Annotated in this window: 42 protein-coding genes (1 of these 42 only partly in view); 17 read left to right on the top strand and 25 right to left on the bottom strand. The window is 63.8% G+C overall.

The features are described 5' to 3' along the window. From zapE to AAFN55_RS21425, 3 genes are all read right to left on the bottom strand, one after another. Positions 1-579: the beginning of a cell division protein ZapE gene (gene zapE, locus AAFN55_RS21415; RefSeq protein ID WP_347800996.1), read on the bottom strand. 591 nt of this gene lie to the left of the window's left edge; 579 of the gene's 1,170 nt are visible here — the first part of the coding sequence; the start codon lies at positions 577-579; its stop codon lies beyond the left edge, outside the window. A 36-nt stretch (positions 580-615) separates the two neighbouring features. Further along, positions 616-1,167: a protease inhibitor Inh/omp19 family protein gene (locus AAFN55_RS21420; RefSeq protein WP_347800997.1), complete on the bottom strand. Its 552-nt coding sequence runs from the start codon at positions 1,165-1,167 to the stop codon at positions 616-618. 143 nt (positions 1,168-1,310) lie between these two features. Then, positions 1,311-1,748, bottom strand: coding sequence for a hypothetical protein (locus AAFN55_RS21425; protein ID WP_347800998.1), 438 nt, complete (start codon positions 1,746-1,748; stop codon positions 1,311-1,313). A 147-nt stretch (positions 1,749-1,895) separates the two neighbouring features. On the opposite strand from AAFN55_RS21425, the gene AAFN55_RS21430 reads away from it, so the two are divergent. The 7 genes from AAFN55_RS21430 (at position 1,896) to AAFN55_RS21460 (ending at position 9,914) form a co-directional block, all read left to right on the top strand. Next, positions 1,896-2,906: an MBL fold metallo-hydrolase gene (locus AAFN55_RS21430; protein WP_347800999.1), complete on the top strand. Its 1,011-nt coding sequence runs from the start codon at positions 1,896-1,898 to the stop codon at positions 2,904-2,906. 95 nt (positions 2,907-3,001) lie between these two features. Then, entirely contained in the window at positions 3,002-3,886 is an 885-nt protein-coding gene (dapF, locus tag AAFN55_RS21435) for a diaminopimelate epimerase (RefSeq protein ID WP_347801000.1), read from the top strand. Between the two features lie 184 nt (positions 3,887-4,070). Further along, positions 4,071-5,360, top strand: a complete 1,290-nt coding sequence (gene mtaB / locus AAFN55_RS21440; RefSeq protein ID WP_347801001.1) for a tRNA (N(6)-L-threonylcarbamoyladenosine(37)-C(2))-methylthiotransferase MtaB — start codon at positions 4,071-4,073, stop codon at positions 5,358-5,360. 8 nt (positions 5,361-5,368) lie between these two features. Then, positions 5,369-7,300, top strand: a complete 1,932-nt coding sequence (ftsY, locus tag AAFN55_RS21445; protein ID WP_347801002.1) for a signal recognition particle-docking protein FtsY — start codon at positions 5,369-5,371, stop codon at positions 7,298-7,300. After that, a complete protein-coding gene (locus AAFN55_RS21450; protein WP_347801003.1) occupies positions 7,300-7,947 on the top strand; it encodes a septation protein A in 648 nt (215 codons plus the stop codon). Before ftsY ends, AAFN55_RS21450 begins: the two co-directional genes overlap by 1 nt. Positions 7,948-7,960: 13 nt before the next feature. After that, positions 7,961-8,575, top strand: a complete 615-nt coding sequence (locus AAFN55_RS21455) for a pyridoxamine 5'-phosphate oxidase family protein (protein ID WP_347801004.1) — start codon at positions 7,961-7,963, stop codon at positions 8,573-8,575. A 331-nt stretch (positions 8,576-8,906) separates the two neighbouring features. After that, positions 8,907-9,914: a GlxA family transcriptional regulator gene (locus tag AAFN55_RS21460; RefSeq protein WP_347801005.1), complete on the top strand. Its 1,008-nt coding sequence runs from the start codon at positions 8,907-8,909 to the stop codon at positions 9,912-9,914. A 15-nt stretch (positions 9,915-9,929) separates the two neighbouring features. On the opposite strand, the gene AAFN55_RS21465 is transcribed toward AAFN55_RS21460, so the two are convergent. The 10 genes from AAFN55_RS21465 to AAFN55_RS21510 all read right to left on the bottom strand — a co-directional run bounded on the left by AAFN55_RS21465 (position 9,930) and on the right by AAFN55_RS21510 (position 22,971). Further along, positions 9,930-10,541, bottom strand: coding sequence for a sarcosine oxidase subunit gamma (locus AAFN55_RS21465; protein ID WP_347801006.1), 612 nt, complete (start codon positions 10,539-10,541; stop codon positions 9,930-9,932). Further along, positions 10,534-13,476 (bottom strand): sarcosine oxidase subunit alpha family protein, encoded by a 2,943-nt coding sequence (locus AAFN55_RS21470; protein ID WP_347801067.1) that lies wholly within the window; start codon positions 13,474-13,476, stop codon positions 10,534-10,536. Before AAFN55_RS21470 ends, AAFN55_RS21465 begins: the two co-directional genes overlap by 8 nt. Positions 13,477-13,481: 5 nt before the next feature. After that, positions 13,482-13,769, bottom strand: a complete 288-nt coding sequence (locus AAFN55_RS21475; protein ID WP_347801007.1) for a sarcosine oxidase subunit delta — start codon at positions 13,767-13,769, stop codon at positions 13,482-13,484. Between the two features lie 9 nt (positions 13,770-13,778). Then, positions 13,779-15,029 carry a sarcosine oxidase subunit beta family protein gene (locus AAFN55_RS21480; protein WP_347801008.1) on the bottom strand — a complete coding sequence of 417 codons (1,251 nt, stop codon included), beginning with the start codon at positions 15,027-15,029 and terminating at the stop codon, positions 13,779-13,781. Positions 15,030-15,262: 233 nt separating this feature from the next. Continuing rightward, on the bottom strand, positions 15,263-16,531 hold the full coding sequence (locus AAFN55_RS21485) for an MFS transporter (protein WP_347801009.1): 1,269 nt from the start codon (positions 16,529-16,531) through the stop codon (positions 15,263-15,265). Positions 16,532-16,533: 2 nt separating this feature from the next. Next, positions 16,534-18,261: an ABC transporter permease subunit gene (locus tag AAFN55_RS21490; protein ID WP_347801010.1), complete on the bottom strand. Its 1,728-nt coding sequence runs from the start codon at positions 18,259-18,261 to the stop codon at positions 16,534-16,536. A gap of 105 nt (positions 18,262-18,366) precedes the next feature. Beyond that, positions 18,367-19,428, bottom strand: coding sequence for an ABC transporter substrate-binding protein (locus AAFN55_RS21495; protein ID WP_347801011.1), 1,062 nt, complete (start codon positions 19,426-19,428; stop codon positions 18,367-18,369). Positions 19,429-19,464: 36 nt separating this feature from the next. Beyond that, positions 19,465-20,613 carry an ABC transporter ATP-binding protein gene (locus tag AAFN55_RS21500; protein ID WP_347801012.1) on the bottom strand — a complete coding sequence of 383 codons (1,149 nt, stop codon included), beginning with the start codon at positions 20,611-20,613 and terminating at the stop codon, positions 19,465-19,467. Between the two features lie 72 nt (positions 20,614-20,685). Continuing rightward, on the bottom strand, positions 20,686-21,927 hold the full coding sequence (locus AAFN55_RS21505) for an acyl-CoA dehydrogenase family protein (protein WP_347801013.1): 1,242 nt from the start codon (positions 21,925-21,927) through the stop codon (positions 20,686-20,688). A 156-nt stretch (positions 21,928-22,083) separates the two neighbouring features. Then, the gene (locus AAFN55_RS21510; RefSeq protein WP_347801014.1) at positions 22,084-22,971 is read right to left on the bottom strand and encodes a LysR substrate-binding domain-containing protein; all 888 of its coding nucleotides are present in this window, start codon (positions 22,969-22,971) and stop codon (positions 22,084-22,086) included. Between the two features lie 101 nt (positions 22,972-23,072). On the opposite strand from AAFN55_RS21510, the gene AAFN55_RS21515 reads away from it, so the two are divergent. Further along, positions 23,073-23,633: a flavin reductase gene (locus AAFN55_RS21515; RefSeq protein ID WP_347801015.1), complete on the top strand. Its 561-nt coding sequence runs from the start codon at positions 23,073-23,075 to the stop codon at positions 23,631-23,633. Between the two features lie 78 nt (positions 23,634-23,711). On the opposite strand, the gene AAFN55_RS21520 is transcribed toward AAFN55_RS21515, so the two are convergent. After that, positions 23,712-24,329, bottom strand: a complete 618-nt coding sequence (locus tag AAFN55_RS21520) for a helix-turn-helix domain-containing protein (RefSeq protein WP_347801016.1) — start codon at positions 24,327-24,329, stop codon at positions 23,712-23,714. 111 nt (positions 24,330-24,440) lie between these two features. Between AAFN55_RS21520 and AAFN55_RS21525 the strand changes: the two genes are divergently transcribed. Beyond that, entirely contained in the window at positions 24,441-25,475 is a 1,035-nt protein-coding gene (locus tag AAFN55_RS21525) for an aldo/keto reductase (protein ID WP_347801017.1), read from the top strand. A 161-nt stretch (positions 25,476-25,636) separates the two neighbouring features. Here the strand turns inward: AAFN55_RS21525 and AAFN55_RS21530 are convergent, their stop codons facing one another. Together AAFN55_RS21530 and AAFN55_RS21535 are read right to left on the bottom strand one after the other, a co-directional pair. Beyond that, the gene (locus AAFN55_RS21530; protein WP_347801018.1) at positions 25,637-27,058 is read right to left on the bottom strand and encodes an ATP-binding protein; all 1,422 of its coding nucleotides are present in this window, start codon (positions 27,056-27,058) and stop codon (positions 25,637-25,639) included. Beyond that, positions 27,055-27,780: a response regulator gene (locus AAFN55_RS21535; protein WP_347801019.1), complete on the bottom strand. Its 726-nt coding sequence runs from the start codon at positions 27,778-27,780 to the stop codon at positions 27,055-27,057. The genes AAFN55_RS21530 and AAFN55_RS21535 overlap by 4 nt, the downstream gene beginning before the upstream one ends. A gap of 334 nt (positions 27,781-28,114) precedes the next feature. Between AAFN55_RS21535 and AAFN55_RS21540 the strand changes: the two genes are divergently transcribed. From AAFN55_RS21540 to AAFN55_RS21555, 4 genes are all read left to right on the top strand, one after another. Continuing rightward, entirely contained in the window at positions 28,115-28,579 is a 465-nt protein-coding gene (locus AAFN55_RS21540) for a (2Fe-2S)-binding protein (protein WP_347801020.1), read from the top strand. A 9-nt stretch (positions 28,580-28,588) separates the two neighbouring features. After that, positions 28,589-30,898, top strand: a complete 2,310-nt coding sequence (locus tag AAFN55_RS21545) for a molybdopterin cofactor-binding domain-containing protein (protein WP_347801021.1) — start codon at positions 28,589-28,591, stop codon at positions 30,896-30,898. A gap of 59 nt (positions 30,899-30,957) precedes the next feature. Continuing rightward, entirely contained in the window at positions 30,958-31,914 is a 957-nt protein-coding gene (locus AAFN55_RS21550) for an SDR family oxidoreductase (protein WP_347801022.1), read from the top strand. 125 nt (positions 31,915-32,039) lie between these two features. Next, the gene (locus tag AAFN55_RS21555) at positions 32,040-32,645 is read left to right on the top strand and encodes a phospholipid methyltransferase (RefSeq protein ID WP_347801023.1); all 606 of its coding nucleotides are present in this window, start codon (positions 32,040-32,042) and stop codon (positions 32,643-32,645) included. Between the two features lie 68 nt (positions 32,646-32,713). Here the strand turns inward: AAFN55_RS21555 and AAFN55_RS21560 are convergent, their stop codons facing one another. Further along, a complete protein-coding gene (locus AAFN55_RS21560; RefSeq protein ID WP_347801068.1) occupies positions 32,714-33,673 on the bottom strand; it encodes a LysR family transcriptional regulator in 960 nt (319 codons plus the stop codon). A gap of 87 nt (positions 33,674-33,760) precedes the next feature. Here AAFN55_RS21560 and AAFN55_RS21565 point away from each other — a divergent pair, with 87 nt between their 5' ends. Further along, positions 33,761-34,729, top strand: a complete 969-nt coding sequence (locus AAFN55_RS21565; protein ID WP_347801069.1) for an MBL fold metallo-hydrolase — start codon at positions 33,761-33,763, stop codon at positions 34,727-34,729. Between the two features lie 348 nt (positions 34,730-35,077). On the opposite strand, the gene AAFN55_RS21570 is transcribed toward AAFN55_RS21565, so the two are convergent. Further along, positions 35,078-35,983, bottom strand: a complete 906-nt coding sequence (locus AAFN55_RS21570; RefSeq protein ID WP_347801024.1) for a LysR family transcriptional regulator — start codon at positions 35,981-35,983, stop codon at positions 35,078-35,080. 88 nt (positions 35,984-36,071) lie between these two features. Here AAFN55_RS21570 and AAFN55_RS21575 point away from each other — a divergent pair, with 88 nt between their 5' ends. After that, positions 36,072-37,106, top strand: a complete 1,035-nt coding sequence (locus AAFN55_RS21575; RefSeq protein ID WP_347801025.1) for an aldo/keto reductase — start codon at positions 36,072-36,074, stop codon at positions 37,104-37,106. A gap of 31 nt (positions 37,107-37,137) precedes the next feature. Further along, the gene (locus AAFN55_RS21580) at positions 37,138-38,313 is read left to right on the top strand and encodes an MFS transporter (RefSeq protein ID WP_347801026.1); all 1,176 of its coding nucleotides are present in this window, start codon (positions 37,138-37,140) and stop codon (positions 38,311-38,313) included. A 104-nt stretch (positions 38,314-38,417) separates the two neighbouring features. Here AAFN55_RS21580 and AAFN55_RS21585 read toward each other — a convergent pair whose 3' ends face one another. Genes AAFN55_RS21585 through AAFN55_RS21615 form a run of 7 tightly spaced genes read right to left on the bottom strand, consistent with a single transcriptional unit; the run spans position 38,418 to position 48,095 of the window. After that, positions 38,418-40,706, bottom strand: coding sequence for a prolyl oligopeptidase family serine peptidase (locus AAFN55_RS21585; protein ID WP_347801027.1), 2,289 nt, complete (start codon positions 40,704-40,706; stop codon positions 38,418-38,420). Next, positions 40,703-41,683, bottom strand: a complete 981-nt coding sequence (locus AAFN55_RS21590) for an ABC transporter ATP-binding protein (RefSeq protein ID WP_347801028.1) — start codon at positions 41,681-41,683, stop codon at positions 40,703-40,705. Before AAFN55_RS21590 ends, AAFN55_RS21585 begins: the two co-directional genes overlap by 4 nt. Further along, positions 41,680-42,672 carry an ABC transporter ATP-binding protein gene (locus AAFN55_RS21595; protein ID WP_347801029.1) on the bottom strand — a complete coding sequence of 331 codons (993 nt, stop codon included), beginning with the start codon at positions 42,670-42,672 and terminating at the stop codon, positions 41,680-41,682. The genes AAFN55_RS21590 and AAFN55_RS21595 overlap by 4 nt, the downstream gene beginning before the upstream one ends. Then, a complete protein-coding gene (locus tag AAFN55_RS21600) occupies positions 42,672-43,544 on the bottom strand; it encodes an ABC transporter permease (RefSeq protein WP_347801030.1) in 873 nt (290 codons plus the stop codon). The genes AAFN55_RS21595 and AAFN55_RS21600 overlap by 1 nt, the downstream gene beginning before the upstream one ends. Continuing rightward, positions 43,528-44,472, bottom strand: coding sequence for an ABC transporter permease (locus AAFN55_RS21605; protein WP_347801031.1), 945 nt, complete (start codon positions 44,470-44,472; stop codon positions 43,528-43,530). The genes AAFN55_RS21600 and AAFN55_RS21605 overlap by 17 nt, the downstream gene beginning before the upstream one ends. Before the next feature lie 10 nt (positions 44,473-44,482). Beyond that, positions 44,483-46,054 carry an ABC transporter substrate-binding protein gene (locus AAFN55_RS21610; RefSeq protein ID WP_347801032.1) on the bottom strand — a complete coding sequence of 524 codons (1,572 nt, stop codon included), beginning with the start codon at positions 46,052-46,054 and terminating at the stop codon, positions 44,483-44,485. Positions 46,055-46,085: 31 nt separating this feature from the next. Further along, entirely contained in the window at positions 46,086-48,095 is a 2,010-nt protein-coding gene (locus AAFN55_RS21615; RefSeq protein ID WP_347801033.1) for a CocE/NonD family hydrolase, read from the bottom strand. 94 nt (positions 48,096-48,189) lie between these two features. Here AAFN55_RS21615 and AAFN55_RS21620 point away from each other — a divergent pair, with 94 nt between their 5' ends. Continuing rightward, complete coding sequence (locus AAFN55_RS21620; RefSeq protein WP_347801034.1) at positions 48,190-48,996, top strand: helix-turn-helix transcriptional regulator; 807 nt, start codon at positions 48,190-48,192, stop codon at positions 48,994-48,996. The last annotated feature ends 814 nt before the right edge of the window (positions 48,997-49,810 follow it).

A 49,810-nucleotide genomic window follows, 5' to 3' on the forward strand; every position in this document is an offset into this window, starting at 1 on the left:
GTCCCGGTAGAGATCGCGCGGCGCGACATTGGACGTGGCGACGAGCACCACGCCGTTTGCGAACAGGCTGGAGAACAGCCGTGACAGCACCATCGCGTCCGCGATGTCGGTCACGGTAAACTCGTCAAAGCACAGCACCCACGCCTCTTCGGCGAGCGCCTTGGCCACCGGCGGGATCGGATCGGTCTCCTTGGTGTCGCCGCGCTTGAGCGCTTCGCGATGCCGCTGGATGCGGTCGTGAACGTCGGCCATGAAGTCGTTGAAATGCGCCCGGCGCTTCCGCTTCACCGGCACCAGATCATAGAACATGTCCATCAGCATGGTCTTGCCGCGACCGACGCCGCCATGAAGATAGAGCCCCTTCACCGCCGCATGCGTCGGCGCGCGCTTGGCGAAGAGCCAGCCCAGGGCGCTCGATTTGTGCGCAAGGCGACGCGAGGCCACGTCCTCGATCAGGCGATCGAGCGCACCGACGATAGCCAGTTGCTCGGCGTCGACGCGCAAGGTGCCGACGCTTTCGAGATGGTCATAGGCCTGCCGTACGGTACGGTGTGTCGACACGCCGTCGAGCGAAGACATCGTCTGGTCCTGATTGCGAGGCCGGGGCCGCCTTCGTCAGCGCGCGAGCGAAACCGGGACGCCGCTGGTCGTCTGGCCGTCGAAGCGCGAGCCGCCCGCCGATTGCAGACGGGCGATCACGCCGCCGCCCTCGTCATAGAGCGCAAGCTGGCTGCCTTCGACGTTCCACGACTTCACGCCGTCGAGCGGAGCGGGGCAACGCAGGGGACCGGCGCGGAAGCCCTGGCCGAAGCGCGTCTGGGGCGTCGCGACACGGCAGCTCTGGCCGGACACGGTGGCGTTCCACACGCCGGCGACGCTGCCAGCCGTGACGGCCGGCGCATTCGGGTCGACGGCCGCCATCTGGGTGCCGCCGGGAGGCGCCATTGGGTCGGCGCCCGGAGCGGCGGGGAACTGCGAGGGATTCGCCGCTCCCGGCTGAGCCGGCGGCGGCAACTGGCCCGCCGTCACCGTCCCGGCCGGAGCCGGTGAAAGCGGAGCAGGGGCGACGGGTCGCGTATCCATGCTGGTGAAACGGTCGCTTTGACAACCGGCAAGAGCCAGCGCCAATCCCGCCGTTGCGAGGATGCCCGTGAACTTGAAACCCATAAATTCCCTCCGTCGCTGCGGATATGCCGCGCTCTGGTTCTCGAAAAACAAAGCCCCTTCATCGCCAGAATAGTGGCGATCTTTGGAAGAATCCAACGCATAGCGTTAATTAAGAGTTCCCTGAAGAAGATTCCGTTGACATTTCAGTCGTCCGACGCAGCACTTGGGACGAAGACATAGCCTTCCGGCGATAGGATGTGGCACTCGCGAAGCCCATGTGGCTTGTCGATGGAGGCCGACAGGACCGTGTGGCCCGCTTGGCGCGCGCGTTCCTCGACACGATCGGGATCCGCGCCGTAGAGCCTTATCTCGATGCCCGCGCCGCGTACATCCGCTCCGGTCACCGATCCCGCCATCTCGTGATCCTGGTAGGAGTGGTCGGCATGCAGCATGAAAACCGAACCCAGAATCTCGATCGCCGCAAAATCCTCATCGACATAAATGGTATTGGCCCCAAGCACCTCGCGGCAGAAGACCTCCATCGCCGCCATGTCGGCGACGAGCAGGTTGACGCCGAGGCCGCGCGGCAGCGACCGGCCGAAATCCGATGCCGTCATCCAGGGCTGTTTCGTTCGTTTCATGGCCATTATCGATCAATCCCTCGCGAGCGGTGCAGCGTCCGGTTGCGCCGGTTCGAATGATCACTATCTTCGCGCCCCATGAATAGACGCAGTTTGATGAAATGGCTGGGGCTGGGCAGTGCGGCGGCACTGACCGGAGGCGTGGCAATGAAAAAAGCGCATGCGGGAAACCGTTACTACTCCGGGCCACCGAGCGACCATTTCGACGGCACGGTGTTCTTCAACCCCAACGGACAGCCGCCCGGAAACTTTTCCGATCTCCTGCGCTGGCAATTCGGCGGCGGGCGTGCGGCATGGCCGGGAGGCTGGGAAAGCCCCCACCCGCCGGTCAAGCCCGAGACCCGCGTCGATGGCGCACGCCTCGTCGTCACGATGGTCGGTCACGCGACGATGCTGATCCAGACAGCGGGGTTGAACATCCTGACCGATCCGGTCTGGTCCGTCCGCACCTCGCCGGTGGGGTTCATAGGCCCGAAACGCGCTGGTTCGCCGGGCATCGCCTTCGACGACCTGCCGCCGATCGACCTCGTGCTCCTGAGCCACAACCACTACGACCATCTCGACCTGATGACGCTCGGGCGGCTGCGCGCGCGGCACAATCCGCACGTCATCACGCCACTCGGCAACGACACGATCGTCAAGCAGCACGTGCCGGGCATGGCGATTTCGGCGCATGACTGGGGCGACACCGTCCGCTTCCGCGACGTGCCGATCCATCTGGAGCCTGCCCACCACTGGTCGGCGCGCGGGCTTGGCGACCGCCGCATGGCGCTGTGGAGCGCCTTCGTCATCGCAGCGCCGGGCGGCAAGATTTACGTCATCGGCGACACCGGCTTTCACGACGGCATCAATTATCGTGCGGCAGCCGAGAAGCATGGCGGCTTCCGCCTCGCGATCCTGCCGATCGGTGCGTACGAGCCGCGCTGGTTCATGAAGTTCCAGCACCAGAACCCCGACGAGGCGGTGCAGGGCATGCTCCTCTCGAAGGCGCAATACGCGATCGGCCATCACTGGAGCACGTTCCAGCTCACCAACGAGCCGATGAACGCCCCGCGCGATCATCTGCACGCGGCGCTCGACCGGCACGGCGTCGATCGCGACCGTTTCAGGGCGATGCTGTCCGGCGAGGTCTGGGACATTCCGGCCGCCAGCGTCTGAGCGCCCGGAATTCCCTCATCCAGCCTGCGCGTTGATCGCGTGAGCGGCGGGCTCGACACTGGTAATCGGCAGGCTTTTCCGCCATATAGCGGCGAATGAGCACGCGCGCACCCTTTGCCCGGATGAACGGAATCGGCAACGAGATCATCGTTGCCGACATGCGCGGCCGTGCCGATCGCATCTCGCCTGCCGCAGCCATCGCGCTCGCTGCCGACCCCGCAACCCGTTTCGACCAGATCATGGCCATTCACGATCCTCGGACGCAGGGCACCCGGAACTATATCGAGATTCTCAACGCGGATGGCAGCCACGCGCAGGCCTGCGGCAACGGAACCCGGTGCGTCGTGCAGGCGCTGGCGGCCGAAACCGGCGAGAAGACCTTCACCTTCGAGACCGTCGCCGGCATCCTCAACGCAGTCGAGCATGAGGACGGGCTGATCTCCGTCGATCTCGGCAAGCCGCGCTTCGGCTGGCAGGACATCCCGCTCGCCGAGGAATTTCGTGATACGCGGATGATCGAGCTCCAGATCGGACCGATCGACGCGCCGATCCTGCATTCGCCGTCGGTCGCCTCGATGGGCAACCCGCACGCGATCTTCTGGGTCGATGAGGACGTCTGGTCCTACGACCTCGAGCGCTTCGGGCCGATGCTGGAGAACCACCCGATCTTCCCCGAGCGCGCCAACATCACCATCGCGCAGGTCACGTCCCGCGACACGATGACGATCCGCACATGGGAACGCGGCGCGGGCCTGACGCTCGCCTGCGGCTCGGCCGCCTGTGCCGCCGCCGTCTCCGCCGCACGCACCGGGCGAACCGGCCGCACCGTCACGGTCACCGCGCCGAGCGGCGGCCAGTTGCAGATCGAATGGCGCGCCGACGATCACGTCGTCATGACCGGACCGGCCGAGTGGGAATTTTCCGGCTTCTTCGATCCCGCCACCGGCGCGTGGGAGCGCGAGACCGAGGGCGTTGCATGACTGGACAAGTTTTTGTCGAGTTGACCCCCACCCTGTATCCCTCCCCACAAGGGGGAGGGGGGCATGGGCGCCGAGTTCACACTTTCAGCACAACGCCAAGCGGATTGGGCGCAACGATGACGACCTCCCTCCCCCTTGTGGGGAGGGATAAAGGGTGGGGGTCTGCCGCTCCCAACGCATCCCCATGACCAAGGGCATCGACGTCGTCACCTTCGGCTGCCGCCTCAACACCTACGAATCCGAGGTGATGCGGCGTGAAGCGACCGCTGCCGGGCTGGGCCAGCTCGCCGACGGCGCGGTGATCTTCAACACCTGTGCCGTTACCGGCGAAGCCGTCCGCCAGGCAAAGCAGGCGATCCGCAAAGCCCGCCGCGACAATCCCGGCACGCGCATCATCGTCACGGGCTGCGCCGCGCAGACAGACCCGGATGCATTCGTGGCGATGGACGAGGTCGATCTCGTTCTCGGCAACGAGGAAAAGCTTGCAAGCCACAATTACCGCGCGCTTCCCGATTTCGGCGTCAACCAGTTCGAGAAGGCGCGCGTCAACGACATCATGTCGGTGACGGAGACCGCCGGCCATCTCGTGGATGCCATTGAAGGCCGCGCCCGCGCCTTCGTGCAGGTGCAGAATGGCTGCGATCACCGCTGCACCTTCTGCATCATCCCGTACGGACGCGGCAATTCGCGCTCGGTTCCAATGGGCGCCGTCGTCGAACAGATCAAGCGCCTCGCCGGCAATGGCTATGCGGAAGTGGTGCTGTCGGGCGTCGACATGACCAGCTACGGCGCCGACCTGCCGGGCGCTCCGCGTCTTGGCAGACTGGTGCGGACGATCCTGCGCCAGGTTCCCGATCTGGCGCGGCTTCGCCTGTCCTCGATCGATTCCATCGAAGCCGACGAGGATCTGATGGAGGCGCTCGCCACCGAATCCCGGCTGATGCCGCATCTCCATCTGTCGCTCCAGGCGGGCGACGACATGATCCTGAAGCGCATGAAGCGCCGTCATCTGCGCGACGATTCCATCCGGTTTTGCGAAGACGTTCGCCGGCTAAGACCTGACATCGTCTTCGGCGCCGACATCATCGCAGGATTTCCGACCGAGACGGACGCGATGTTCGAGAACTCGCTGAAGATCGTCGACGAATGCGGACTGACGCACCTGCATGTCTTCCCGTTCAGCCCACGCGACGGCACGCCCGCCGCGCGCATGCCGCAGCTCGATCGCAGCATCGTCAAGGCGCGCGCGAAGCGGCTCCGCGCGGCAGGGGACGCGGCCTATCGCACGCATCTCGGCGCGCTGGTCGGTTCGCGCCAGCGTATTCTCGTCGAGCGAGAAGGCCTGGGCCGCACCGAGGGTTTCACCCTCGCCGCAATCAATGCCGGATCGCCCGGCGCAATCGTGGATGCTGTCGTGACCGGCCATGATGGCGAGCGGCTGGCCACGATGACCGCCGCCGCGCAGGCGGCCTGAGGACGTTCATGGCTCTGGGTTTCATCAAGAAGATTTTTTCCTTCGGCAGGAAGGAGGTCGTGGAAGCGCCGGTCGAGCAGATCCCGGAAATCCACCCTCCCCTCGACGGCACGGATCCGGCCGAAGCCCAGGTGACGGATGCGCAGTCGACCCCGACGCTGCCCACCGACCCTGCCCATAACGCCCCGGCCGAACTGCCCGTACCCAGTGAGGCACCTGTCGAGGGTCCGGTTCCGGAGTTCCTGAAGCAGCCGGACGCGGTTGAAACGGCTCCGTCCGTTCCCGAGCCGCTGCCGATAGAAACGACACCGACGGAAATCGCTCCTGCCGAGACAAGCGTATTGCAGCCGCTTGAGCCAGCAGTGGAACCTCCTGTTCTTCCGGAGCCAGTTCCCGTTTCGGACGAGCTGCTCAAAACTCCTGAGCCAGTTCCTGCGCCCGTTTCCATCGATACGACGCCGCAGACCGCCCCGGTCGAGCCGGAGCCCAGGCCGGTCGAGGTTCCCGTCCCGCCCGCCGAGCCGGAGCCCGTCGTTCCGCCGGAAGAACCTGCGCCACCGGTGCCGGACGTTCCCGAACCAGCCGAGCCGGAGCCAGAGATTCCGCCCGCTCCGCGTCCAGTGCCGGAAGTCCCGATCGAGGTGCCTGAGCCACCGCGCGAGGTGCCTGAGCCGCCGCGCGAAATTCCCGAACCTGAGCCCGTGGAACCCGCCGCGCCGCCGCTGGAAGTCCCACCGACGCCCGCTCCCGATGCGCCGCTGAGCGAGCCGTTTGTCGCGCCCGAGCGGGAAATCCCCGCAGACACGCCCGCGCCTGTCTTGCCACAGCCCGTCGAGCCGGCTCCTGCCCCGATCCCCCCGACGCTAGACGAGCCTGCGGCGGTCGAACCCGTCAGCCTCGACGCGTCTCCGATTCCAGCAGCCATCCCGGCGAGCACGACACCGGCTGCCGGCAAGGTCACGGTGACGAAGTCTGTCGAGGCGAAGGCCGAGGCAGCACCTATCGTTCCAGTGCCCGCGCCCCGCACGCCGTGGTTCCAGCGTCTGCGCGAAGGACTGTCGCGCTCTTCGCGCGAGTTGCGCGACAACATCTCCGGCGTCTTCACCAAGCGCAAGCTGGACGAGGACACGCTTCAGGACCTCGAAGACGTGCTGATCCGCGCCGATCTCGGCATGGAGACGGCCATCCGCGTGACCGATTCGCTCTCGGCGAGCCGCTACGGCAAGGACATCTCCGATTCCGACGTCCGCACCGTGATGGCGCAGGAGATCGAGAAGGTGTTGACGCCCGTCGCGCAGCCGCTCGAACTCGATTTGTCGCACAAGCCGCATGTCATCCTCGTCGTCGGCGTCAACGGCACCGGCAAGACGACGACGATCGGCAAGCTGGCCGCCAAGCTGACGGCTGGCGGCCTGTCGGTGACGCTCGCCGCTGGCGACACGTTCCGCGCCGCCGCCATCGAGCAGCTCAAGATCTGGGGCGAGCGCACCAACTCGCCCGTCGTCTCGTCCAAACTCGGCGCAGATGCGGCCGGCCTCGCATGGGACGCCTACGAGAAGGCCAAGCAGGCGGGCTCCGACGTGCTGATCATCGACACGGCCGGCAGGCTCCAGAACAAGACCGAGCTGATGGCCGAACTGGAAAAGATCGTGCGCGTGCTCGGCCGTCATGACCCAGAAGCGCCACATACTGTCCTTCAAACTGTCGACGCGACGACCGGCCAGAACGCCCTCAACCAGGTCGAGATCTTCCGCAACGTCGCGGGCGTGAATGGACTGGTGATGACGAAACTCGACGGCACGGCGCGCGGCGGCATTCTGGTGGCCATCGCGGCCAAGCACAAACTGCCGGTCTATTTCATCGGCGTCGGCGAACAGGTCGACGACCTCGAACCTTTCTCAGCCAGCGACTTCGCCAAAGCGATCGCGGGAGTAGCCTGATGGACGACCGCATACTCGAACGCGACCCCGCCGATCCGAAGAAGAAGGAAGTCAACGGCCTCCTCAAGCTCGCGCTGGAGCTCGGGCCGCTCCTGGTCTTCTTCTTCGCCAATGCGCGGGGCGAATCCCTCGTTCAGAGCTGGCCGGTGCTCGGCTCGTTCGGCGGGCCGATCTTCCTCGCCACCGGGCTCTTCATGATCGCGACCGCGATCTCGCTCACCGTGTCGTGGATCCTGACGCGCTCGCTGCCCATCATGCCGCTGATCTCCGGCGTCGTGGTCTTCGTGTTCGGCGCGCTGACGCTCTGGCTGCAGGACGACGTGTTCATCAAGATGAAGCCCACCATCGTCAACACCATGTTCGGCGCAGTGCTTCTGGGCGGGCTCTTCTTCGGAAAGGCGCTGCTCGGCTACGTCTTCGATTCGGCCTTCAAGCTGGATGCCGAAGGCTGGCGCAAGCTGACCTTGCGCTGGGGCCTGTTCTTCTTGTTCCTGGCACTGATGAACGAAGTCGTCTGGCGCAATTTTTCGACCGACTTCTGGGTAGCCTTCAAGGTCTGGGGCACGATGCCCATCACGCTTCTGTTCACCTTCAGCCAGATGCCGCTGATCATGCGTCATTCGCTGGAACAAAAGCCCGCGGAATAGGGGGACGGCCCGAATGGAATTCATCACGACGCACGAGGCGTTGCGCACGCACTACAAGCAGCCCGGCGACGGCGCCGTGCGCAAGCAACTGCCGACGCTGGACCACCATTCGAAATCCTTCATCGCGCGCAGTCCCTTCGTCCTGATCGGCACGTCCGACGATGCCGGCAATGCCGACGTCACGCCGAAGGGCGACAAGCCCGGTTTCGTCGCGGTCCTCGACGATACCACGCTGGCGATCCCCGACCGGCCCGGCAACAACCGGCTCGACACATGGGAGAACCTGCTCGTCAATCCCGCGATCGGCCTGCTCTTCCTCATCCCCGGCATGAACGAGACGCTGCGCGTCAACGGTACGGCCAGGATCACGGCCGACGAAACCCTGCGCACCCGCTTCGCCATCGACGGCAAGCTGCCGATTTCGGTCCTGATCGTCACCGTGAAGGCGGCCTACATGCATTGCGCCAAGGCGTTCATGCGTTCCGACCTCTGGAAGCCGGACACCTGGCCCGAACGCTCGTCCATGCCGACCCTGGGCGAAATCCTGCGCGACCAGCTTGCGCTCGCCGACACCGCCGCCTCCGTGGATGCCAATCTCGACGAAGCCTACAAGAAGACGCTCTGGTAGGCGTCGAGAGCATCGAACCGAAAGTGGAATCCGGTTTTCGGGTTCTTCCGGTGCTCGAACAACGCCCGCACCACTGCCGCGCTCGAATTGCCCTAGTTTTCCCGATCCGCTGCCACCTGATCAAGCTCAACGCGCTGGTCGCGATGCCGAAAGGGAGCCGCCGCTTCCACCGCGTTATCCCGCGATCTCCCGGAGGACTCCCGATCGACAGGCCGGTCTGGATTGACAGTTCCGCGACAGTCATTGCCTTTTGACGACGAAAACTGTGGACTGCGCGACCGATGGCAACCTCAAGCACCGTCTCGCGAGGCTTCCTGCAAGAGGAAGAAACATGAACCAGAACGGAAATTGTCGGCGGCTCGGCTTCCTGGTTTTCCCCGGTTTCCCGATGGCCTGCCTCACCTCGGCCATAGAGCCCCTGCGGGCGGCGAATGAAATAATCGGGCGGCGCGCTTTTGCCTGGACCGTCGTCGGCGAGACCGGCGATCGGGTCGTATCCAGCGCGGAGGTCGGTTTCGACCCCGATGTCGCGCTGGCAGACCTGCGCGACATCGATTGTCTCTATTTCCTGTCCGGCCCTGCGGGCAACTTTGTCGATGCGCGCAATGCCAACGCCGTGGTCCGCCGGCTCGCACGGCACGGCACCGGTCTGGGCGCTTTCAGCGGCGGAATCTTCCCGCTCGCGCGCAGCGGTCTTCTCGATGACCACAAATGCTCTGTGCACTGGTGCTACGAAGCTGCCTTCAAAGCGGAATTCCCCTATATCCGCGCCAGCGAGAAGGTCATCACGATCGATCGGCAGCGCTTTACAGCCGCCGGCGCCACCGCCGTATTCGACCTCATGCTGCGGCTCATCGAAGAGGATCTCGGGGCGGCTGCAATGACCGAGGTCGCGTGCTGGTTCCAGCATCCGTTCATCCGCGACGAGGAAGTGACCCAACGCACGCCCACGCCCCGCAAGGATCGCACCGAGGATTTGCTTCCCGAGGCCGTCGCCAAGGCCATTCGCCTCTTCGTCGAGCATGTCGAGGATCCGATCCAGATCGCCCGTGTCGCAGAGGCCGTAGACCTGTCGACGCGGCAGCTCGACCGCTCCTTCAAACGCTCCACCGGCGAGAGCCCGCTGAAATATTATCGGCAGCTACGGATGCAGAAGGCTCGCCAGCTCGCGCTCTATTCCAACGATTCGATCACGGATATCGCGCTTGCGGTCGGCTATGCGAGCTCGACGCCGATGGTGCGCCATTACACGCAGGCTTTCGGCGTGACTCCGCAGGACGACCGCAAGGCGATCAACCGCTTCCGCGTGCAGGACAACACACCGCTGCCGGCAGTCTGACGAAGGCTGTCAAAGTCAGAGCGCCGACCGGGCCGCCGCGATCAGCGCATGATGCAGTGAGGCTGCCGCCGAGCGTGGCCCCAGCACGCTGAATTCCACGGCGGCCTTGCGGCAGATCACGATGCAGCCGAGATGCTCGATCAAGGTCCGGCTCGCGGCGTTGTCTTCCATCGCCTGCACATCCAGCGGGCAAAGCCGCTCGAACACATCAAGAGCGCCCTTGCCCGTCACGTCGAACCGGACCCAGCCATCGGTTTGCTCGGTGATCGAGGCGAGATCCCTGAACTCCCCCTTCAGCAATCGTGCGATATCCTCATGGCTGGCAAAAGGAGCCTCGATGAACCACTGCTCCGGTCCGGTCCAGACGGCGCCATAGGGCGTGCCCATGACGGCACGTGCGGGTCCCGGCAACGCGAAGCCAAATACCCGTTCGGCAAATGCTGCGAACTCCGCGTTCCGCCCGCGCCGGCAGGACAGCGATGCAAGCGCGCTATCCATCACTTCCGCGATCCGCAGGCCCGAAATGTCCTCGACGCGGGGTTGGTCCCCGCCGAGCGCCGGCAGCGGTTTCAGCCGATGCGCGGACGCAGGGCCGGGATCACGACTGGTATCGGTATGTTCACGCACGGAGGCGCTCTCCTTCCGGGTCGATGAAATGGGCGCTGACCACGATGACATCCACCTCTTCATTCTTCAGCGGATTGACCGCGCGCAGCACCTCGCCCTTGCGGGTTGCGCCGTTCTTGAGGAAGCCGATCCCGATGGAATGCCCGAGGCTGGGCGAGTAGGCGACCGATGTCAGGTAGCCCTGATCGTTGGCGGCAGTGGCGGTCGCGCCGGCATCGATGAAGTGCGATCCCGCCGTGAGCTGCCGCGCCGCATCGACCGGCCGAAAGCCAACCAGCGAAAGAGCATCGCGCGTGTTCATCCCCTCGCGCTCGGACAGGATCGAGCCGATGCTGTCCTTCTTCCTGGAAACCAACCCGGCCATGCCGAGGTTCAGCGCGCTGGTTGTCCCGTTCAGTTCATTGCCCGCCGCATGGCCCTTCTCGATCCGCATGACACCCAGGGCCTCGGTCCCGTAGACCACCACGTCAAACGCGCGTCCTGCCTCGACCATCGCCCGGATCAGCGCATCGCCATAGCGCGTCGGCACCGCGATCTCATAGGCCAGTTCACCGGAGAACGAGATGCGGAAGAGCCGCGCGCGAAGCCCGCCGCAGACCGTGATCTCGCCGTAGCCCATATAGGGAAAGGCCTCGTTCGAGATGTCGTGCTCCGGGTCCACGATCTTTTGCAGCAGCTTGCGTGCGTTCGGCCCCGCTACGGAAAACTGCGCCCAGGCCTCCGTCGTTGAGATGATCTGCACGTCCAGATCAGGCCAGAGGCACTGGCGGCAGAACTCCATATGCCGGTAGATTTCGGCGGCATTGGCCGTCGTCGTGGTGGTGACGAAATGGTCTTCGGCCAGACGCGCGGTCGTGCCGTCATCCATCGCCATCCCGTCCTCGCGCAGCATCAGCCCGTAACGAACTTTCCCGACAGCCAGCTTGCCGAACGGATTTGCATAGATCCGGTTCAGGAAGTCGGCGGCGTCCGTCCCCTGTACGTCGATCTTCCCAAGCGTGGTCACGTCGCAGATTCCCACCGATCCGCGTGTCGCCATGACCTCTCGATCGACGGACTGCCGCCATTCGGTCTCGTCCGTCCGGGGAAACCACTGCGCGCGCAACCACAGGCCCGCCTCGACGAACACCGCTCCCTGTTCCGCCGCCCATTTGTGGCTGGGCGTCAGCCGTTTCGGCCGGAAATCCGCCCCGGCGGAGCGCCCGGCAAAGGCCGCGATCGGAACCGGCGTATAGGGGGGGCGAAACATCGTGGTGCCGGTTTCCGGGATCGACTTGCCAGTCATTTCGGCCATGACCGCAAGGCCGCCGATATTCGAGGTCTTGCCCTGATCCGTCGCCATGCCGAGCGTCGTGTAGCGCTTGAGATGCTCGACCGAATGGAAGCCCTCCTGATGGGCGAGCTTCACATCCTTTACCGTCACATCGTTCTGCAGGTCGATCCAGGCGCGACCCTTGTGCGGCACGTACCAGAGCGGCGTGATCCTCACCGGCGCATCCTCGGCCTGCGGCAGCGGGGCTGCACTGGCGCTGATCCCCAGATCAGCCAGTGCCGCGATGGCTTGGTCCGCCCCCGAAGAAAGCGCGCCCGCGGTCGAAAAGACACCGTTTGCCGCACCCGCGACAGACATTCCGGGCGGGCAGACATCCGGGACGAAGGCGGCAAGCCACGCATCCCAAATCGGCCGACCGCGCTGATGGGAGGTCATGTGCACGTTCGGATTCCATCCGCCCGAAACGCCGAGCGCGGAGCACGCGATCGTCCGGCTCTCGCCGCTTGCCAGCCGCACCGTGACGGACCGCAGACCCAGACGCCCGGTGGCATCGGTCACCTGAGCGCCACGGAAATGCTCGCCGCCATCGAAGCACGGGCCATCCGTGCGGCTGTCGATCACGGCCGCCACCGTCACGCCTTTGGCGCGCAAATCCTGTGCGCTGCGCAGCCCATCGTCATTGTTGGTGAAGATCGCCACGCGCTGGCCGGGCGTTGCCGCCCAGCGGTTGGCATAGGCGCGCATGGCGCCTGCCAGCATGATCCCCGGACGATCGTTGTTGGCAAAGGCGATAGGCCGCTCGGTCGCTCCGGCGCAGAGGATGGCCCGGCGCGAATAGATCCGCCACAGGATCTGCCGCGCCGTGCCCGGCGCCGGTTCGAGCACATGATCCGACACCTGTTCGAGCGCGCCATAGATCCCGTGGTCGAATGCGCCGATAATCGTGGTTCGTGGCATCAGCCGGACATTGGGCAGGGTGGACAGTTCGGCCACCGCCGACCGGGCCCAGGCCTCCCCGGCCGTGTCGTCCAGCACGAACGTCTCGGCGTTGAGCCGCCCGCCCAGCGCGAAATCCTCATCGGCCAGGATCACCCGCGCCCCGGCGCGGCCCGCCGTCAGCGCGGCAGCGAGCCCCGAGGGTCCCGCGCCGATGATCAGCAGGTCGCAATGCAGGAACCCCTTGTCGTAGCTGTCGGGGTCGGCCTCGACGGAGAGGCTGCCAAGGCCTGCGGCACGTCGGATCAAAGGCTCATAGACCGCTTCCCAGAAGGCTTTCGGCCACATGAACGTCTTGTAGTAGAAGCCGGCAGTGAGGAACGGCGCCAGGCCGTCATTGATCGCCAGGGCATCGAACGCCAGCGAGGGCCAGCGGTTCTGGCTCTTCGCCACCAGCCCGTCATACAGTTCGGCGACCGTCGCGCGGGTATTCGGCTCGCTGCGGGCGCCCTGCCGCAACTCGACCAGCGCGTTCGGCTCTTCCGATCCGGCTGTGAGGGGACCGCGCGGGCGGTGATACTTGAACGAACGCCCCATCAGCCGCACGCCATTGGCCAGAAGCGCGGAGGCCAGCGTGTCGCCCGGATGGCCCTGATAGGATTTGCCGTCGAATGTGAAGCTTAGGGTCCGCGAGCGGTCGATCTGGCCGCCTTTTAGCCGATTCATCTGGGTCAAATGTCCCTCCCCAGTGCGCGAGCCACGTCGCGGGCCAGTTCGACGGATGTGATCTCATGGGTGAGCGTATTCCGGGTCACGACCAGCCAGCTCCGGTCGCCCTGTTCGTGGAACCACAGCTCGCGATGCAGGCCGGCCGGATTGTCGCGCAGATAGAGATATTCATAAAACTGCTGCTGCGCGTCGCTTGCCTGCCAGTCCGGGCGGCCGATCAGGCTCGCATCGCCCAGATAGACGAACTCCTGGGAATCGCGTGGACCGAGAAGAGGATGATTGATGATCATGTCAGGGTCTCAATGCAGGTTCGGCTGGGCGCCCGCGCCCTTTTCGTCGATCATCCGTCCCGTGCGGAACCTGTCGAGCCGATAGGCGGTGGAAACGGGGTGCGGCGCGTCATTGGCCAGCAGATGCGCAAAACACCAGCCGGAAGCGGGGGTCGCCTTGAATCCTCCGTAACACCAGCCTCCGTTGAAATAGAGACCGTCGATATCGGTCCGGTCGATGATCGGCGAACCGTCCATCGACATGTCCATGATCCCGCCCCACATCCGCAGGAGACGCGCCCGGCCGATCATCGGCATCAGGGCCATGCCGCCTTCGCAGACATCCTCGACCACCGGCAGATTTCCGCGCTGTGCGTAGGAGTTGTAGCCGTCGATATCGCCGCCGAAGACGAGCCCGCCCTTGTCGGACTGGCTCACGTAGAAATGCCCCGCCCCGAAGGTGATGACGCCCGGCAGCAATGGCTTGAGCCCCTCGCTGACGAAAGCCTGCAGAACGTGGCTCTCGATGGGCAGGCGCATCCCCGCCATCGCCATCACGGAGCCAGACCAACCGGCGACGGCACAGCCGACACGGTTCGCGCCGATGAAGCCGCGCGTGGTCTCCACCCCCAGGCATTTGCCGTTCTGGATGCGGAATCCGGTCACGGCGCAATTCTGGATGATGTCGACACCACGGCTGTCGGCGCCGCGCGCATAGCCCCAGGCGACCGCATCATGGCGCGCTGTTCCACCGCGCGGCTGTAAGAGACCGCCCTTGATGGGAAACCGGGCATTGTCGAAATTCAGGAACGGCGCGATTTTTCGCACACCCTCCTGGTCCAGCAGTTCCGCGTCCACCCCGTGGAGACGCATGGCATTGCCGCGCCGGGTGAAGGCGTCGCGTTGCCCGTCAGTGTGGCAAAGGTTCAGCACGCCACGCTGGCTGACCATCGCATTGTAGTTGAAATCCTGCTCCAGCCCCTCCCAGAGCTTCATCGAGAATTCGTAGAAGGGCTCGTTGCCGTCCAGCAGATAGTTCGAGCGGATGATCGTCGTGTTGCGGCCGACATTGCCGCCGCCGATCCAGCCCTTTTCGAGCACCGCGACATTCGACTTGCCGAAGACTTTGGCGAGATAATAGGCAGTAGCCAGTCCATGGCCGCCGCCGCCGATCACGATGATGTCGTAGTGCGGCTTCGGTTCCGCATCGCGCCACGCCGGCGTCCAGCCCTTGTGGCCCGTCAGGACCTCCTTGATCAGTCTGAACCCGGAATAACGCATGCCCGTCCTCTCGCCGCGACCGACCCTATGTGTGGCGTGTTCCTGCCGCTCTCGTCCATGTGGTTTCGGACAGAAATTCTTTCATTTTGGACATCATGCACATCTGCGCTGCCAAGGGCGTCGGGATGATGCCGTCGCCTGCGAGAAGGGCGAGCTTTCGCCCGCCCCGGATGACGTTGTTCGGCGCGATGCCTCGGTTCGACCGGTCATGTTCGATGCAAACACTTGTCCGGCTAGCGTTTCAGGCTCCAGAACAGGCAGCCCGAGACGAATGTGCATCCCGCCAGGATCATGAACATGATCGAGTAAGGTACCACCATGTCGATTGCCACGCCCATCAGGAACGGGCTGGCGATCGCGGCCACTGCCGCGAAAGTCTGGGCGATGCCGGCGATCTTCCCAAAGGCGCGCCGTCCGAAATACTCGCCGAAAAGCGCATTCGAGACCGCCGTTCGACATCCCCAACTGAACCCGAAAAGCGCTGGAAAGACGAACAGGACGAGTTGTGAATCCCACAGAGACAGCATGACGAGTCCAAGGGAGGACGCAAACGCCCCGATGGCGAGCAATCGCCCCTTTCGCATCTGGTCGCCCATCACGCCGCCGACGACCCGGCCGGCAAGATTGAAGACGTTGACTTCCGCCAGCAGCAAACCCGCCATCGCCCGGTTCTCGACCAGTTCGAGATAGGGGAACAGGTGGACGATGAGCGCCGCCTGATGGATCGTCGCCAGCGTCAATGCAGCGGTGATGACCCAGAACGACGTGCTGGCGAGCGCCTCGCGGAATGTCATGCCCACGGTCGATGGATGGGACTGCTGATGGGAGGCCGGCTCGCTTCCATGCGCCGTCAGGCCGAGCGCTTCGGGCGTAGAGCGCACCAGAAGCATGATCGGAAACCCGATCAGCAGGATCAGCACGCCGGAGCCGATGGCCGTGTTGCGCCATCCGAACGCATCCTGCGCAAGGACGATCAGCGGCAGAAGAAAGATGCCAGATACGGCAAAGCCCGCGACGGCGAGGCCCATCGCAGTCGACCGTTTGCGGGTAAACCAGCTGTTGACCAACTGGCTGACGACGAGCAGGCCGAGCAGGCTGTTGGCAAGCCCCATCAGCAGGCATGCGATGTAGAACTCGACAAGGCTCTGCATCGTGCCCAGCACGACGAACGCCGCAAGGTACATGACCGTGCCGGCGATCATCAGGCGGCGTGCGCCGAACCTGTCGACCAGCCAGCCGCTGACAGGCCCCAGAACCGAATCCACCGCCTGCACCGATCGGCCGATGGCGGTCTGCGCCGAAGTCCAGCCGAACTCGGCGCGCAGCGGCGTCGCATACGTCGCAAGCCCCTGCATCGAAAGGCTCGAAATCACCTGCGCGAAGAACCCCGCAAAGACGATCAGCCAGCCATAGTGAAAATGGCGCTGGACGAAATTCACGAAACCCTGGGGTGGCGGTGTCACGCCGGACGGTTGCGTTTCGTCCGGCGGCAGTTCGCGCATATTCATGTCCGCAACACTTTCGCACGGCGTCCTAAGAACGGCAGGGCTATGATGGGGAAGATCATCATCAGCGTCGAAACCGCTGCGATCACGGGCTCGAGTTCATACTGGATTCCGTACCAGATCTTGAGCGGCAACGTCTGCATCGTGGACCCAGCGATAAACGAGGAAATTACCACCTCGTCGAAGGCATGGATGAAGGCAAAGAGAGCCGCGGCGATCGCGCCGGGCGCGATGATCGGCAGAATGATCTTGAGCGCGGTCCTGATGCGCCCTGCCCCCAGACTGGACGACGCCATTTCCAGACGGGGATCGAACGAGGTCAGCGTCGCCAGCATGATGATGACGACATAGGAAATGCTGCCCGGCGTCAGCGCGAGGATCAGCCCTACCTCTCGGTTCACAAGCCCCCATGGCGCGAGCACGCTATAGAGCCCGACGCTGTTGACGACCGACGGAACGATCATCGGCGCAAGCATGAGCGCGAAGATGCCGGGGCGCAGCGCCGCCGAACCCCGCACCAGCGCGTAGGCTGCCGTTCCACCGATCAGCATCGACAGGACCGTACTCACGGCGGCGACGCGCAGGCTGGTCCATGTGGCCTCGGCCCAGAGCGGATCGGTAAACAGCACTTCGTACCAGCGCAGCGACCATGCACGCGGCGGGAAGTTCAAGATGCGCTCGTCCGAAAAAGACATGACGACGACGAGGATGCTCGGAAGCACCAGGAAGAACAGCACGAGATAGCCGTAGGCCGCGAGGATGCGGGAGCCCGTCCCTTCCCACACCTGCTCGCGGCCGACATTCGACGTCCATCGCTGCGCGGCCCTGCCGTTACCGGTTGAGGGCAAGAGCTTTTTCAGGCCCGCCACGAGTGGAGAGAAAATGCGTGAGATCAGCACGCCGCCCTGCGCGGAGCGCGTTCCGAAAAGCCCCACCAGACCGTAGGCTGCCAGCGTGCAGGCAAGCAGGATGATCGCGATGGCAGACGCAAAACGGAAATCGAGCGCGCTGTTGAGTACGGCGGTAATGAGGTTGGACAGCATCAAATCGCTGGGGCTGCCGAGTGCTGCCGGCGTGATGTAGAACCCTAGAGACAGCGCAAAAACCAGCGTCGCGCCCGAACGGATCCCCGGCAGGCTCTGCGGAAGATACACCTTGAAGAACGCGCGGGCAGGCCCGCCGCCAAGCGCTTTTGCCGCCCGCATCTGCGCGGGGTCCATGCCTTGCAGGATCGCGTAGATCGGCAGGATCATCGCCGGCAGCATGATGTGCACCATGCCGATCAGCGCGCCGGTCGTGCTGAACAGCAGTCCAAGCGGCTGGTCGATGAGACCTGTCCACATCAGGAAACTGTTCAGCGGGCTGGTGTCGTTGAGGATCACCATCCACGCATAGGTCCGCACCAGAAGGCTGGTGAGGTAAGGCAACACGACGCATGCCAGCAATATGCTCTTCTTGTGCCCCCTCGCCTGCGACAGGAACACCGCCGTGGGATATCCCAGGATGAAGCACGCGACAGTGACGATCGTGCTTGCGGCGAACGTGCGAAACAGCGTGTCGACGTAGGATGGGATGCTGAAGAAGCGTGCGTAGCTGTCTCCGTTGAAATCCGGGAACCCGGTGCTGATGGCAGCCATCCGCAGCAGCGGATACAGAAACAGAAGCGTCATGAAGATGACGCCAGGCAGGAAAAGGACGTTGGCGGCCCGGGAAAATGAGCTGTTCATGACGGTCAGTCCCAACAGGGGGTTCGTTTAACGCCGCCGGCCCTGCGCGGGATCGACGGCGCGGATGGCATGCGGCTCCGCATCACGCGAAGCCGCACCGTCATGTCACTGTGTCAGCCAGACGTTCCAGCGCTCCTGAAGTTTCTCGGCGTTGGAGCGGCCTTCCTCGTCGACTTCCGCGTACCACTCTCCGTTCAGCTTGTAGGCCGTCTTGAAGTTCTCCGGGTAGGTCACGAGCCGGCGTGCCTTCTCCTCGGGCAGAAACGCCATCGCGGCGGTGTTGGCGGGAGCGAAGCCGGAGATTTCGGCCATCCTCGCCTGCTGCTTGGCGCGCGTGGCGTACTCGATGAACTTCATCGCGGTGTCCTTGTGCGGCGCGCCTTTGGGAACCGTCCAGTGTACGGCGTAGTACTTGGCCTGATTGAAGGTCAGGTCGAACGGGCGGCCTTCCGCCTGCAGCGCGTAGACGCGTCCATCGAAGTTCATGCCCATATCCGCGACGCCGGTGTTGAAAAGCTGGAGCGCGTCATTGCCTGACGTCCACCATTTGCGGATGTGCGGCTTCATCTCTTCCAGCTTCGCGAATGCCCGATCCACGTCGAGCGGATAGAGGTCTTCCATCGCAACGCCGTCTGCGAGCAAGGCTTCTTCCAGCGGTCCCTGAACGCCGATGAACGCCTGCAGCGTACGCTTTCCCGGAAACGCATCGACGTCCCAGAACTCGGCCCAGTTGGTCGGCCGCTTTTCCAGTTCGGTGCTGCTGGAAAGAAGGAACGACGCGGTGATATTTCCCACACCCCATGACGGGCGCAGACCTTCAGGTATGCCTTCGAGTTCCGCCTTGTCGAACACGCTGTAGTCGATCGGCTCGAGATAGCCGAGCTTGTTCAGCATGATGCCGTCGGCTTCCGTCTTGAGGCTCAGGTCGAAATCGATCGTGTTGGATTCAACGGCCAGCTTCAGCTTGTTGGCCGGAACTTCCGACTTAATGGCGCGAACGGTGAGGCCGGTTTCCTCCTCGAATGGCTTCACGAACGCTTCGATCTGCGCGTCGGCGAACGTGCCGCCGCTGATCATGATGATAAGGTCCTGTGCGTTTGCCGGCAGGGTCAGAAACGAGGCCAGCAGCAGCGGCGTCAGAGCGACGCCCGAAATCTTGGATTTCATTTTTCTTGTTCCCTCTGTTTTTGTTTGACGCGGAATTCAATCACTCACGATTTTCAGATCCTCGGGGTGAATCCACACCCCGACCTTTTCTCCGGTTTCCAAGGGTTGATGGGCTGTGGTCGACGGTGTCTGGCAGCGGATTTCAAGGCCGCCGCAATCGACCCAGTAGCGGAAGCTCCCGCCCATGAAGATCGACCGGCTGACGGTGCCGTCGAGCATGCGTTTCATGCCGGGGGGCGGCGCGCTGGCCTGCGGCGCTATGACGACTGCTTCGGGGCGTACCATCGCCTGAACAGGGGCTCCCATCCCCGGTTCCTTGGCCGTGGACACATGAAGTAAAGCGCCGGTGGCGGTCTTGAGCACAAGCGTTGCCCCGTCCTTGCCGGCGACCACTCCGGGTATGAAGACCGACTCGCCGATGAACCGGGCGACGAAACCGTTTGCCGGATCGTCATAAATTTCCTTCGGACGGCCAAGCTGTACGAGTTCGCCATTGTGCAGGACGGCGATGCGATCCGACATCGTCAGCGCCTCGCCCTGGTCATGCGTGACATAGACGACCGTGGTCGCCAGTTCCTCGTGCAGTATCTTCAGCTCGATCTGCATTTCCTCGCGCAGGTTTCGGTCCAGCGCGCTGAGAGACTCGTCCATGAGCAGCAGCGGCGGGCTCGAAACGATGGCCCTCGCGAGCGCCACGCGCTGCTGCTGGCCGCCGCTGAGTTGCGACGGGAAACGGGCGGCAAAACTCGACATACGCACCTTTTCCAGCGCGTTGCCGATCATCTGCTTCTTGTCACCGTCACTCACGCCACGTGCGTCGAGCGGATAAGCGAGGTTCTGGCGAACCGTCATGTGAGGAAACAGCGCATAGCTCTGGAAGACGACGCCCTGGTCGCGGCGGTGCGGCGGGACGCGATTGAGGTCGCGGCCCGCGACCTTGATCGAGCCCGAGGTCGGGTGTTCGAAACCCGCAAGCAACATGAGCAGCGTCGACTTGCCGGACCCGCTCGGCCCCAGCAGCGTCAGGAACTCACCCGGCTCGATCGTCAGGTCCAGCGAGGATACGGCGGCGACCTCGCCGTACTTCTTCGTGACCTCCCGGAATTCTACCGCTGCGCCGCCGGTATGCCGCGCAGCGTTGGCTTCAACCGTCTTAATGGCCTCGACGGGTCTGACGATGTTCATGTTCACGGCACTATCCTTCTTCTGTCAGCAGGGTCTGCTCCTCCCGAGCAATGCCTCCGCAACACTCGGCCATCACGTCACGTAGTTCGAAGGAGGCTCGACGCCGCCCAGAACGTATCCGCCGATCTGGCGAAGCTTCACGTCCTGCGAGTCATGGGTGCTGAGTGTGCGCGCATTGCGCCAGAAGCGGTCGAAGCGGAACGCGTTCGACGTCGACATGCCGCCGCACAGGCGGTGCAGGTCGGTCGATGCGGTGAGCGCAGCATCGACGATCGCGACCTTGGCCTGCATCATCGCCAGCGAGACGTCGGCGCGTTTGCCTGCGCCCTTCGAGAATTCCGCGACCGCACGCGCGGCTTCACGGTTGGCTGCGCGCGCGGCGTTGAGCTGGCTCGAGATGCGCCCGACATGGAATTGCATGATCGGGTCTTCGGTTGCATCCTTCCAGTCGGGGTTGAACGGACGGACGCGCGTGCGAACGTAGTCGCACATTTCTTCGAGCGCGCCGTAGCCCATGCCGAGGATCATCGCCGACATCACCACCTGCGTGGCGGGTCCGCTCACATTGTTCATCGCCGCCGGGTCCGACCGCCCATCCTTTCCCGGCCAGTGGCTGCCATCAGCGACAAAAACATTCTCGAACGTCACCGAGCCACTGCCGGTCGCGCGCTGGCCCATATTGTCCCAGTCGTGGTTAATCGTCACGCCTTCGCTTTCGAGATCGACCAGCGCCCAGTGCAGGCCGCCTTCCTCGACGGACGGGAATCCATCCATCAGGACCGGCGCGACGCCGTAGCGCGCGCCTTCGGAACCGGTGGCGAAGTACTTTTTGCCGGTAAGGCGAACGCCGCCCTCGACCGGCGTGCACTTCATCTGAAAGCTGAAGCGCTTCTTGGTCGGCTCGGCCGCCGGCGAACAGAAGCGCACGCCGTCATCGAGGATTTCACGCAGCAGACTTTCCTTACGTTCCGGCGAGAGATTGTTGCTCGACATCAGGTCGAAGCACAGCCCGCGGTGCACGTTGAAAATCTGCGCGGTCGAGCTTTCGCCGGCCGCCAGCTCCAGAAATATCTCGGTGACCGCTTCGATGTGCTCGAGCGGGTTAGCGCCGATGACGCCGCCCAGTGCCTCGGGCAGGCCGATCGCGCTCAGGCCCGCTTCGTGGATCAGCCTCATATTGTCCGTCGGATAGCCGCCTTCGCGATCGACATCGGCGGCCGTCTTGCGAAATTCGGCCCGCACCTGGCGTGCTGCCTCAACAAGTTCGGCAACCGTTTTCGTGGTTTTTTTTTGCGGCTTGTCCAGCATCGTCATCCTCGCTCTGCGACCTGCCGGTACAATGGATTTCGTACGGCCCGGCTTTGATGAGGAAATGCTGTCGCAACATGTGGTGGGCTTCAAACGACCAATTTGCATACGCCTATTGCGTTTGAGAATACCGCCCATACGGGAAACTCAGGTAGGATTTTTCTACTCAAACTTCTGATTCAAAAGCCATTTCCGGAAGGTCGAGATCGCCTGGGAGCTGCGCCGGTCTGGTCTCAAAATAAGCAGATAGGTGAAATCCATAGCAACTGTGCCGGCAAACATCTCCTGCAGATCTCCACGCTGCAACTCCGCCTTCACAAACAGCCTCGGCAGAAGTGCGAGGCCGGAGCCGGCGAGAGCCGCGTCCGTGCCGTACTGAAACTGCTCCAGGTGCCATCCTGCCATCGGCGCGGGATGCTCGACCCCCGCCGACGTCAGCCATTGCTGCCACGCGCTCGACAGGGGCGAGATGTGGATGAGCTGCGCGCGGCTCATATCCGCCAGCGTGCGTATGTTGGCGCGACGGATGTACTCCTTGCTGCCGACGACGATGGCCGGCGACGTGAACAGCGGGTCCGCGGTCATGCCCGGCCACGGGATGCTGCCCATGTTGATCGCCATGTCGAGGTTCGTCTCGGCAAGGTTGAACGCAGCGCTCTTGGTCACGAGGTCGACGGTAATTCCGGGGTGCAGGCGATGGAACTCGACGAGGGCCGGAATGAGGACGCGCGATGCCAGCGTCGGCGTGCAACTGATGCGAATGACGCTCCGGCCATCCTGGAAGTTCACCATGTTGGCAGTTGAGGTGCTCAGCAGTTCCAGTGCTTCCACGACTTCGGGCAGGAATTTCTCGCCCGCTTCGGTGAGGATGAGATTGTGCGGCAGTCGTTCAAAGAGCTGCACGTTGATCTGGTCTTCGAGCACCTTGATCTGGCGGCTGACCGCGCTTTGCGTCAGCGCAAGCTCATTGGCGGCGCGGCTGAAACTCAGATGCTTGGCGACGGATTCGAAAGCGACCAGCGAACCTATGGACGGGATGAAGCGGCGCATCGCAATTCCTTATCCTTATGGGCCAATGCAAATATGTCGTTTTACCCGTACAGCCAAATGCTGGGAGATTGCCATCGTGGAATTCGGCAGGAGACGCCACGATGACAACCATGACGACGGTGAGTGCGCAGGCCTTTCGGGACGGCATGGCAAGGCTCGGCGCGGCAGTGAATATCGTCACCACCCATGGGCCGGCTGGCATGTATGGGTTGACCGCATCATCGGTCTGCAGCGTGACGGACGCGCCGCCGACGCTTCTCGTCTGCATGAAGCGGGCGAGCGGTCTGCGTGACTTCTTCGTCACGAACGGGTCGCTGTGCGTGAACGTCCTCGCCGCCGATCACCAGAACCTGTCCGGGATATTCGCCGGCATGACCGATCTGAACATGGAGGGCCGGTTCACGACTGGCGAATGGCGAACGATGGTCTCTGGCGCTCCTGCCCTATCGGGCGCCATAGCCTGTTTCGATACAGCCATCGTGCGTACGATAGAGGTTGGAACCCACACCATTTTTCTATGCGAAGTGCTCGATGTAGAGCTTGGTGAGACGCCCATTGGTCTGGTCTACTTTCAACGAAAGTACCATCACTTGCGCGACTCTGCGGATCCGGACCTCAAATTGCCGGTGTTGGCGAATGGCAAATCAAGTGCTGTTGCATAGAAACCGGAAAGGGTTCCGAACACGAACCGTCTGTCTCGTTCCACCCCGACTCAGATGGGCCATACTGTCGCCGGATTGCTAGAAATCGCGGCATTCGGTGTTTGCTCGATAACGCAAGCCGTCAATGAGCAGGGCTACCATACGCCTCGCCTCTGCGCCCTGCCCCTCGCTTGCAGCCGCTGCCAATCGCATGGCTGCAGGTAGCAAGACTGCTGCATCGACATCCCCACCAATGTCGCCAGCCGCCGCAGCATCATCCAGCAGACCCCTTAGCGCGGGTGTGAGCTGACCCATAACGTAGTTCGGGAGGGCCTCGTATGCAGGGTCTCCTGAATGGAGTGCCGGTCCCAGCCCTCTCTTGGTTCCAGCAAGGTCTACTAGCCGTTGCACCCAGGTCGATAGCGCCTCGATCGGTGCCAGCTCCTTGCGAAGGATTGCGGCCGCTTCGACGCAATCGTCCACCTCTCGCTGAATGATCGCTCTGATAAGATCAGATCTCTGCGGGAAATGACGATAGATGGTGCCGACCCCGACGCCCGCTTCGACAGCGATCGTCCGCATCGGTGCATCGACTCCCATTCTATCGAAGACGGCGACTGCAGCTTTGAGAACCGTATCGACGTTGCGTTGTGCATCGGCTCTCTTCGGTTTTTCCGCCCTTTCATCATGACGTGATTTCACATCATCCGACGCCATATCGATTACTCCTTGCAAGCGGAACAATGTTCCGTATATAAGCGGACGAGTGTTCCGTATTGGACTTTATCCGGTCCTTGGGAACTTGGCCAGTCATGACAGGAGTTCAATATGAAGTATCGCCCGCTCGGGAGAACCGGCATCAAAGTCAGCCCTTATTGTCTGGGCACCATGATGTTCGGAAAACTCGCTAATGCGGACCATGACGAGTGCATCGCCATGGTTCACAAAGCGCTCGACTTTGGCATCAACTTTGTGGACACGGCCGACGGCTACAGTCAGGGGGAGTCGGAGGTTATCGTCGGCGAGGCCCTGAAGGGCAAACGCGATAACGTGGTGCTCGCCACAAAGGTGTTCATGCCCATGGGCGACGATCCGAACCAGCGTGGCAGTTCGCGGCGCTGGATAACGACAGCGGTTGAAGCCTCACTTCGCCGGCTTCAGACCGACCATATAGACCTCTACCAGATCCACCGGCTGGCGCCGGACACCGATATGGATGAAACGCTGTCGGTTCTCACCGACCTGGTCCGTGCCGGCAAGATCAGAACGTTCGGGGCCTCGACCTTTCCTGCTTCCGAGATCGTTGCAGCGCAGTGGGCCGCCGAACGTTGGGGGCTCGGACGCTTCCGCACCGAGCAGCCACCGTACTCAATCCTCAACCGGTCCATCGAACGCGAAGTGCTGCCCACCTGTCAGCATTATGGCATGGGGGTTATGGCGTGGAGCCCGTTGGCCAAAGGCATGCTCACGGGCAAGTATCGCAAGGGAAAGCAACAGCCCGACTCTCTACGCGTGAAGTTTTTCCCCAAGGCGATGTCCGACGAAGGAAGTCTTACGGCAATCGAGGAATTGCTACCACTCGCCGATAGCGCCGGCATTTCGCTGATGCATATGGCCCTCGCTTTCGTGACCTCTCATCCTGTGATCACCTCCGCGATAATCGGGCCCCGTACGATGGAGCAATTGGATGGATTGCTGGCCGGCGCGGAGGTCACATTGAGTGATGAAATACTCGATCGGATCGACGAGATTGTCCCGCCAGGAACGGACCTGGCCCCCCTCGAGGGTTCGGCCTATTCGCCACCCTCCATCGCGCAACCTTCGCTGCGACGTCGACCATCAGCGGAGAGGGCGGCAGCCTGAGACAGTCTCTATTGCCCAATGCATGATGTTCGACAGAGGGCCCTGGCATTGCCGGGGCCTTTTGTCACTCTGCTTCCGCCCGGCGGTACCAGTATGCCTGCTCATGCCGCTGAGAACTTACACGCCATCGCAGACCTGTCGCGATCCAGCCGACGCAGGCTTTAGGCCGGCAAGACGATAGCGGCCCTGAGGCCGGGCTCGCGGGGCGAGAGAATGATGTCGCCGCCATGCTGGCGCGCGATGGCGCGGGAGATCGACAAGCCGAGCCCGACGCCGCCGGTCTCGCGCGAGCGCGATCCCTCAAGCCGGAAGAATGGTGCAAACACCTCCTCCGTCTTGTCGATCGGGATGCCTGGGCCATCGTCATCGACCACAATCTCGATCGCAGTTGCATTCGTCTGCAACCGCACCTCGGCGTGCCCCCCATACCGCACGGCATTTTCGACGAGATTTCGGATCGTGCGGCGCAGACCGTCCGGCCGGCAGCGGTAAGTGATGCGCTCTCCAGCAATGAACCGCACCGGCTGCCCGATTTCGGCAAGATCCTCGCAAACGCTTTCGACGAGGGCGGAAAGATCGATCGTTCGCGTCTCTTCCAGAGTCGATTCCTGCCGCGCCAGCGCGAGCGTCGCCTCGATCATCGCCTGCATCTCGTCGATCGTGGCCAACATGCGCTCTTGGAGCTCGGCATCTTCGACCAGTTCGGCGCGTAAGCGCAATGTTGTCAGCGGCGTTCGAAGGTCGTGCCCGATCGCACCCAGCATTCGCGTTCGGTCGGTCACGAAACGGTGCAGCCGCTCCTGCATCAGGTTGAACGCCTCGGCAGTGCGGCGAATGTCGTTCGGCCCGCTTTCGCGAAGCGGCAGTACGGCTTCGCCGCGGCCGAGCGTTTCGGCAGCCTTCGTCAATCTGCCCAAGGGCCGGGCGATCCGGCGTACGGTCATGGCGCCGATCAGCGCAACGAGCACAGCCGTCAGTGCGAGCGCGAAAGGCAGGTGCGTTGACCAGATCGACGGTAGCCGCTTGTAGTAAGCGACATTGAGCGCTCGCCCATCGCCAAGCGGCATGATCAGGCCAGCGCCCTCCCGGTTTGCGAAATCGAGCGTCGTCGCGGACGGCGCAAAGCGCGCGACATGGGTCGACGTCAGGATGGCACCATCGGCAAACAACTCCGGTCCGGCTCCTGCGGGCAGCGGCGTCATGTAAGCGGGAGCGGTATCGGCGAAATCCGGCGCTGAGCCGTTCAAAAGCGCGCCGAGCGGTATTTCGAACTGGTGAAACGCTTCCGTCACCCATTCTTCGGGCGAGCGGGCCGGCTCCTGCGAAATCCAGAATCGGGTGAAATCAGTGCTGTTGACCCTTGCGATGTCGTCGTCGAACCCGGCAGGAACGGCCTCCACAAGATGCGCTACGGCCTGCGCCCGACTGGCAAGTTCCGTCCGCACGGTCGTATAGAGATCGGTGCGGAACTTATCCCACGAAATACCCAGGCCGATGAATTGCGACACGAAGAGCGCAAGCAACATCGACACGAGTAGCTGAATCGAGAGGCTCTTTCGCCAGAAGGTCAGGAGACGCTTCACAATGCCGAGACCTCCGGCATGAAGCTGTAGCCACCGCCGCGATGAGTCTGGATGATCGAAGGGTTCTTCGGATCGCATTCGATCTTGCGGCGCAGCCGGCTGACCTGGTTGTCGATCGAACGATCGAACGGTTCCGCCTCGCGTCCCGCCGTCAGGTCGAGCAACTGGTCTCTGGTCAAAACGATGCCCGGACGTTCGACGAAGACCTTCAACAGCCGGAACTCGGCCGTGGAAAGCGGGATGCCGACGCCGTCCTCACCTTGCAGTTCCCGTCGTCCGAAATTGAGCACCCACCGATCGAAACGCATCGACCCGGTGCGCCGGACGGATCTTTGCGGCGGCAGGCTGTTTGCCCTGCGCAGCACGGCCTTGATCCGCGCCAAAAGTTCTCGTGAGGAGAAGGGCTTGACGAGATAGTCGTCAGCGCCGAGTTCAAGGCCGATTACGCGATCCGTCTCGTCGGCTTTCGCAGTCAGAAAAATGATCGGCACGTTGGCGCCCGCCCCCGCACGAAGTTCGCGGCATAAGGTAAGGCCGTCTTCTCCGGGCATCATGATGTCGAGCACGACGATGTCGGGCGCGCCTCTTTCGAACAGCCGGCGAAGCGCCGTGCCGTTTTCCGCAGTGCTGACGCGGTAGCCCTGCTGATGGAGATACTTGCCGACGAGATCGCGGATATCGCGATGGTCGTCGACGACGGCGATGTGTGGCACTGGCTCCATGACTGGCCTCGAATGCTGAATAGGCCTTCGCTTATATCGTCGTCCTGCCGCGAATGCGCGGACGAAACTGTATCCGTTTGTAACGGGATGGCGGCACTGCGCCGCGTCGGGCTCCGCGACGATACAATTCGATACGAAACGGTACATGCCCGGCACAGCCATGCGACATGCGGCTTCTAGCTTGAGCTTCGAAGCAGCGGACATCCCCCGATCCTGCGGCTGGCAATAAAAAGCCAAAAGCGGACGTCTTGCCTGCCGTTGCTTCCGGAGGCGCGACGTGGCCGGACGGCTCGCGCGCCTCCGCCCCTGAACCTGAAGCCGTGCCGGAGATCACATGGTATCGTTCACCGTCAACAACACGTCCGTCGATATTTCCGGGATGGATGACAAACCCCTCTTGTGGGCGCTGCGGGAAGATCTGGGCCTCCCTGGCGCCAAGTACGGATGCGGGATCGCGCAATGCGGCGCTTGCCGCGTTCTAATCGACGGCGAATCCGTCCCTTCCTGCTCGATCACGCTCGGCAATCTGGCCGGTGCGTCCGTTATCACGATCGAGGGCCTTTCGGACCCTGACAACGCCTTGTCCCTCGTCCAGCAGGCCTGGGTCGATGAGCAGGTGCCGCAATGCGGCTTTTGTCAGCCCGGCTTCATCGTCGCGGCGACCGCTTTGCTCGCGCAGAACCCGAACCCGACCGACGCCGATATCGACGAGGCCATCACCAACATTTGTCGCTGCGGCACATATCCCCGCATCCGTCGCGCGATCCACCGCGCCGCCGGCACGATTTCGCAAAGCTAGGAGACCGTCATGGCCCGCCTTATCTCACGCCGCGGCTTCCTGCTGACCGGTGCCGCTCTCGGAGGGACCGCCCTTGTCGCCGCTATCGGCGGTGTCGGCTACCTTGCCACGGTCGACGTTGACGGTCTCGACGGTTTCCTTGACGGCGACCGCGCCGTACTCAACGCCTTCTTGACCATTCATGACGACGGGCGCGTGGTGGTTCAGGTTCCGCGCGCCGAAATGGGGCAGGGCATCCACACCGGGCTTGCCATGGTGGTGGCCGAGGAACTGGACATCCCCTTCGATGACAGGATCCGCGTCGAATTCCCGACCGAGGCTCATCCCGCCTATGCCACTTGGTTCAACGTCCTGCAGGTGCGGCCGGAAGAGGCGAGCGGGCCGGTGGTCTGGGCAGGCAGGCGGGTGCTCGGCTTGCTCGGCTTCATCTCCACGGGCGCGTCGTCATCGACGATGTCGCTGTGGCATCCCATGCGGGTCGCCGGTGCTTCGGCGCGCCAGATGCTGATCACCGCCGGCGCGGCGCGCCTCGGCGTGCCGTCGAGCGAGCTTGCCACGGGCGACGGCTTCGTCTGGCACGAGACCTCCGGCCGCAGCCTCTCCTACGGCGAACTTGCGCGTGAAGCCGCAATCTTGCGTCCCACGTCTGATCCTGCGTTGAAGCCCGCTACGGACTGGCAACTGATCGGAACGCGGCAGGCGCGTGTCGATGTGCCCGCCAAGGTGCGCGGCGAGCCCATTTTCGGCATGGATGTCGCCATGCCGGACATGCTCTACGCGACGATCCGCCATGCACCGGTCTTCGGCGCACAGGTCGCGCGCATCGTGAACGAGGCCGAGATACGCACCCAGCCAGGCGTCGTCGACGTGACGATTGTCAACGGGCGTGAGGTGGCCATCGTCGCCGATTCCTGGTGGCGCGCCGAACAGGCCGCCTGGCTGCTCGATGTGGAGTGGACGGGCACGGCGGACGATGCCGCGTCGAGCGCCGACTTCTCCGAAAGGCTACGTGCCGCGCTCGATGTCGCCGAGCCGTACGAGAACCTCGACGATGGCGACGCAGCCACTGTCATCGACGCGAACACCGCGTCGGTGGTCGAAGCCTCATACGAGGTTCCCTTTGTGGCGCACGCCTGCATGGAGCCCATCAACGCGACGGTGATCGTGCGGGAGGACGGATCGGCGGAAGCCTGGGTCCCGTCTCAGGGGCCGGTCAACATCCGCGTTGGCGTCGCGACCGGCACCGGCTGGGCCGGCGTCGAGCCGGCTTCCATTACCTGCAACGTCACCATGAACGGCGGTGCCTTCGGCCGCCGCAGCGACCAGGACGTCGTCGCACAGGCCGCCTTCCTGGCCGCTCGCCACCGCGGCCGGCCGGTCAAGTTGGTCTGGTCGCGCGAGGAGGACGTTTCACGCGGCCTCTTCCGCAGCCACGCGGCAGCAAGGCTTCGCGCCGCGCTCGGGCCGGACGGCCTGCCGCTCGCCTATGATGCAGTCGTTGCCGCCCAATCGATCATCCAGTCGGTCGCCAGCCGCAATTTGCCCTTCAATCCCGGCCCCGACGGAGACAGGTTGACGGTCGAGGGACTGGACAAGCTGCACTACGCCATCCCCGCCCGGCGCGTGCGCAGCCAGAACGTGCCGAGCCACATGCCGATCGGCCTCTGGCGCTCGAACGGCTTCTCCTTCAACACCTTCTTCACCGAAAGCTTCATCGACGAGTGCGCGCTCGCGGCCGGGGCCGACCCGCTCGACTATCGACGCCGGCTTCTGCGGGACAACCCGCGGCATCTGGCCGTCCTCGACCGGGTCGCGGAGATGGCCGGATGGAGCATGCCCATGATGCCGGGGCGCGGGCGCGGCATCGCCATCGAGGAGTGCTATCGAAGCGTGGTGGCGGAGGTCGTCGAAGTGACGGTCGCCGAAGATGGCGAGATCACGGTCGATCGCGTTTTCTGCGCAATCGACGTGGGCATGGTGGTGAACCCAGACGCCGTCGCGGCCCAAATGGAAGGCGGCATCGTCTTCGGCGTCACGACGGCGCTGATGAGCGCGATCACCATCGATGCCGGCGCGGTGGTGGAGTCGAACTTCCACGATTTTCCGATGCAGCGGCTTCATAACACCCCAGAAATCGTGGTCGAGATCGTCGAGAGCGACCTGCCGCCGGGCGGCGCCGGCGAGCCTGGGATCGTACCTGTCGCCGGCGCCATCGCCAACGCGATCCACAACGCGACAGGTCGTCGTTTGCGCTCGCTGCCGCTCGCCGTCACCGAAACCATCGGTGAGCGGCGAACGCGAACCGTGCTGCGCGCGTGATCTTACTCCCAAACAGAACGCGGCTTAGCCAAACAGGTGCCGCCACAAAGGAACTCGCTATGACGAAACGCTGGACGACAGACAACATCCCCTCGCAGCGCGGACGCACTTTCGTCGTTACCGGCACGGGTGGCCTTGGCTTCGAGGATGCCCTCGCACTCGCTTTGGCAGGCGGTGACGTGATCATTGCCGGGCGCGACCCGAAAAAGGGAGCAGCCGCGGTCGAGCACGTCAAATCGACTTACAGGCACGCCAAGATCAGTTTCGAGGAGGTCGATCTGGCGGACCTTTCGTCTGTGGAGGCCTTCGGCAGTCGCCTTGCTGCGGACCGGGACAGCATCGACGTCCTGATCAACAATGCCGGCGTCATGACCCCACCAGACCGCAGGATGACCAAAGATGGCTTCGAACTTCAGTTCGGCGTCAACTATCTTGCCCACTTCGCGCTGACGGCCCATCTGCTTCCGTTGCTGCGCCGGTCGAGCGTATCGCGCGTCGTGACGCTTTCAAGCATCGCGGCACGCAGTGGGCGCATCGATTTCGACGATCTTCAGGCCGAGCGAACCTACAAGCCCATGCCAGTTTACAGCCAATCCAAGCTCGCTTGCCTGATGTTCGCCTTCGAACTCCAGCGTCGAAGCGACAACGCCGACTGGGGACTGACGAGCATCGCCGCCCATCCGGGCATCTCCCGAACCAATCTTCTGCACAACGCGCCGGGCCGCAACAGCCTACAAGGTCTCACCCGGTCCGCGCTCTGGTTCCTGTTCCAGCCGGTGGCGCAAGGTGCTCTTCCAACCCTTTACGCCGCAACCTCGCCGGACGCGCAAGCATCCGCCTATTACGGACCGACGGGGCTGGGAGAACTACGCGGCTATCCGGGAGAAGCGAAGGTGCCGCCGGCAGCCTTTGAACAACAAGTCGCGAGCCGCCTGTGGGACGTATCCGAAGAACTCAGCGGCGTGAAATTCGACGAAGCGTCGCCAAATGTGCGCAATCTGCTTACGGCGGTTTGAAGATGGATACGTTTGGAACTCTTGTCGCGGGCATCGCGGCATTGAACGCCTGCGGCCTTTTCGTCTCCACTTTTGCCGATAGGCGATCGAGCAAAGCTCCAATCGCTTCAGAGGCCGACATCACAGTGACGCCGGTACCCCCGAACTCATCCGCCGAGAGGCTTCGATTCGCCCGCGCGTGGCTCGGCTCGCCCCTCAAGGTTGCGGCGGTCGCACCGTCCAGCCGCGCGCTCGCCCGGCTTATGACAAGCGAGATTTCCGCCTCGACCGGTCCGGTGATCGAGCTTGGGCCGGGTACTGGCCCCTTCACGCGCGCCATGCTCGCTCGTGGCGTGGATGAGAACGACCTCGCTCTTGTCGAGTACGGCGAATCCTTCGCCCGCGCCCTCTCTTCGAGCTTTCCCAAAGCCAATACGCTGTGCATGGACGCGGCTGCTCTCGACACCGTGAAGCTTTTCGATGGGAGGCCGGCAGGCGCCGTCGTGAGCGGCCTTCCGCTTTTGTCCATGCCGAAGCCGCAGGTCGAGGCGATCTTGCGGGCTGCTTTCGGCAAGCTGGCACCAACCGGTGCCTTCTATCAGTTCACCTACGGACCGCGCTGTCCCGTTCCGCGCGTTGTACTCGATCGCCTTGGTCTGAAAGCCGAGCGCATAGGTGGAACATTTGCCAACATACCACCCGCAGCCGTCTACAGGCTGCGGCGCGTCGAGCTTGCTGCGTGCGAACAATGAATGGCAGGAGCCCGCGCGAATTACGGCAGAACCGACCTCGTTCCGGCTTTCGATCGAAAATCCTATTCCTATCGAGACGACTGGCGGACAAAGTCGATGAAGGCCCGCATCGCTGCGCTCGAATGCCGCTTGTTGGGGTAGTATAGGAACCAACTGGGCAGCCGCGGACTCCAGTCGGCCAGCACCTCGTCGAGCGAGCCGTCCGCGATGTGCGTACGCGCATAGTCTTCGAATACATGCGCGATGCCTTGTCCAGCGATCGCGGCCTGAAGTTCCTGATGCGCCGAACTCAAGGTCAGTCGGCCATCGGGCGTGATCTCGAGGCTCTCGCTCCCTTTCTCGAACGCCCATGCCGCAAGCGAACCGCCGGGATAGCGGCGGCGGATACAGTCGTGGCCGATAAGATCTGACGGTACGTGCGGCCGCCCACGCGTGCGCAGATAATTTGGGGAGGCGACGATCGCGTATCGCAAGGGCCGGCCCAGGGGCACCGCGATCATATCCTGCTGCAACTGCTGTCCGAAGCGGACGCCTGCATCGAAGCCCTGCTCTACGATGTCAACGATCGCCGCGTCGCTGACCAGTTCGACCTTCACAGCCGGATGAGCATTCATGAAGGCGAAAGCGAGTGGACACAGGATATGGTCCACCGCCGGTCCCGGTGCGTTGATCCGCAACGTGCCGGACGGCTCCTCACGCAAGCGGTCAAGGTCGACGAGCGCGGAACGGATGTCGTCGAGAGCCGGGCGCAGCCGCTCCAGGAGGCGCTCGCCCGCTTCCGTGAGGGCCATGCTGCGCGTCGTGCGGTTGAGAAGCCGCAGACCGAGACCCTGCTCGAGCGCGCGGATCGTCTGGCTGATGACGGAGGAGGAGACCCGGCGCTCGGCTGCGGCCGCACGGAAGCCCCCCGTGCGCACGACGAGCGCGAAGACCTCCAGATGATCGAGCCGTACCGTCACGATTGGTCGCTCCACGCGATCAACCTGATCGCTTTTGGTCGTCTTATCAAAACGACGTGACGGCGTCACCATGCCGCTGGAATGGCCGGTCTCCGTAACACCGGCCATCGATGCTCAGGAAGGAACATCATGCTGACGATCAACCGACGTAAAATCATGCTAACCGCGCTCGCGGGCGCGACCGGGACAATTTTTGGCTTGAGCCATTCCGGCGCGGCTTTCGCGCAGGTCGGCGCGCCGTCTCCCGCCGCGCTCGTAGGCAATGCCGGCCACTACCGCTTCCAAGTCGGCGATATCGCCGCGACGGTGCTCAGCGACGGGCTGATAGGAGGGCCGCCGAACGTCTATGCCGGTGATGCGCCCGAGGCCGAACTGGAGGAGGTTCTGCGGCGCGCATTCCTGCCGACGGACCACATGACGTTGAACCTCAACACCCTGCTTCTGGAAATCGGCGGGCGCCGCATTCTGCTTGAGGCCGGTGCGGGTGGAACGATGGGACCGAACGGCGGGCGCCTGTTCGAAAATCTCGCTGCGATGGGTCTGTCTGCCGACGATATCGACACGATCGTGATATCGCATACCCATCCCGACCATGTCGGCAATCTGCGTCATGCTGATGGCGGCCGTGCCTTCCCGCGCGCGACTGTCATGGTGCCGCGCGCGGATTGGGCGTTTTTCGTCGAGGGCGAGCCGGACCTCTCCTACATGCCGGTGCCGGAGGAGTTTCGGCGACATTTCGCGGCCAATATCAAGGAGAGCTTGGAGCCTGTCACGAACGACATCGAATTCTACGAGGCGGGCGATGAAATCATGCCGGGTCTGTCTACGATCGCCGCCGCCGGTCACACACCGGGAATGGCGACGTTCCTCGTCCACTCCGGCAACGACCAGCTTCTCCTGACCGCCGACCTCGCCTACCATCCGGTCGTCAACATCGACCGGCCATGGCGACCGGGTCCGGATCGCGACCAGGAAACGGCTGCAGCGTCGCGTCGACGCATCTTCGACCAGGCAGCCAGCGACCGGATGTTGGTCCTCGGCTTCCACTATCCCTTTCCCGGTCTCGGCCGGATCCTGCGCACCGATACCGGCTACGCGTGGGTTCCCGCTGGCTGGCAGTTTTGACCACAGGCGATAGCGGCGGAAATCCGTTGCAAAACGAAACTATGAAGATTGATGGGCGCAGCGCATTCGGCGCGGCTGGCGCAACTGACCCAGCCTATGCTCAGGATGGCGCATAGGCACCCGCGTCGCCCCACCTGTTTCACGCATTAGATCGGGCCGTTGCGAAGCGTCACGCAGCTACGGCCCGGCTTCGACGAAGATCTGTAGTATCGGCGCGGCGGCGCGGCGGCGCACCAAAGAGCCTTCTTGTATCCACGCGAATTCGTCCTGCGGGCAGCCGAACGTCAACTCTCCGGGAGATGGCGTTCGCTCCTCAACGACCGACATGAGGGCGCAACACGGATGGCCTCAGCGCAGATTGTCGACCAGGAAATCCACGAAGACGCGAACGCGGGCCGGGATGTTGCCGCCGCCGACAAAGACGGCATGGATATGCTCGACATCGCCCGGATTATAGTCCTCAAGCAGCGGGACGAGTCGGCCGTTTTCGATCTCGGGCACGACGCCGAACCTGCCAACGCGGGTGATCCCGACGCCCTGCGCGGCGAGTTCACCCAGGGTCTCGCCATTGTTCGCCTCGATCGTGCCCTTCACCGACAGCGCAAAATCCTCTCCGTCGCGGCGAAACGGCCAGATCGGCTCCACACGGCGGAAATTGAAGTTGAGGCAGTTGTGATGGTGAAGGTCCTCCGGCACACGCGGCGTGCCGGCGCGCGCCAGATAGTCCGGCGAGGCAACGATCACGCGGCGTGTCTCGCCCAGCCTGCGCGCCATGAGCCCGCTGTCGGCGAGCGGCCCGAAGCGGATCGCCACATCCGCCTGGCCGCCCGCCACGTCGACCAGCGTGTCCGTCAGGGCGATATCGACGAGGATATGTGGGTAAAGCCGCACGAATTCGCCGAGCAAAGGCACTACGCATAGACGGCCGTGCGATTGCGCCGCGCTGACCCGGAGCCGTCCGCGCGGCGCTCCCTGGTCGGCGATCTGCTGCTCGGCGTCATTCAGGTCAGCCAGGATGCGTCGCGCGGCCTGGAGATAGGAGCGTCCCTCCGCCGTCAGGATCAGCGCGCGCGTCGAGCGCAGCAACAACCGTACGCCGAGTCGTGTCTCGATCCGGTCGATCGTCCGGCTGACCGCGGAGGGGGTGAGGTCGAGCTGGCGGCCGGCGGCCGAGAAGCTGCCGAGGTCCACCACCGCCATGAATATCTCCAGGGCGCGCGCACGATCCACCCCGTCCATCGCTTTTGCGTGCATGACAAAAATCCTTCGTTTCGCGAGACGCTATTCTCCGGCAGCTCCAGCGTCCATCTATGCGTCTGCATCGCAACCGGAAAGGTAGACCATGGAGTATAGGCAATTGGGGGCGTCCGGCCTGCGGGTGCCGGCGCTGAGTTTCGGCACCGGCACCTTCGGCGGCAAGGGACCGCTGTTCAGCGCCTGGGGACAGAGCGACGCCGCCGAGGCGCGGCGGCTGATCGACATCTGCCTGGACGCAGGCGTCACGCTGTTCGACACCGCCGACGTCTATTCGAACGGCGCGTCCGAGGAGGTGTTGGGCGAGGCCATCAAGGGTCGGCGTGACGCGGTGCTCATTTCGACCAAGACCGGCCTGCCGATGGGTGACGGTCCGCTGGACTGGGGCGTATCGCGCGCGCGGCTGATCCGCGCGGTTGAGGAAGCGCTGCGACGGCTGGGCACCGATCACATCGATCTGCTCCAGCTCCACGCATTCGATGCATCCACCCCCGTGGAGGAACTGATGGGCACGCTCGACCTGCTGATCGCGGCGGGCAAGCTTCGCTATGCCGGCGTTTCCAACTATCCCGGCTGGCAGATCATGAAGGCACAGGCGGTCGCAGATCGGCAGGGCTTACCGCGCCTTGTCGCGCATCAGGTCTATTACTCACTGATCGGTCGCGCCTATGAGGCGGAGCTGATGCCGCTCGCCGCCGATCAGGGAGTGGGCGCGCTCGTGTGGAGCCCGCTCGGTTGGGGCCGGCTAACCGGCAGGATCGGGCGCGGCCGCCCGATCCCGGAAGGCAGCCGCCTTCACGAGACCGAACAGTTCGCCCCGCCTGTCGCGGAGGAACATCTCTACCGGGTGATCGATGCGCTGGAAGACATCGCACGGGAGACGGGCAAGACCGTGCCGCAGATCGCGATCAACTGGCTGCTCCAGCGCCCGACCGTCTCGTCGGTCATTATCGGCGCGCGCAACGAGGAGCAGCTTCACCAGAACCTCGCAGCCGTGGGCTGGAAGCTCTCCTCCGAGCAGATGGCCGCGCTCGATGACGCCAGCGACCTTCTGCCACCCTATCCCCATACACCCTATCGGCAGCAGGAGGGCTTCGCCCGCCTCAACCCGCCGATGGTCTGACCCGACCCTGACCCGACAAGGAATTCCAGCCATGAAACTTAATCCCGGGCTGATCGCCCTATCGGTCGGCGCCTTCGGCATCGGCGTGACGGAATTCGCTCCGATGGGGCTGCTGCCGGTCATCGCGACCGACCTCGGCGTTTCCATCCCTGCCGCGGGGCTGCTGATCAGCGCCTATGCGCTGGGCGTGATGATCGGCGCGCCGCTGATGACGCTCACCACCGGCCGCGTGCCGCGCCGCACGCTGCTGATCCTGCTTGCCGGCATCTTCACGCTCGGCAATCTGCTGGCGGCGATCTCGACCGGCTACGGCATGCTTCTGGCAGCGCGGATCGTCACCTCCCTCAACCACGGCGCCTTCTTTGGCGTCGGATCGATCGTGGCGGCCAGTCTGGTGCCGCCCGAGCGCAGGGCCGGCGCGGTCGCGGCAATGTTCATGGGGCTGACCATCGCCAATGTCGTCGGCGTGCCGATCGCGACCTGGGCAGGCGAGCATCTCGGCTGGCGGACGGCCTTCTGGGGCATTGCCGGGCTCGGCGTCGCCACCATGGCCGCGCTTCGACTGACGTTGCCGACGCTGCCCGCGCCGAAGGGCGGCAACGCGCTCGCCGAACTGCGCGTGCTGACGCGCGGACAGGTGCTGGGCGCGCTCGCGCTCACCGTCATCGGTTCGACCGCGATGTTCACCGTCTTCACCTATATCGCGCCTATCCTGCGCGAAGCGACGCATGCTTCGCTCGGCTTCATAACTGCGATGCTCGTGACCTATGGCCTGGGGCTGACCGTGGGCAACTGGCTCGGCGGCCGCTTTGCCGACCGATCGGTCGACCGTACGCTGATCGTGACGCTGGGTGGTCTGACAGCGATCCTCATCGCCTTTGCGATGTTGATGCCTTTTGCGGCGCCGACCCCGATCATCATCTTCCTCTGGGGTGTGGCGAGCTTCGCGCTGGTACCGCCGCTTCAGGTCCGGGTCATGTCGGCAGCAGCCGACGCACCCAATCTGGCCTCGTCGGTCAATATCGGCGCGTTCAACCTGGGCAATGCGATCGGCGCTGCTCTGGGTGGTGGTGTAATCGCGTCCGGGCTTGGCTATCCCGCCGTGGCGCTGGCGGGCGCGGCGACCTCGGCCATCGGGCTGGGTGCTGTTCTGTTCGCGGTCCGCAGGACGCCCGTGCCGGACGAACAGCAGCTTTGCAGCACCTGAAATACGACCCCTGCCGAGATCGATCCCATGCGTGAAGGCGAGTTCCTGACCGAGCCGGCGGCCTGCTTCGAAATTGATGCCGTTCGCACTTGCGACAGCCGGCTTCAGGCCTTGCGTGCTTCGATTGTGCCGCACAGGTGCTTGACGAGAAACTCGAACTTCTGCCGGGTGACGGAAAGGTTGGTCTTCAGGGTGGCATGGTCGTCGTTCGGCGACAGGAGCAGTTCGAAGTGTTTTCCGGCGGCCTGTAGCGCGGCCGCGAGCTGAAGCGTGAGGGCGGGATGCACGTTCTCGTCCATGTCCCCGTGGCCGAGAAGCAGGGCGCCTTCGAGCCTGTGGGCCAAATGCCGGTTGGCGGCCGCGTCATAGGACGTGCTGCCGTCCGCATTGACGATCAACTCCCCCTGCCATTTCTCCGGCCAGCAGCGATTATAGCCGCTCAGATCGTGGCTGCCGGCGGTGGCGACGGCGACTCTGTAGACTTCCGGGTGCGCGAGGATGCCTCTTGCCGCTGCGTGCCCGCCGGCGGAATGGCCCATGATGGCAACGCGCGACAGGTCGAGGTAAGGCCGCGCCGCGGCCAGTTCGCGAAGTGCGGCGACATGGTCGGTGAGGTATCCTGGATTGCCGAGATTGCCGTGACACAGATCGTGGAACGCCTTCGAGCGGTACGGCGTGCCGCGACCGTCGATCATCACGACGGCCATGCCCAGTTCGGTGATGGCCCGCGCGATGGCGACCTTCGAGAGTTCGTCGACCGGAAAGGCGGAACGCGGCGCCTGGATGCATTGGGGACCCGGATAGACCAGGTCCACGACGGGGTAGCGCTTCGCCGGATCGAAATTCTCCGGCAGCCAAAGCACGCCGAATATGCGCGTCTTCCCGTCGGCGGAATATGCGGACAGGCGCTCGGGAAACGTCAGCTCCTCGTCGCACTCGCCGTGTTCCAACTCGGCCACGAGCGCTCCGTCGTCGACGCTGCGCAAGAGGCTGCGACCCAGATCGTCGAAACCGGCGCTCATGTGCACGAGATAGCGCCCGTCAGGCGAAACGGCGGCAGGCGCGGAGCCGAGCGTCGCCTGTTCCCCGACGATATCGGGCCATCCCACAGCGCGCATCGTTGCCGAATGATCGACCGCCTCCGGCGTCAGGATCCGGACTTCACCGCCATCGAGCGACGCCGAACAGATGCGCCTCAGATACGGATCGCCTCCGGCCTCGTCGCTGCCTGCCAGGAAGATCGCCCGTCGGCGCACCGTGTCGACGTGCAAGAGGTCGCAGACCGGCCACGGGCCGCTCGTAATGGCCGTCTTGCGCGCGCCCGTCGACAGGTCGTGCAGATAGAGATGCCCCCATCCCTCGCATTGCGAGAACCATACGATTTCGTCAGACCGGTCGAGGATGCGGATGTTCGGCATCGCTCCATAGGCGACGTTGACGTCGACGAAGGTGTTCGACGTCTCCGACAGGATCCGCCGCTCCTCACCGGTTGCCGCGTCGATTCCGACCAGTGTGATGTCGCGCTCGAAGCGGTCGTGATCCAGAAAGAAGACTTCGCTTCCGTCCGAACGCCACCACGCCTCGCGCTTCTCGATCCCACTCGTTTCGGTGACGTGCACGGGCGGCGCGCGATGGGAGACGATCGTACCGTCCACGACGTCGATGATCGCCTGATGCGCCATGGGAAGCTCGCTGTCGCCGGCATAGGCGTTGCGCAGCTCGTGCAATATCGGCGCCGGACTTCCGTCCTCGGGCACATGCTGGACCAGCGGCACGCGCCGGACGCGCCTTTCATCCAGTTGGTAGGTGAAGATTTTTCTCGAATCCGGGGACCACAGCACGATCGGCGGCAGCTCGATGCCACGCCGGGCGAGATACAGCGTTTCGAGGCTCTGGTCGGGAGACTTGGCCCATTCGAAATGAGGTTGGGCGCTTCGTGTGAGGCGACATTCGCCGCTTCCATCCAGCGCGCGCACCCACAGATCGCCCTCCCGGCAGACGATGGCGAACCTGCCGTCGGGCGACCGTGCCTCGTTCACGGCGCTGGCGCGACCGGGCCGGTCCTCGATCCGGTGGCCATCGAAGGTCCAGACCCGCCCGTTCTGTGCGACCGTCACGTGGTCCGCATCGACCGACAGGATTTCGAGGCTCTGGAAATCAACACCGTCCGGCAGGAGCCGACGCAGCGCATCGTGGTCGAAGGCCGGGCTTTTCCGGCCGGTCGCCGCAGTCACGAGGACGTATTCGCAGCCGTCCTTGCCGTCACGCCGATACCAGAAGCGACTGCCGCCCTCCAGCCAATGCGGTTCGACAGCCAGATTGCGCATTCTGGCAGCCAGTTCGGAAGGGAGTTGTCGCGCGACACGCGCCCACAGGTCTTCGCCGATGATCAAGAGCGGGCCTCCGGGGGATCGAGTGGATAGTGGCAGGAGACGTGGCGCCCCTCCTCCTGGCGCAAAGCCGGTGCCTCGTGATGGCATCTCTCCCTCGCGAAAGGACAGCGTCCGTGGAACTCGCACCCCCGTGGACGATCCCGCAGGCTGGGGATTTCGCCCTGCAGCTCGATGCGGCCCGCACGCGCGGCCGGATCGATGATCGGATTGGCTGAGAGGAGCGCGGCCGTGTAGGGATGGCGCGGGGCTTTCAGGATCTGCTGCGTATCCCCGATCTCCACGAACCGCCCGAGATACATGATCGCCATGCGGTCTGCCACGTGGCGTACGATGTTGAGGTTGTGGGTGATGATGAGGAAGGCGAGCCCGAGCCGTTGCCGCAGGTCGTTGACGAGATTCAGGACCTCGCTCTGGACCGAGACGTCCAGTCCGGCCGTCGGCTCGTCGGCGATGAGCAGGCGCGGTTCAAGCGCCAGCGCCCGCGCGATGCCGACGCGACGCGCCTGCCCCCCGGACAGTTCGTGCGGCCGGCGCTCGGCGAAGTCCGATGACAGGCCGACAAGCTTGAGAAGGCGCTCGACCTCGCCTTCTGCCAGTGGCTGGCCGTGAATCCGGAACGGTTCCTCGATGAGTCCGCGGACCGTGAACCGGGGGCTCAAGGAGTTCACGGCATCCTGGAAGATCATCGCCACGTCGCGGCGCAGGCTTTTCAGTTGCTTCCCGTGCATCGTGCCGACCTCGCGGCCATCGAACGAGACGGATCCGCTCACATTCCCGCCGAGCCCGGCAACGGCGCGCGCCAGCGTCGTTTTTCCCGATCCGGACTCGCCCACCAGCGCCATGGTCTGGCCCGCCGCGAGGTCGAAACCGACACCGGCAACGCCTTCGATATGTGTCGATCGGCCCGCGAGCCGATCGAACAGGCCACCGGTCGCAAAGCGGGCCGTCAGGTCGCGGACTTCGAGGAGCGCGCTCATGACTGGACCTCGAGCGGCGGTGCGTCCGCAAAATGGCAGCGCACCAGTCCCGACGCGCCGGCTGCGCGCGGAGCCGGCCGCTCGCGGCGGCAAATGCCCTGCACAAGAGGGCAGCGGTCCGCGAACACGCAGCCGTCCGGCAGGTCGATCAGGCTGGGCAACCCGCCACCGATGGACGGGAGGTGTCTGGTCTGCTCCGCGATCTGCGCGGGATCGCACGCAAGAAGGAGCTGCGTGTAAGGATGTCGCGGATTGCCGAACACGGCGTCGGTGGGCCCGCTTTCGACGAGTTCACCGGCATACATGATGTCCATTCGGTCGCAGAGTTCCGCCACGACGCCCAGATGATGCGTGATGAACAGGATCGCGCAGCCGATCTCCTGCTGAAGCTCGCGCAGCAGGTTTATGGTTGCGATCTCCAGCGTGGCGTCGAGCGCCGTGGTCGGTTCGTCGGCGATCAGCAGGTCGGGTTCCGCCATCAACGCCATGGCGATCGCGATGCGCTGGCGCATTCCTCCGGAAAGCTGGTGGGGATACTGGTCGATGCGCGTTTCGGGATCAGGGATGCGCACGCGTTGCAGCATGGTCACGGCGCGGGCGCGCTTGGCGCGTTGCGGCTCGCGGCGACGATACTGGATGTCGATCATCTGGCGTCCGATCGTCAGGACCGGGTTCAGCGTGCGCATCGGGTCCTGGAATACGACCGAGATGCGGTCGCCGAGGATGGAACGCATCCGGCGCGGCGGCATGTCGAGGAGGTCTTCGCCCATAAAGCGGATCGCACCCCCGCGCGGGCGCGCCGCATCAGGCAAGAGACGAAGCACGGATTGCATCAGTGTGGATTTTCCACAACCGGACTCGCCGACCAGGCCGACGATCTCTCCGCGCGCGATATCGAGGCTGACGTCGCGCAGCGCCTTGAGCGAACCCGCAGGTGTTGCGTAGTCGATGCTGAGGCCGTCGATCGCGAGCGTTGGCGCTGTCTGCATCATCGGTCGGCCAGCCTGGGATCGTAGGTGTCGCGCAACGCCTCGCCGACGAAGGTGAAGCCGAGCGCCGTGATGACGATAGGAAGCCCGCCGGCAATGACGATCCAGGCATTGTCGCGGATGAAGGAGAAACCGTCATGCAAGATGGTGCCCCAGGACGGGGTCGGCGGGCGAACGCCGAGGCCGAGAAAGCTCATTCCCGCTTCGATTCCGACAACGATCGGAATGTCCATCGCGGCGAGGATCAGGATCGGGCCGATGATGTTGGGCAGAACGTGCATGAAGACGATGCGCAGCCCGCCTGCGCCGAGCGCGCGCTCGGCCTCGATGAACTCGGCGTTTCGCAACGACAATGTCTGCGTGCGCACGACACGGGCATAGGCGGGGCCGTTGACCAGGACAACCACGAAGACGACCGCCCACAGGCTGGGACCCGTGATGGTGACGAGAACCAGAGCGAGCATGACGGTGGGCACGCTCTTCATCGCATCGAGGATCAGGAGAAGCAGATTGTCGACCCAGCGCGGACCGAAGCCCGCCGCAAGTCCGAGGATCGCCCCGAAGACCAGTGCCAGGATGGTCGATCCGATCGCGATCGCCAGGGCGATGCGCGCTCCATAGAGAACGCGGGTGAAAAGATCGCGTCCAAGATTGTCCGTACCCAGCCAATGCTGCGCGGACGGACCGGAGAAGCGCGACAACGGGTTCAGCGCCGAGGGATCGTGTGGCGTGAACCCGGCGAGCAGCGCCGCGAGTATCGTCACGACGACCATCGTCAGTCCGAGGGCGCCGAGCGGGTCGGCGATCATGCGAAAGAACGCGTTTCGGCGTCGCGCGTTTCGCCGCGGCGCGACGTCAGCTTGAAAGGCCATGTCGAACCCTCGGGTCGAGCCACGCGATCAGGAGATCGGCGACGAGGTTTACAAGCACGAAGAAGACGGTCGTGACGAGCACGGCGCCCGTGATGATGGGGTAGTTCCGCGCGATGATCGCGTCATAGACCAGCTTGCCGATGCCCGGGCGGCCGAACACGATCTCCGCGAAGACGGCCCCGGACAGCATCTGGCCGAAGCCGATGCCCAGAATGGTGATCGTCGGCAGGATCGCGATGCGCAACACGTAGTCGTACATGATCTTCTGCTGCGACAGGCCGAAGGCACGCGCCGTGCGGACATGGCTCTCGCCCATGACCTCCAGGACGGACGCACGCAGGATGCGCGCGGTGTATCCGATCCAGGCGAGGCCGAGAGCGAGCGAAGGAAGGACGAGGCGCCACAGCGTGTCGAAGCCTCCGCGTCCCGCGCCGATCGCCGGAAACCAGCCAAGCTGGATCGAGAAGACGAGCAGCAGATAGATCGCGATGAGGAAGGACGGCACCGCCATCACCGAGACGGAGAAGAGCGAGGTCAGCCGATCGAGCAGGCTGCCGCGATGGGTGGCCGACAGGACGCCGAGCGCGACGCCGGGAACGATCGCCACCACCATCGCCCCGGCAATCAGGCGCATCGTATCGGGAAGCTGCGCCATGATGATGCGCAGGACCGGTTCGCCGGAAATGACGTCGCGGCCGAGATCGCCCTGAAAGAGCGACCAGTAGAACAGACCGATCTGCATCCAGATGGGACTGTCGAGCCCCATGCGCTCGCGCAGTTCGGCGATCAGCGCCTCGCTTGCCCGCGGACCCAGCGCCACGCGCACCGGATCGCCGGGCACCGCATAGATCATCACGAACAGCGCCGCGACGACCAGTGCGACAACCGCGGCGGAGAGCGCCAGCCTCTTGAGCGCGTAGCCGATCATCCGACGCGGGTCATCCGCGACCGAACCGCGACAGGATCGGCGTCCCGTCCGGTCGCATCGCGGCGCGGATGCCAGGCGCCGTCAGCGTCGCGACGGGCTCGAAGGTGAGAAAGACGAAATCGCCGGATTCCTCCATGATCTCCTGCATGCGCACATAGATCGGCGCTCGACGAACCGGATCCATCTCGGCCGATGCCTCGCGATGCAAGCGGCCGAACTCCTCATTGTTGAAACGCTGCCAGTTCCAGACGCCGACCTGTTCGGGCGTGAACCAGACCGTCGCCCAGCTCGGGTCCGGCTGCATGGTGAAGCTGAACAGGAAGAGCTGGAGGTCGCGCCACTGGTCGCCGGCCGCCTCGACGCCCAGGCTCCAGTAGGTTCCGCTCTCATACTGGTCGATACGGACCGTGACGCCGATCTCGGCCAGCAGCGCCTGGATCACCTGCGCGGCTGCGAGGTCTTCCGTGGTCTGCTGGATGGCCAGCGAAACGGTCAGCCCGCTGACGCCGGCTTCGGCGAGAAGTTCGATCGCGCGCGCCGGATCGTGATCGTAGAGATTGGCCTCGCGGTGGCCGACGAGACCCGGCGCAATGATCCCCGCGGACGGCTTCGCCGAACCGAGATAGGCGGCATCCACCACCGCTTCGCGGGAGATGCCGTGCTGGATGGCGCGGCGAACGCGCTGGTCTTTGAACACTTCGTTCTCCTCGTTCATACCGAGCCAGTTGTAGTTCAGTCCGGTGAACTGGTCGAAACTCGCGTCGCGGGGCGGTGAACCCTGATAGCGGCCGATCGAAGAAATCGAGGTCTGGGCGTGATCCAGATCGCCGGCCTCGAAACCCAATTCGGCGGTCTTGGGGTCCTCTATCGGGATCAGTTCGATCTCGTCGAATTCCACCTCGTAGAGCGTGAAGTCGGGATTGCGCTCCAGGACGAGGCGCGTGCGTGGCTGCCACTCGCGAATCCGGTAGGGGCCGGAATAGACGGGCGGCTCCGTCGAAAAACGCCCGCCGGCGGCTTCGATCGCCGCGCGAGGCAGGATGACGCCGCTGACACCGGGCAGCGTCGAGGTGAAGAGCGGCGCGAACGGCGCTTTGAGAACGATGGTTCCAGTGTAGCGTCCGGTCACGTCCACATGATCGAGTTGCGCCCAGTCGTCGGCATAGGGCGATTTCGTCTCGGGGTCGGCGATGCGCTCCCACGAGAACTTGGCATCCTCCGCGGTCATCTCGCCATAGTCGCCCGAATAGGCGATCCCTTCGTTCAACTCGAATTCGACATGCGTGTCATCGATCTGCTCGACACGCTTGAACGCCAGCGGAACGGTGTCGAAACTCTCGGTGCCGGTCTCGAACTGCATTGAGAAGGCGAAGAGGCACTCGATAACCAGTGCATCGGATGCAGACGTCCAGAATGCAGGGTCCAGATTGGATATGTCCGCATAAAGACGGGCTCTCAGGCGACCGCCGTCGCCCTCTACCTGGGCGAGCGCCCGGTGAGCCGGCAACGCCAGACCTGCGGCTCCCGCTGCCAGACCGCCGAGCACGCGGCGTCTGTTCAGTTCGAAGGGGAATGTCGTCATGGCGCTTTTCCTCGTTTGTCGTTTGGTCGGTTCAGACCCGTGGCACGCTGTCCTGATAGTCGCGGTGGAAGACCATCCGTTCTCCCTCGAAGGCTTCCAGCCGCTGCGTTACGTAGAAATTCTGTATGTCGGCCCACATGCGCGTGGTCACCACGGTGCGCGTCTCCCAGTCGCCGCGCCCCATCGTGCGATCCCAGACGATGTTGACCTGCGCGCTGGCGGGGTCGTTCCTGCGAATGCTCCAGATTTCCTGGATCTGACTTCCGGTCACCAGATCGGTCGTCAGATCGCGCGTCCTTGGCACCGTTCCCGAAATCACGATGCGCGTTTCGCCGGTGGTCATGTCGGTTTCGACCCGTTTTGCGCCCTCGGCGACGCCCACGACTTCGACCGGCAATGCGGGCGCGCCGGCGGGTTCGGGAAACGCGCGCTCGTCCGCATCGGCGGTCGGGCGCACCGGTAAGACCAGTTCGCCTGCGGACAATGTCGCGGTGACAGGCTCGGCTTCGGGCCAGATGAAGGGCCACAGGCTCGTCGACACAGCCACACGCAGACGATGTCCCTCCGGGAGGCGATAGGCGATTTCGTCCAACGCGAAGTCGATCTCGACCTCTTCGCCGGGCACCAGATCCTGCGGGTGTTCGCGATTGGCGCGGTGACGGAGATTGAGGCAGCCCATCGTGATCAATGCCGAGGTTCCGTCCGGCCGCAGATCGCAAAGCCGAACGGCGATCTGCGCACGAGGCCGGTCGCAGGCGATTTTCAACCTGATGCGTGGCGCGCCGACGATGTCGGTGGCCTCGGTCGCCTCCGCCGAATCGAAGCACAGCGACAGAGCGTCGTCGGCTCTCTGGTCGTCCGGCAGTTCCCCGGGGCCGAAACCGAAGGGGAAATATTCGCCCTGAGTCATGCCGCAAGCCGTGGCCGGATGGACATGCAGACGGAAGGCGCGCGGAGGGGCGTCGCCGATTGTGCCTGAGCCGAGATACATGGTTCGCGCCTCGATGCGCAGCGACGGCCACTCGGCCTCTGTGATCCATCGGCCCGGCCGATACGCAAATGACGTTTCGGGATGAACACTGTCCATCAACCAGGCGGTGTAGGCCGGGTCGTTGTCGACGCCGGTATCGATGTTTTTCAGCCAGCGGTCCCACCAGCGCAGCGCCTCCTGAAGGAAGCCGATCTGCGGTCCCGGCACGGCGAGGTGCGGGTATTTGTGATTCCAGGGGCCAACGATGCCCTTGACCGGAGAACTCAGGTTTCGCACCAGATGCGATATCGTGTTGCGATATCCGTCATGCCAGCCGCCGACGCTGAGCACGGCGGCATCGATCGCCGGATAGTCTTCGCAGATCGAGCCATGGCGCCAATACGCGTCGCGATGCTGATGCGTGAGCCAGTTACGCGCCAGGAACGGCGTGTTTTCCAGCCGGGCGATCCAGCTCTCTTTCCATCCGTCTCCGACGATCTCCGGGTCGGGCGGCATCGAAAACCACGAGGTGGCCGTCGCCGCCCAGCCGATGTTTTCGCCGAGCATGCAGCCGCCCTTGTAGTGGATGTCGTCGGCGTAACGGTCCACGCTGGAGCAAACGGTCACGACCGCCTTGAGCGGTTCGGGCCGTAGCGCCGCAACCTGGAGCGAGTTGAAACCGCCCCACGAAATTCCCATCATGCCAACCTGGCCGGAGCACCAATCCTGATCGGCGATCCATGCGATGGTGTCGAGCGCGTCACGCAGTTCCTGAGGGGAATATTCGTCGTCGAAAAGACCTTCCGAGTCGCCGCACCCCCGCATGTCGACACGCAGGCAGGCATAGCCGTGGGAGGCGAAATAGGGATGGTTTATCTGATCGCGTGCAGCCGTGCCGTCGCGCTTGCGGTAGGGCAGGAACTCCAGGATGGCCGGCACGCGGCGTTCGGTGGCATCCTGCGGCATCCAGACGCGTGCGGACAACCGCGTTCCATCGGGAAGCACTATGCCCATATCCGGGTCTTCGACGACGGCCGCCAGCGAGACCGGATTGCATGTGGAACTGATCATGCAATATCAATGACCCGCTTCAGGCCGTTTGCCAATTACGCGGCCTTGTGCTTTTTTAAGTGAGTTTACGCAAGATCACGTAAAACAGCATAAAATGAGCACTCGAAAACGCATCCACAGTTCGAATTTTCTGACCAATCTTGAACTCCTTTGCTCGAGCCGGGCATCGGTGTCGGCGATTTGCCGTGAGATCGGCATCAACCGTCAGCAATTCGAACGGTATCTGAAAGGGCAGGCAGTTCCATCGGCGCACAATCTGCGCCGGATCTGTATCCATTTTGCCGTGTCGGAGGCGCAGTTGCTCGGAGATCCGACCAAGCTTCGCCGGCTATTCGACGAGCGGCCGGCGGCCGGCGGCCGTCATCCGCTCGGGGACGCGTTGCGCCCGCATCCGGGCGAGCTGGCGATCCTGCGCAACTACATCGGCGCCTATCACTATTTCTTCATGACGCCATCCTGGATCGGCCAGGTCCAGTGCGGCTTCATCGACATCAGGGAAGAAGAAGGCGTCGTGCGGTCGCGCTATGTCGGACGCGCACGCGATTCAAACGTCGACAAGCCGCTGCGCTCGCGTTTTGAAGGCCACGTCGTTTTCAGGGGCGACCGGATATTCATCATCGAATATGCCCGCGGTGTCATCGACAGTTTTGGCCAGACCATTCTCTACGCCGTGCATCAGCACCAGTCGAACTATCTGACGGGCATGACGTTCGGCATCGGCTGGCATCCGCATCGCGGCCCCTTCGCGTCCCAGGTGATCATCAAGCGCATTCATGGTGCGACGCCGATACGGCAGGCGATCGAGCAATGCGGAATCTATGAAAGCAACAGCCGCGCCCTTGACCCGATCGTCAGAAACTTCTTCCGGCATCAGGAGAAGCCGTTTGTCATCGACGGTTGACGCGATGTTTTCAATGAACCAAGCGTATTTTCCGACGCTTTGACCACGCCCAGCGCCGACATGCTTCGCCCAACCCGATCCAGCCCCGAAGTCTCCAGCCAGATAGGGAGATACGCCCGTTTGCTCCATGAGACCAAGCGCCTTTGCGCGCTTGGTGTCGGGCTGAGAGGGAGTTTGAGAATTAAGGTTGGGGCGCTCCCTGTCGAAGACGACGTTGCGGAACTGTTCGACGGCTTCGGTATGATGGTCCCGGTATCCGGTGGCGAGCCCATCTGTGTCCGCTCACTCAGCACTCTCGAACGCCGATGAAAACTGTGTCTGGCGTGGAAGCACGTTTCAACCGGCTTTCCGGAGTTTCCGCCGCGGTCCTGCCACAGTCCGTGCGGACTGCGCCTGTTCCGCTCTTTGATAGCAGCCCCGCTGTCGCCGATCCTCCACGCTCTATCACCTGCGCGTTCGCAAAGATCGCGCCGGCCCTACCCTCCTGTTCTTGCAACTCGCTGCGATCGCAGAACGGATTCGCTCAAGACTTAGCCGTCTTCGAAGCGCCACTCCGCTGGTGCCTACAGGCTGTTTGAACGCAAAAAGCCGCCCGTGTGGGCGGCGTTTGTATCGGCTGGATGGTGATTGTTTGGTAGTTATGACAAAAATGGTTTCGGGGCGGGATTTGAAGCGTCCATCGGCGCCTTGGGGTTATGGTCCGCAGGACGAGGAGCTACCTCGGCCAGGGAAGCGAAGCTTCCTGCCTGCCGACGGTGGTATCTGCATTTCAGCTTGGGAGGTTTTGGTTGCGGGGACAGGATTTGAACCTGTG

This window comes from Mesorhizobium sp. CAU 1732, from assembly GCF_039888675.1.
Taxonomy (GTDB): Bacteria; Pseudomonadota; Alphaproteobacteria; order Rhizobiales; family Rhizobiaceae; genus Aerobium.

Coding starts and splice junctions, on each gene's coding strand:
- AAFN55_RS21430 (WP_347800999.1), top strand. CDS start 1,896: ATGAAAAAAGCGCATGCGGGAAACCGTTACTACTCCGGGCCACCGAGC.
- AAFN55_RS21620 (WP_347801034.1), top strand. CDS start 48,190: ATGAGCACTCGAAAACGCATCCACAGTTCGAATTTTCTGACCAATCTT.
- AAFN55_RS21540 (WP_347801020.1), top strand. CDS start 28,115: ATGGTATCGTTCACCGTCAACAACACGTCCGTCGATATTTCCGGGATG.
- ftsY (WP_347801002.1), top strand. CDS start 5,369: ATGGCTCTGGGTTTCATCAAGAAGATTTTTTCCTTCGGCAGGAAGGAG.
- AAFN55_RS21600 (WP_347801030.1), bottom strand. CDS start 43,544: ATGGCCTTTCAAGCTGACGTCGCGCCGCGGCGAAACGCGCGACGCCGA.
- AAFN55_RS21420 (WP_347800997.1), bottom strand. CDS start 1,167: ATGGGTTTCAAGTTCACGGGCATCCTCGCAACGGCGGGATTGGCGCTG.
- AAFN55_RS21495 (WP_347801011.1), bottom strand. CDS start 19,428: ATGAAATCCAAGATTTCGGGCGTCGCTCTGACGCCGCTGCTGCTGGCC.
- AAFN55_RS21510 (WP_347801014.1), bottom strand. CDS start 22,971: ATGCGCCGCTTCATCCCGTCCATAGGTTCGCTGGTCGCTTTCGAATCC.
- AAFN55_RS21535 (WP_347801019.1), bottom strand. CDS start 27,780: ATGGAGCCAGTGCCACACATCGCCGTCGTCGACGACCATCGCGATATC.
- AAFN55_RS21520 (WP_347801016.1), bottom strand. CDS start 24,329: ATGGCGTCGGATGATGTGAAATCACGTCATGATGAAAGGGCGGAAAAA.
- AAFN55_RS21475 (WP_347801007.1), bottom strand. CDS start 13,769: ATGATCATCAATCATCCTCTTCTCGGTCCACGCGATTCCCAGGAGTTC.
- AAFN55_RS21480 (WP_347801008.1), bottom strand. CDS start 15,029: ATGCGTTATTCCGGGTTCAGACTGATCAAGGAGGTCCTGACGGGCCAC.
- AAFN55_RS21565 (WP_347801069.1), top strand. CDS start 33,761: ATGCTAACCGCGCTCGCGGGCGCGACCGGGACAATTTTTGGCTTGAGC.
- AAFN55_RS21425 (WP_347800998.1), bottom strand. CDS start 1,748: ATGAAACGAACGAAACAGCCCTGGATGACGGCATCGGATTTCGGCCGG.
- AAFN55_RS21500 (WP_347801012.1), bottom strand. CDS start 20,613: ATGAACATCGTCAGACCCGTCGAGGCCATTAAGACGGTTGAAGCCAAC.
- AAFN55_RS21470 (WP_347801067.1), bottom strand. CDS start 13,476: ATGAATCGGCTAAAAGGCGGCCAGATCGACCGCTCGCGGACCCTAAGC.
- AAFN55_RS21505 (WP_347801013.1), bottom strand. CDS start 21,927: ATGACGATGCTGGACAAGCCGCAAAAAAAAACCACGAAAACGGTTGCC.
- AAFN55_RS21595 (WP_347801029.1), bottom strand. CDS start 42,672: ATGCAGACAGCGCCAACGCTCGCGATCGACGGCCTCAGCATCGACTAC.
- mtaB (WP_347801001.1), top strand. CDS start 4,071: ATGACCAAGGGCATCGACGTCGTCACCTTCGGCTGCCGCCTCAACACC.
- AAFN55_RS21605 (WP_347801031.1), bottom strand. CDS start 44,472: ATGATCGGCTACGCGCTCAAGAGGCTGGCGCTCTCCGCCGCGGTTGTC.
- AAFN55_RS21525 (WP_347801017.1), top strand. CDS start 24,441: ATGAAGTATCGCCCGCTCGGGAGAACCGGCATCAAAGTCAGCCCTTAT.
- AAFN55_RS21550 (WP_347801022.1), top strand. CDS start 30,958: ATGACGAAACGCTGGACGACAGACAACATCCCCTCGCAGCGCGGACGC.
- AAFN55_RS21610 (WP_347801032.1), bottom strand. CDS start 46,054: ATGACGACATTCCCCTTCGAACTGAACAGACGCCGCGTGCTCGGCGGT.
- dapF (WP_347801000.1), top strand. CDS start 3,002: ATGAGCACGCGCGCACCCTTTGCCCGGATGAACGGAATCGGCAACGAG.
- AAFN55_RS21615 (WP_347801033.1), bottom strand. CDS start 48,095: ATGATCAGTTCCACATGCAATCCGGTCTCGCTGGCGGCCGTCGTCGAA.
- AAFN55_RS21570 (WP_347801024.1), bottom strand. CDS start 35,983: ATGCACGCAAAAGCGATGGACGGGGTGGATCGTGCGCGCGCCCTGGAG.
- AAFN55_RS21460 (WP_347801005.1), top strand. CDS start 8,907: ATGAACCAGAACGGAAATTGTCGGCGGCTCGGCTTCCTGGTTTTCCCC.
- AAFN55_RS21455 (WP_347801004.1), top strand. CDS start 7,961: ATGGAATTCATCACGACGCACGAGGCGTTGCGCACGCACTACAAGCAG.
- AAFN55_RS21590 (WP_347801028.1), bottom strand. CDS start 41,683: ATGAGCGCGCTCCTCGAAGTCCGCGACCTGACGGCCCGCTTTGCGACC.
- AAFN55_RS21545 (WP_347801021.1), top strand. CDS start 28,589: ATGGCCCGCCTTATCTCACGCCGCGGCTTCCTGCTGACCGGTGCCGCT.
- AAFN55_RS21580 (WP_347801026.1), top strand. CDS start 37,138: ATGAAACTTAATCCCGGGCTGATCGCCCTATCGGTCGGCGCCTTCGGC.
- AAFN55_RS21515 (WP_347801015.1), top strand. CDS start 23,073: ATGACAACCATGACGACGGTGAGTGCGCAGGCCTTTCGGGACGGCATG.
- AAFN55_RS21575 (WP_347801025.1), top strand. CDS start 36,072: ATGGAGTATAGGCAATTGGGGGCGTCCGGCCTGCGGGTGCCGGCGCTG.
- AAFN55_RS21490 (WP_347801010.1), bottom strand. CDS start 18,261: ATGAACAGCTCATTTTCCCGGGCCGCCAACGTCCTTTTCCTGCCTGGC.
- AAFN55_RS21485 (WP_347801009.1), bottom strand. CDS start 16,531: ATGCGCGAACTGCCGCCGGACGAAACGCAACCGTCCGGCGTGACACCG.
- AAFN55_RS21450 (WP_347801003.1), top strand. CDS start 7,300: ATGGACGACCGCATACTCGAACGCGACCCCGCCGATCCGAAGAAGAAG.